This window comes from Pseudomonas sp. B392_1p, assembly GCF_052245235.1.
In the GTDB taxonomy this organism is placed as follows: domain Bacteria; phylum Pseudomonadota; class Gammaproteobacteria; order Pseudomonadales; family Pseudomonadaceae; genus Serpens; species Serpens gallinarum.
In genome coordinates this window covers 284,202-339,297 of record NZ_JBQPXM010000002.1, presented here as the reverse complement: position 1 = coordinate 339,297, position 55,096 = coordinate 284,202, and the positions used below count along the sequence as shown (strand labels likewise).

At 57.5% G+C, this 55,096-nt stretch carries 61 protein-coding genes, 2 tRNA genes and 1 pseudogene (2 of these 64 only partly in view); 31 read left to right on the top strand and 33 right to left on the bottom strand.

Annotated elements, in window-relative coordinates; translation table 11 throughout:
* From ruvB to ACTV8E_RS03815, 13 genes are all read left to right on the top strand, one after another.
* Positions 1–421: the end of a Holliday junction branch migration DNA helicase RuvB gene (ruvB, locus tag ACTV8E_RS03875; protein WP_273535720.1), read on the top strand. 632 nt of this gene lie to the left of the window's left edge; the window shows 421 of its 1,053 coding nt (coding positions 633–1,053); the start codon falls outside the window, past its left edge; it ends in the stop codon at positions 419–421.
* Positions 422–443: 22 nt separating this feature from the next.
* On the top strand, positions 444–884 hold the full coding sequence (ybgC, locus tag ACTV8E_RS03870) for a tol-pal system-associated acyl-CoA thioesterase (RefSeq protein WP_251836718.1): 441 nt from the start codon (positions 444–446) through the stop codon (positions 882–884).
* Between the two features lie 2 nt (positions 885–886).
* Entirely contained in the window at positions 887–1,582 is a 696-nt protein-coding gene (gene tolQ, locus ACTV8E_RS03865) for a protein TolQ (RefSeq protein WP_251836717.1), read from the top strand.
* 10 nt (positions 1,583–1,592) lie between these two features.
* A complete protein-coding gene (tolR, locus tag ACTV8E_RS03860) occupies positions 1,593–2,051 on the top strand; it encodes a protein TolR (RefSeq protein ID WP_251836716.1) in 459 nt (152 codons plus the stop codon).
* Positions 2,048–3,013: a cell envelope integrity protein TolA gene (gene tolA / locus ACTV8E_RS03855; protein WP_443198665.1), complete on the top strand. Its 966-nt coding sequence runs from the start codon at positions 2,048–2,050 to the stop codon at positions 3,011–3,013. Before tolR ends, tolA begins: the two co-directional genes overlap by 4 nt.
* Positions 3,010–4,308 carry a Tol-Pal system beta propeller repeat protein TolB gene (tolB, locus tag ACTV8E_RS03850; protein WP_273535714.1) on the top strand — a complete coding sequence of 433 codons (1,299 nt, stop codon included), beginning with the start codon at positions 3,010–3,012 and terminating at the stop codon, positions 4,306–4,308. Before tolA ends, tolB begins: the two co-directional genes overlap by 4 nt.
* Before the next feature lie 53 nt (positions 4,309–4,361).
* Positions 4,362–4,880, top strand: a complete 519-nt coding sequence (gene pal, locus ACTV8E_RS03845) for a peptidoglycan-associated lipoprotein Pal (protein WP_273535713.1) — start codon at positions 4,362–4,364, stop codon at positions 4,878–4,880.
* Positions 4,881–4,885: 5 nt separating this feature from the next.
* Complete coding sequence (ybgF, locus tag ACTV8E_RS03840; protein ID WP_251836712.1) at positions 4,886–5,680, top strand: tol-pal system protein YbgF; 795 nt, start codon at positions 4,886–4,888, stop codon at positions 5,678–5,680.
* A gap of 289 nt (positions 5,681–5,969) precedes the next feature.
* Positions 5,970–6,045 (top strand) — tRNA-Lys (locus tag ACTV8E_RS03835).
* Between the two features lie 78 nt (positions 6,046–6,123).
* Positions 6,124–6,199, top strand: a tRNA-Lys gene (locus ACTV8E_RS03830).
* Positions 6,200–6,360: 161 nt separating this feature from the next.
* Positions 6,361–7,419, top strand: coding sequence for a quinolinate synthase NadA (gene nadA, locus ACTV8E_RS03825; RefSeq protein WP_251836711.1), 1,059 nt, complete (start codon positions 6,361–6,363; stop codon positions 7,417–7,419).
* A 280-nt stretch (positions 7,420–7,699) separates the two neighbouring features.
* Complete coding sequence (gene hemN, locus ACTV8E_RS03820; protein ID WP_443198548.1) at positions 7,700–9,088, top strand: oxygen-independent coproporphyrinogen III oxidase; 1,389 nt, start codon at positions 7,700–7,702, stop codon at positions 9,086–9,088.
* A 48-nt stretch (positions 9,089–9,136) separates the two neighbouring features.
* Positions 9,137–9,577, top strand: coding sequence for a CopD family copper resistance protein (locus ACTV8E_RS03815; protein ID WP_273535709.1), 441 nt, complete (start codon positions 9,137–9,139; stop codon positions 9,575–9,577).
* A gap of 143 nt (positions 9,578–9,720) precedes the next feature.
* Here ACTV8E_RS03815 and ACTV8E_RS03810 read toward each other — a convergent pair whose 3' ends face one another.
* The 3 genes from ACTV8E_RS03810 to ACTV8E_RS03800 are packed head-to-tail and all read right to left on the bottom strand — an operon-like array spanning position 9,721 to position 12,785.
* Complete coding sequence (locus tag ACTV8E_RS03810; RefSeq protein WP_443198547.1) at positions 9,721–10,767, bottom strand: lipase secretion chaperone; 1,047 nt, start codon at positions 10,765–10,767, stop codon at positions 9,721–9,723.
* 55 nt (positions 10,768–10,822) lie between these two features.
* Positions 10,823–11,773 (bottom strand): lipase family alpha/beta hydrolase, encoded by a 951-nt coding sequence (locus ACTV8E_RS03805; RefSeq protein ID WP_443198546.1) that lies wholly within the window; start codon positions 11,771–11,773, stop codon positions 10,823–10,825.
* 52 nt (positions 11,774–11,825) lie between these two features.
* Positions 11,826–12,785 (bottom strand): lipase family alpha/beta hydrolase, encoded by a 960-nt coding sequence (locus tag ACTV8E_RS03800; protein ID WP_443198545.1) that lies wholly within the window; start codon positions 12,783–12,785, stop codon positions 11,826–11,828.
* Between the two features lie 438 nt (positions 12,786–13,223).
* Here ACTV8E_RS03800 and ACTV8E_RS03795 point away from each other — a divergent pair, with 438 nt between their 5' ends.
* From ACTV8E_RS03795 to ACTV8E_RS03775, 5 genes are all read left to right on the top strand, one after another.
* Positions 13,224–14,699 carry a flavin-containing monooxygenase gene (locus tag ACTV8E_RS03795; RefSeq protein ID WP_443198544.1) on the top strand — a complete coding sequence of 492 codons (1,476 nt, stop codon included), beginning with the start codon at positions 13,224–13,226 and terminating at the stop codon, positions 14,697–14,699.
* Positions 14,683–15,624 (top strand): alpha/beta hydrolase, encoded by a 942-nt coding sequence (locus tag ACTV8E_RS03790; protein ID WP_443198543.1) that lies wholly within the window; start codon positions 14,683–14,685, stop codon positions 15,622–15,624. Before ACTV8E_RS03795 ends, ACTV8E_RS03790 begins: the two co-directional genes overlap by 17 nt.
* An 83-nt stretch (positions 15,625–15,707) precedes the next feature.
* Positions 15,708–16,469 carry an SDR family oxidoreductase gene (locus tag ACTV8E_RS03785; RefSeq protein ID WP_443198542.1) on the top strand — a complete coding sequence of 254 codons (762 nt, stop codon included), beginning with the start codon at positions 15,708–15,710 and terminating at the stop codon, positions 16,467–16,469.
* A gap of 180 nt (positions 16,470–16,649) precedes the next feature.
* Positions 16,650–16,997: a ribonuclease E inhibitor RraB gene (locus ACTV8E_RS03780; RefSeq protein WP_251836702.1), complete on the top strand. Its 348-nt coding sequence runs from the start codon at positions 16,650–16,652 to the stop codon at positions 16,995–16,997.
* A 546-nt stretch (positions 16,998–17,543) separates the two neighbouring features.
* Entirely contained in the window at positions 17,544–18,638 is a 1,095-nt protein-coding gene (locus tag ACTV8E_RS03775) for a 3-deoxy-7-phosphoheptulonate synthase (RefSeq protein ID WP_443198541.1), read from the top strand.
* 124 nt (positions 18,639–18,762) lie between these two features.
* Here ACTV8E_RS03775 and ACTV8E_RS03770 read toward each other — a convergent pair whose 3' ends face one another.
* From ACTV8E_RS03770 to modA, 4 genes are read right to left on the bottom strand one after another with little or no spacing between them, the layout of a single operon-like run.
* Positions 18,763–19,575 carry a TOBE domain-containing protein gene (locus ACTV8E_RS03770; protein WP_443198540.1) on the bottom strand — a complete coding sequence of 271 codons (813 nt, stop codon included), beginning with the start codon at positions 19,573–19,575 and terminating at the stop codon, positions 18,763–18,765.
* Entirely contained in the window at positions 19,575–20,282 is a 708-nt protein-coding gene (locus ACTV8E_RS03765) for an ABC transporter ATP-binding protein (RefSeq protein ID WP_443198539.1), read from the bottom strand. Before ACTV8E_RS03765 ends, ACTV8E_RS03770 begins: the two co-directional genes overlap by 1 nt.
* A 12-nt stretch (positions 20,283–20,294) precedes the next feature.
* Positions 20,295–20,966, bottom strand: a complete 672-nt coding sequence (gene modB / locus ACTV8E_RS03760; RefSeq protein ID WP_443198538.1) for a molybdate ABC transporter permease subunit — start codon at positions 20,964–20,966, stop codon at positions 20,295–20,297.
* Between the two features lie 9 nt (positions 20,967–20,975).
* Positions 20,976–21,725, bottom strand: coding sequence for a molybdate ABC transporter substrate-binding protein (modA, locus tag ACTV8E_RS03755; protein WP_251836697.1), 750 nt, complete (start codon positions 21,723–21,725; stop codon positions 20,976–20,978).
* A gap of 212 nt (positions 21,726–21,937) precedes the next feature.
* Here modA and ACTV8E_RS03750 point away from each other — a divergent pair, with 212 nt between their 5' ends.
* The 3 genes from ACTV8E_RS03750 to ACTV8E_RS03740 all read left to right on the top strand — a co-directional run bounded on the left by ACTV8E_RS03750 (position 21,938) and on the right by ACTV8E_RS03740 (position 25,694).
* Positions 21,938–22,522: a sugar O-acetyltransferase gene (locus ACTV8E_RS03750; protein WP_286010311.1), complete on the top strand. Its 585-nt coding sequence runs from the start codon at positions 21,938–21,940 to the stop codon at positions 22,520–22,522.
* 178 nt (positions 22,523–22,700) lie between these two features.
* Positions 22,701–24,860, top strand: coding sequence for a hypothetical protein (locus ACTV8E_RS03745; RefSeq protein WP_443198537.1), 2,160 nt, complete (start codon positions 22,701–22,703; stop codon positions 24,858–24,860).
* Between the two features lie 159 nt (positions 24,861–25,019).
* Complete coding sequence (locus ACTV8E_RS03740; RefSeq protein ID WP_443198536.1) at positions 25,020–25,694, top strand: nitroreductase; 675 nt, start codon at positions 25,020–25,022, stop codon at positions 25,692–25,694.
* Positions 25,695–25,813: 119 nt separating this feature from the next.
* Here the strand turns inward: ACTV8E_RS03740 and ACTV8E_RS03735 are convergent, their stop codons facing one another.
* The 3 genes from ACTV8E_RS03735 to ACTV8E_RS03725 are packed head-to-tail and all read right to left on the bottom strand — an operon-like array spanning position 25,814 to position 27,685.
* Positions 25,814–26,395 carry a cysteine hydrolase family protein gene (locus tag ACTV8E_RS03735; RefSeq protein WP_443198535.1) on the bottom strand — a complete coding sequence of 194 codons (582 nt, stop codon included), beginning with the start codon at positions 26,393–26,395 and terminating at the stop codon, positions 25,814–25,816.
* Between the two features lie 42 nt (positions 26,396–26,437).
* Positions 26,438–27,235 (bottom strand): VOC family protein, encoded by a 798-nt coding sequence (locus tag ACTV8E_RS03730; RefSeq protein WP_443198534.1) that lies wholly within the window; start codon positions 27,233–27,235, stop codon positions 26,438–26,440.
* Between the two features lie 39 nt (positions 27,236–27,274).
* Positions 27,275–27,685: a GFA family protein gene (locus ACTV8E_RS03725; protein ID WP_443198533.1), complete on the bottom strand. Its 411-nt coding sequence runs from the start codon at positions 27,683–27,685 to the stop codon at positions 27,275–27,277.
* Between the two features lie 482 nt (positions 27,686–28,167).
* On the opposite strand from ACTV8E_RS03725, the gene ACTV8E_RS03720 reads away from it, so the two are divergent.
* Complete coding sequence (locus tag ACTV8E_RS03720; RefSeq protein WP_251836690.1) at positions 28,168–28,521, top strand: CidA/LrgA family protein; 354 nt, start codon at positions 28,168–28,170, stop codon at positions 28,519–28,521.
* A complete protein-coding gene (locus ACTV8E_RS03715; protein WP_443198532.1) occupies positions 28,518–29,219 on the top strand; it encodes an LrgB family protein in 702 nt (233 codons plus the stop codon). The genes ACTV8E_RS03720 and ACTV8E_RS03715 overlap by 4 nt, the downstream gene beginning before the upstream one ends.
* Before the next feature lie 129 nt (positions 29,220–29,348).
* Here ACTV8E_RS03715 and ACTV8E_RS03710 read toward each other — a convergent pair whose 3' ends face one another.
* Positions 29,349–30,563, bottom strand: a complete 1,215-nt coding sequence (locus tag ACTV8E_RS03710; protein ID WP_443198531.1) for a glycosyltransferase — start codon at positions 30,561–30,563, stop codon at positions 29,349–29,351.
* Positions 30,564–30,664: 101 nt separating this feature from the next.
* Between ACTV8E_RS03710 and crtY the strand changes: the two genes are divergently transcribed.
* From crtY to ACTV8E_RS03695, 3 genes are read left to right on the top strand one after another with little or no spacing between them, the layout of a single operon-like run.
* On the top strand, positions 30,665–31,915 hold the full coding sequence (gene crtY, locus ACTV8E_RS03705; RefSeq protein ID WP_443198530.1) for a lycopene beta-cyclase CrtY: 1,251 nt from the start codon (positions 30,665–30,667) through the stop codon (positions 31,913–31,915).
* 1 nt (position 31,916) lies between these two features.
* Entirely contained in the window at positions 31,917–33,464 is a 1,548-nt protein-coding gene (locus tag ACTV8E_RS03700) for a phytoene desaturase (protein WP_443198529.1), read from the top strand.
* Positions 33,461–34,426 carry a phytoene/squalene synthase family protein gene (locus ACTV8E_RS03695; protein ID WP_443198528.1) on the top strand — a complete coding sequence of 322 codons (966 nt, stop codon included), beginning with the start codon at positions 33,461–33,463 and terminating at the stop codon, positions 34,424–34,426. Before ACTV8E_RS03700 ends, ACTV8E_RS03695 begins: the two co-directional genes overlap by 4 nt.
* Positions 34,427–34,432: 6 nt before the next feature.
* Here ACTV8E_RS03695 and ACTV8E_RS03690 read toward each other — a convergent pair whose 3' ends face one another.
* Genes ACTV8E_RS03690 through ACTV8E_RS03675 form a run of 4 tightly spaced genes read right to left on the bottom strand, consistent with a single transcriptional unit; the run spans position 34,433 to position 38,134 of the window.
* A complete protein-coding gene (locus ACTV8E_RS03690; RefSeq protein WP_443198527.1) occupies positions 34,433–34,969 on the bottom strand; it encodes a sterol desaturase family protein in 537 nt (178 codons plus the stop codon).
* Between the two features lie 7 nt (positions 34,970–34,976).
* Entirely contained in the window at positions 34,977–36,248 is a 1,272-nt protein-coding gene (locus tag ACTV8E_RS03685; protein ID WP_443198526.1) for an ABC transporter permease, read from the bottom strand.
* Positions 36,245–37,177, bottom strand: a complete 933-nt coding sequence (locus ACTV8E_RS03680) for an ABC transporter ATP-binding protein (protein WP_443198525.1) — start codon at positions 37,175–37,177, stop codon at positions 36,245–36,247. The genes ACTV8E_RS03685 and ACTV8E_RS03680 overlap by 4 nt, the downstream gene beginning before the upstream one ends.
* 30 nt (positions 37,178–37,207) lie before the next feature.
* Positions 37,208–38,134 carry a polyprenyl synthetase family protein gene (locus tag ACTV8E_RS03675; RefSeq protein WP_443198524.1) on the bottom strand — a complete coding sequence of 309 codons (927 nt, stop codon included), beginning with the start codon at positions 38,132–38,134 and terminating at the stop codon, positions 37,208–37,210.
* A 286-nt stretch (positions 38,135–38,420) separates the two neighbouring features.
* Between ACTV8E_RS03675 and ispH the strand changes: the two genes are divergently transcribed.
* Entirely contained in the window at positions 38,421–39,350 is a 930-nt protein-coding gene (ispH, locus tag ACTV8E_RS03670) for a 4-hydroxy-3-methylbut-2-enyl diphosphate reductase (RefSeq protein ID WP_251836840.1), read from the top strand.
* Positions 39,351–39,573: 223 nt separating this feature from the next.
* Here ispH and ACTV8E_RS03665 read toward each other — a convergent pair whose 3' ends face one another.
* The 15 genes from ACTV8E_RS03665 to ACTV8E_RS03595 all read right to left on the bottom strand — a co-directional run bounded on the left by ACTV8E_RS03665 (position 39,574) and on the right by ACTV8E_RS03595 (position 48,894).
* A complete protein-coding gene (locus ACTV8E_RS03665) occupies positions 39,574–39,933 on the bottom strand; it encodes a hypothetical protein (RefSeq protein WP_443198523.1) in 360 nt (119 codons plus the stop codon).
* Positions 39,934–40,065: 132 nt separating this feature from the next.
* Positions 40,066–40,770, bottom strand: coding sequence for a hypothetical protein (locus ACTV8E_RS03660; RefSeq protein WP_443198522.1), 705 nt, complete (start codon positions 40,768–40,770; stop codon positions 40,066–40,068).
* Positions 40,771–40,820: 50 nt separating this feature from the next.
* Positions 40,821–41,258, bottom strand: coding sequence for a DUF695 domain-containing protein (locus ACTV8E_RS03655; protein ID WP_443198521.1), 438 nt, complete (start codon positions 41,256–41,258; stop codon positions 40,821–40,823).
* Positions 41,259–41,350: 92 nt separating this feature from the next.
* Complete coding sequence (locus tag ACTV8E_RS03650; protein ID WP_443198520.1) at positions 41,351–41,761, bottom strand: hypothetical protein; 411 nt, start codon at positions 41,759–41,761, stop codon at positions 41,351–41,353.
* Positions 41,712–41,972 (bottom strand): hypothetical protein, encoded by a 261-nt coding sequence (locus tag ACTV8E_RS03645; protein ID WP_443198519.1) that lies wholly within the window; start codon positions 41,970–41,972, stop codon positions 41,712–41,714. Before ACTV8E_RS03645 ends, ACTV8E_RS03650 begins: the two co-directional genes overlap by 50 nt.
* Positions 41,973–42,369: 397 nt before the next feature.
* On the bottom strand, positions 42,370–42,681 hold the full coding sequence (locus tag ACTV8E_RS03640; protein WP_443198518.1) for a hypothetical protein: 312 nt from the start codon (positions 42,679–42,681) through the stop codon (positions 42,370–42,372).
* Positions 42,682–42,709: 28 nt separating this feature from the next.
* Positions 42,710–43,255, bottom strand: coding sequence for a hypothetical protein (locus ACTV8E_RS03635; RefSeq protein ID WP_443198517.1), 546 nt, complete (start codon positions 43,253–43,255; stop codon positions 42,710–42,712).
* A 92-nt stretch (positions 43,256–43,347) separates the two neighbouring features.
* Positions 43,348–43,686, bottom strand: coding sequence for a hypothetical protein (locus ACTV8E_RS03630; protein ID WP_443198516.1), 339 nt, complete (start codon positions 43,684–43,686; stop codon positions 43,348–43,350).
* Between the two features lie 166 nt (positions 43,687–43,852).
* The gene (locus ACTV8E_RS03625; protein ID WP_443198515.1) at positions 43,853–45,073 is read right to left on the bottom strand and encodes an SMEK domain-containing protein; all 1,221 of its coding nucleotides are present in this window, start codon (positions 45,071–45,073) and stop codon (positions 43,853–43,855) included.
* Between the two features lie 103 nt (positions 45,074–45,176).
* Positions 45,177–45,551, bottom strand: coding sequence for a hypothetical protein (locus tag ACTV8E_RS03620; protein ID WP_443198514.1), 375 nt, complete (start codon positions 45,549–45,551; stop codon positions 45,177–45,179).
* Between the two features lie 91 nt (positions 45,552–45,642).
* Entirely contained in the window at positions 45,643–46,026 is a 384-nt protein-coding gene (locus ACTV8E_RS03615) for a hypothetical protein (RefSeq protein WP_443198513.1), read from the bottom strand.
* 90 nt (positions 46,027–46,116) lie between these two features.
* Complete coding sequence (locus tag ACTV8E_RS03610) at positions 46,117–46,473, bottom strand: hypothetical protein (protein WP_443198512.1); 357 nt, start codon at positions 46,471–46,473, stop codon at positions 46,117–46,119.
* A 95-nt stretch (positions 46,474–46,568) separates the two neighbouring features.
* Positions 46,569–47,300 carry a hypothetical protein gene (locus ACTV8E_RS03605; protein WP_443198511.1) on the bottom strand — a complete coding sequence of 244 codons (732 nt, stop codon included), beginning with the start codon at positions 47,298–47,300 and terminating at the stop codon, positions 46,569–46,571.
* A gap of 77 nt (positions 47,301–47,377) precedes the next feature.
* Positions 47,378–47,719, bottom strand: coding sequence for an Imm8 family immunity protein (locus ACTV8E_RS03600; protein ID WP_443198510.1), 342 nt, complete (start codon positions 47,717–47,719; stop codon positions 47,378–47,380).
* Positions 47,720–48,552: 833 nt separating this feature from the next.
* Positions 48,553–48,894: an FKBP-type peptidyl-prolyl cis-trans isomerase gene (locus tag ACTV8E_RS03595; RefSeq protein ID WP_443198509.1), complete on the bottom strand. Its 342-nt coding sequence runs from the start codon at positions 48,892–48,894 to the stop codon at positions 48,553–48,555.
* Between the two features lie 429 nt (positions 48,895–49,323).
* Here ACTV8E_RS03595 and ACTV8E_RS03590 point away from each other — a divergent pair, with 429 nt between their 5' ends.
* The 3 genes from ACTV8E_RS03590 to ACTV8E_RS03580 all read left to right on the top strand — a co-directional run bounded on the left by ACTV8E_RS03590 (position 49,324) and on the right by ACTV8E_RS03580 (position 52,012).
* Positions 49,324–50,370: a class I SAM-dependent methyltransferase gene (locus ACTV8E_RS03590; protein ID WP_443198508.1), complete on the top strand. Its 1,047-nt coding sequence runs from the start codon at positions 49,324–49,326 to the stop codon at positions 50,368–50,370.
* A 931-nt stretch (positions 50,371–51,301) separates the two neighbouring features.
* Entirely contained in the window at positions 51,302–51,451 is a 150-nt protein-coding gene (locus ACTV8E_RS03585) for a hypothetical protein (RefSeq protein ID WP_251836677.1), read from the top strand.
* Between the two features lie 138 nt (positions 51,452–51,589).
* A complete protein-coding gene (locus tag ACTV8E_RS03580; RefSeq protein WP_443198507.1) occupies positions 51,590–52,012 on the top strand; it encodes a VOC family protein in 423 nt (140 codons plus the stop codon).
* An 18-nt stretch (positions 52,013–52,030) separates the two neighbouring features.
* On the opposite strand, the gene ACTV8E_RS03575 is transcribed toward ACTV8E_RS03580, so the two are convergent.
* From ACTV8E_RS03575 to ACTV8E_RS03565, 3 genes and pseudogenes are all read right to left on the bottom strand, one after another.
* The gene (locus ACTV8E_RS03575; protein ID WP_443198506.1) at positions 52,031–52,741 is read right to left on the bottom strand and encodes an alpha/beta fold hydrolase; all 711 of its coding nucleotides are present in this window, start codon (positions 52,739–52,741) and stop codon (positions 52,031–52,033) included.
* A pseudogene (locus ACTV8E_RS03570) lies at positions 52,708–52,827 on the bottom strand (alpha/beta fold hydrolase); the annotation flags it as partial. The pseudogene ACTV8E_RS03570 and the gene ACTV8E_RS03575, both read right to left, overlap by 34 nt.
* Positions 52,828–52,839: 12 nt before the next feature.
* A complete protein-coding gene (locus tag ACTV8E_RS03565; RefSeq protein WP_443198505.1) occupies positions 52,840–53,892 on the bottom strand; it encodes an NAD(P)-dependent alcohol dehydrogenase in 1,053 nt (350 codons plus the stop codon).
* Between the two features lie 575 nt (positions 53,893–54,467).
* Between ACTV8E_RS03565 and ACTV8E_RS03560 the strand changes: the two genes are divergently transcribed.
* Positions 54,468–55,096 carry the beginning of a hypothetical protein gene (locus ACTV8E_RS03560; protein WP_443198504.1) on the top strand. It continues 985 nt past the right edge of the window, so 629 of the gene's 1,614 nt are visible here — the first part of the coding sequence; it begins with the start codon at positions 54,468–54,470; the stop codon falls past the right edge of the window.

Sequence of the window (55,096 nt, the reverse complement as noted above, 5' to 3'; positions counted from 1 at the left end):
GATCGCCCGTCGCGCGCGCGGCACGCCACGCATCGCCAACCGCCTGTTGCGTCGAGTGCGCGACTTTGCCGAGGTGCGTGGCAAGGGTGAAATTACCCGGTCAATTGCCGACCTGGCGTTGAACATGCTGGATGTGGACGAGCGGGGCTTCGATCATCAGGATCGCCGCCTTCTGCTGACCCTGATTGAAAAGTTCGACGGTGGGCCGGTCGGTGTGGACAGCCTGGCGGCTGCCATCAGCGAGGAGCGCCACACCATCGAGGATGTCCTGGAACCCTACCTGATCCAGCAGGGCTATATGATGCGCACGCCGCGCGGGCGGGTTGTGACGCGGCATGCTTACCTGCATTTCGGGCTGAACCTGCCCAAGCGTTTGAACGAGATCGCGGTCGATTCACTGGCCGACGACGCCGAGCTGTAACCCTGGAGTGCGTATTACAAGCATGTCTGCAGTCAAAGAACCTTTTTCCCATGGTTGCCGGGTGTATTACGAAGACACCGATGCCGGCGGCGTCGTGTACTACGTCAACTACCTGAAGTTCATGGAGCGGGCGCGCACCGAGCGGCTGCGTGAGCTGGGGTTTGCCCAGTCGCAACTGGCCGGTGACAACCTGCTGTTCGTGGTGCATTCCAATGAGGTGCGTTACCACGCGCCGGCACGTCTGGATGATGAATTGCAGGTCAGTGCCGAGGTGGTCGAGTTGAACCGTGCCAGCCTGTGTTTCCGTCAACAGGTACGCCGGACCCGTGATGCTGCGCTGCTCTGCGAAGGTCGATTTATGATCGCTTGCGTGCGCGCCGATAATTTCAAACCCCGGGCCATTCCCGATGTGCTGCGCGCAGCCTTCGCCGCCGACCTGGGCCCCCTTTCAGCAGGAGAGTAAGCGTGGAAGCCAACGCCGTTGACCATATGTCCATGTGGAGCCTGATCAGTAACGCCAGCGTGGTGGTGCAACTGGTCATGCTCATTCTGGTGGCTGCTTCGATCACCTCGTGGGTCATGATTTTCCAGCGCGGCAGCCTGCTGCGCGCTGCGCGCAGCTCTCTGGAAGCGTTCGAAGAGCGCTTCTGGTCGGGTATCGACCTGTCCAAGCTGTATCGTCAGGCCGGCAGTAGTCCTGACCCGGATTGCGGTGTGGAGCAGATCTTCCGTGCCGGTTTCAAGGAATTCTCGCGCCTGCGCCAGCAAACCGGTGTAAGTGCGGATGCAGTGATGGATGGCGTGGCGCGGGCCATGCGCGTGGCCATTTCCCGTGAGGAAGAGAAGCTCGAACAGTCACTGCCGTTCCTGGCCACGGTCGGTTCCACCAGCCCGTATATCGGCTTGTTCGGTACCGTGTGGGGCATCATGAATTCGTTCCGGGGTCTTGCCCAAGTGCAACAGGCCACCCTGGCCACCGTGGCGCCGGGTATCGCCGAAGCGCTGATTGCCACCGCGATTGGCTTGTTCGCGGCCATTCCGGCCGTTATCGCCTACAACCGCTTCGCGGCTCGTGGCGAGGCGCTGATTGCCCGCTACTACACCTTCGCCGATGAGTTCCAGGCGATTCTGCACCGCAAGGTGCACACCTCGGACGAGTGAGGCCTGCCTGATGGCCAGAATTCGCAACAGACGCAAGCCGGTTTCGGAAATGAACGTGGTGCCTTACATCGACGTGATGCTGGTGCTGCTGGTGATTTTCATGGTGACCGCGCCGATGCTCAATCAGGGGGTCAAGGTTGACCTGCCCCAGGTTTCCAGCGAGGTCCTGCCCCAGGACAACAATGCTCGCGTGCTGACCATTTCGATCAAGGCCGACAAGAGCTATTACTGGAACATGGGCGAAGAGGTTCAGCCCGATCAGGACAAGAGCAGCGAGTCGGCGGTTTCGCTGGACAGTCTGGTCGGTGCGGTAAAAGGCATCATGGCCGAGAACAGTCGTCAGGGTAAGAAGGTGCAGGTCTACGTGCGTGGCGACAAGACAGTCGATTACGGTTCGGTGATGGCCGTGATGGGTGGGTTGCAGCAGGCCGGCGTAGGCAATGTCGGCCTGATCACTGAGGCGCCCTGATGCACCAGCCCTTGCGTTCGGCTTCGCAAAGCTATTTCTGGCCAGTGATCTGGGCGGTGTCTCTGCACGCCCTGATGTTCGCCTTGCTGTTTGTCAGCTTTTCGCGAACCCCGGACCTGCCGCCTTCACGGCCTGTTGTGCAGGCCACTTTGTATCAGCTGAAATCCCAGAGCCAGGCCGAAACCCAAACTCAGCAAAAGACCGCTGGGGAAGCGCAAAAGACTGCGGCTCGGGAATTCGAAATGGAGCAGTTGGAACAGCGCAAGGCTGAAGAACAGCGTGTGGCCGCTGCTAAGCAGGCGGAACAAAAACGCGCTGAAGATGCTCGAAAGGCAGATGAGGCCAAGAAGGCCGCAGCCCGCAAAGCGGCCGAAGCCAAGGCTGCTGAGCAGAAGCGGGCTGCTGAGATTGCGATGAAAAAGGCCGAGGATCAGGCCAAGCAGAAAGCCGCCGAAGAAGCGAAGAAAAAAGCTGCCGCCGAGGCTGAAAAGAAAAAGGTCGCCGAGGCAGCCGAGAAGAAGGCGGCTGCAGAAGCTGCCAAAAAAGAAGCCGCGGAAGATGCAAGGCGCAAGGCCGAAGAAGACAAGAAAGCCCAGGCGCTGGCCGAGCTTCTTGCTGAGGATACTCGCCGCGCCCAGGCCAAGGCCGATCTTCATGCGCAGCAGGTGGCGGGCAGCATCGATGACTTGATCATCAACCTGATCAGCCAGCAATGGCGGCGTCCGCCAACGGCGCGCCAGGGGATGAGCGTCGAGCTGCTGATCGAGATGTTGCCCGATGGCACCATCAGCAACGCCGGCGTCACGCGTACCAGTGGCGATCCTGCCTTTGATAATTCGGCCGTCGCCGCCGTACGCAGCGTTGGACGTATTCCAGAAATTCAGACACTGGACAGCGGGCTTTTCGAGTCGCTGTACCGCAAGCGCCGCATTATCTTCAAGCCGGAGGATTTGAGTCCGTGAATAGCCTGATTCGTGTCGCCTTGCTGGGCCTGGCTCTGCTGGCTGGCACTGTGCACGCAGCTGACCCGTTGCTGATCACCAGCGGCACCGACCGTGCCACTCCGATTGCAGTCGTGCCCTTTGGCTGGGAGGGCAGCACCGTGCTTCCCGAGGACATGGCCAGCATCATTGGCAATGATCTGCGTAATTCCGGCATCTTCGAGCCCATTCCACGGCAGAACATGATCAGTCTGCCGAACCGTGCAGAAGAGATCATTTATCGCGACTGGCAGGCACTGGGTGCGCAGTATGTGTTGCTGGGCAGCCTGGTACCGGTGAGCGGACGCTTGCAGGTGCAGTTCGCCCTGTTCAACGTGACGACCCAACAGCAATTGCTGGCGGGCAGCGTGACGGGTACCAGCGCACAGTTGCGCGACATGGCTCACCATGTTGCTGATCAGGCCTTTGAAAAGCTCACCGGCACCAAGGGAGCGTTTTCGACCCGCCTGCTATACGTGACCGCGGAGCGGCTGGGCACGACCAATACGCGCTACACCTTGCAACGCTCCGATTACGATGGTGCTCGTGCTGTGACCCTGTTGCAGTCCCGCGAGCCGATCCTGTCGCCGCGCTATGCGCCGGATGGCAAGCGAATCGCCTATGTCTCTTTCGAGCAGAAGCGTCCACGGATTTTCATTCAGCATGTCGACACCGGCCGGCGCGAGCAGATCACCAACTTCGAAGGGTTGAATGGCGCACCGGCGTTTTCGCCTGACGGCAACCGCCTGGCCTTCGTGCTCTCCAAGGACGGCAATCCGGAAATCTATGTCATGGACCTGGCATCTCGCCAATTGCAGCGGGTCACGAATCATTACGCCATCGATACCGAGCCGTTCTGGGGGCGCGATGGGCAAACGCTATATTTCACATCCGACCGGGCGGGTCGTCCGCAAATTTACAAACAGCGCCTCGGCAGCAATGCGGCGGAGCGGGTCACGTTCGTAGGCAATTACAACGCCAACCCGAAACTGTCGGCCGATGAAAAGACTCTGGTGATGATCCATCGCCAGGATGGCTATACCAATTTCAAGGTGGCCGCACAGGATTTGCAGCGCGGAAACTTGCGCATTCTCTCAGATACGACGCTGGATGAGTCGCCTACTGTTGCGCCTAATGGCACCATGCTAACCTACGCCACTCGTCGGCAAGGACGCGAGGTTTTAATGCTCGTTTCCGTCAATGGACGAGTCAGGCTGCCGCTTCCCACCGCGCAGGGGGAAGTTAGAGAACCTTCCTGGTCTCCTTACCTGAACTGACATGGCGTCAATTTGTTCTCCTTTCAATCACTCGTAAAACTGGGGTTTTTAAAATGGAAATGCTGAAGTTTGGTAAGTTCGCTGCTCTGGCTCTGGCCATGGCTGTTGCTGCTGGTTGTGCTTCGCAAGGTGGCGATACCGCCGGTGAAACCACTGACCAAGACGCTGGTTATGCAACCGACGCGAACGCCAATGCTGTCGAAACCAACGGTTTCGATACCTCTGCTCAGGATGCAGAAGCCGCCCTGCGTGCTATCACCACCTTCTACTTCGAATACGACAGCTCGGATCTGAAGCCGGAAGCCATGCGCGCTCTGGATGCCCATGCCAAGGTTCTGCAGAACTCCGGCGTGCGTGTAGTTCTGGAAGGTCACACCGACGAGCGCGGCACCCGCGAATACAACATGGCCCTGGGCGAGCGTCGTTCCGCTGCCGTTCAGCGTTACTTGGTTCTGCAAGGTGTTTCCCCGGCTCAGCTGGAACTGGTGTCCTACGGCGAAGAGCGTCCGGTTGCTACCGGCAGCGACGAGCAGTCCTGGTCCCAGAACCGTCGCGTCGAACTGCGTAAGTAATAGTCATGGGTAAGTGCCGTCACGTATTGATTGCCCTGGTTGCCAGCTTTCCGCTGGCGGTCATGGCTCAAGTACCCGTGGTGGAAGGGGGAGCCAGCTACGGCAGGCTTCCTCCCTTGCCCACCGCAAGCGGCGCCCGCGATGCCTATGTCGGGGGAGGGATGACCGTCCCTCCCTCGGCACAGGGCGGACTGTTCATTCAGCTGCAGCAGATGCAGGAAGAGCTTGCCAGTCTGCGCGGCATGATCGAAGAGCAGCAGTATGAAATCCAGCGCCTGAAACAGGAAAGCCTGGAGCGTTATCAGGAGCTCGATCGGCGCATTTCAGAAAGTGCCGGAGCTGCCTCAAATCGAACGGCCATAGGTGAAACAGTCGCCAATGGCACCCCGGCCTCGGAGCCGGCCGACGCGGCGCCAGCGGACCCAGAGAAGGAAAAGCTGTACTACGACGCTGCCTTCGACTTGATCAAATCCAAGGACTTCGCCAAGGCTGATCAGGCATTCAACGCCTTCCTGCGACAGTATCCGAACAGCCGTTATGCCGGCAATGCACAGTATTGGCTGGGTGAAGTGAGCCTGGTTCAAGGCAGGCTGGAAGAAGCCGGGCAGGCCTTTGCCAAGGTGAGCCATGCTTATCCCAAACATAACAAGGTGCCAGATTCGTTATACAAATTGGCTGACGTCGAGCGCCGCCTGGGCAATATCGATAAAGCTAGAACGGCTTTGCAGCAGGTGATCGCCCAGTATCCTGGGAGTTCGGCCGCGAAGCTGGCGCAGCGGGACCTGGATAACCTGCGCTGAGACATGCACCTGCCAAAGCCCGCGTCTGCCGCGGGCTTTTTATTTGCGGGTCGAAAGGCAGCGCTTGGTGTTCGTGTGCGCTGCAGGGCGCTAAGCGAGACGATGATCATCCATGCTCGTCAGCTGCTGGGAGTCGACTATGGTTGATGATGGAAGGCCGTAGTGCGACAAAGTGGGGCGCAGCAGAGGGCTTTGCTGTGGCGGGGAAGACCGAGCCCCGGGATACCTATGATTTTTTTCACAATTTTCTTGAATTGCTGAGTGAAATCATTATCATGCAACGCCGTTGGGGTCGTTAGCTCAGTTGGTAGAGCAGTTGACTCTTAATCAATTGGTCGTAGGTTCGAGCCCTACACGACCCACCACTTCCAACGGTGTGGAAGTGCCTTCAAGAGCGGTTGGATTCTTGAAAAAGTAAAGTGATCAGTGGCAAAGGCATCATCGGGTCGTTAGCTCAGTTGGTAGAGCAGTTGACTCTTAATCAATTGGTCGTAGGTTCGAGCCCTACACGACCCACCAATTGTTCCTCTTGCAGAGGAAGCAAGAAGCCGGAAAATGACCTGAGAGGGTAATTCTCCGGCTTTTTCGTATGCGCAGTATCTCACTGCCCTGGTTCGGCTGTTGTAGAGGGGCGGTGTATACTCGCTTTCCGCACCGCAGTATCAGCAGGTCCCGCGATTATGTCTCATGTCTCCGAACGCATTCTGGTTCAAGCCCATCTCGACGCCAAGCAGCCCAAGCCGCTGACGCCTGCCGAGGAGGACGCTTATCGCCAGGATATCGCCGCCGAACTGAAGAAGCAGAATGCGGTACTGGTCGCTCACTATTACTGCGATCCGGTGCTGCAGGCGCTGGCTGAAGAAACCGGCGGCTGTGTGGCCGATTCGCTGGAAATGGCCCGTTTCGGCAGCCAGCATCCGGCGCAGACATTGGTGGTAGCCGGTGTCAAGTTCATGGGCGAAACCGCCAAAATTCTCAACCCCGAAAAACGCATCTTGATGCCGACTCTGGAAGCGACTTGTTCGCTGGACCTGGGCTGTCCGGTGGATGAGTTTTCTGCATTTTGCGATCAGCACCCTGAGCGCACTGTGGTGGTGTACGCCAATACCTCGGCGGCCGTGAAGGCGCGTGCCGACTGGGTGGTGACATCCAGCTGTGCATTGGAAATCGTCGAAAGCCTGATGGACAACGGCGAGACCATCCTCTGGGCACCGGATCAACACCTGGGTCGCTATATCCAGCGTGAAACCGGCGCCGACATGTTGCTGTGGGAAGGGGCTTGCATCGTTCACGAAGAGTTCAAGTCCAAGCAGCTGGCGGATATGAAGGCGTTGTACCCGCAGGCGGCTGTGTTGGTGCATCCCGAGTCGCCTGAAGCGGTGATCGAACTGGCCGATGCGGTGGGCTCCACCAGCCAGTTGATCAAGGCGGCGCAGACCCTGCCCAATGAGATGTTCATCGTCGCCACTGATCGGGGCATCTTCTACAAGATGCAGCAGCTGTGTCCTGGCAAGCAGTTCATCGAGGCGCCCACTGCCGGTAGCGGTGCTACCTGCCGCAGCTGCGCGCACTGCCCGTGGATGGCCATGAATACCCTGGAACGTATGCTGCAGTCGTTGCGTACCGGCAGCAATGAAATCCTCGTCGATGCTGCCCTGATTCCCAAGGCGGTGAAGCCGCTCAAGCGCATGCTCGATTTCACCCAGGCGGCGCGCCTCACGCTGGCCGGCAATGCCTGATCCGCAAACGGTTCAATGCCCGGCGGGCGCCTGATCCGACAGGCGCCTGTCGCGCTGGGCAAGCCACACCCTTGATCGTAGTCAATTCCAGCAGCGTCCCCAGTCTGTACTGTGCAGCCTATCCTGAGGCTCCAGGCCGGGCGTAAGGCGGGCGTGCGTCAGCAGACGACGCCCATGCTGACGCCTGGTGACGGGCCTTGATGATCGACGATGCCAACGCTGGCCGACCGGCAAATAGGCAGCGTCGAGGTTCAAAACGATTTGATGAGGTGGCTCGAACGTGGACCCTATGCTGAGTTTCAATCGCGCTCTGGTCGAAAAATATGACCGTCCCGGCCCGCGCTATACCTCTTATCCCACCGCGCCGCAATTCCACGAAGCCTTTGCCGTGGACGACTACCGCCAGGCCGCACAGGCCAGCAACAATGTGCCGGCGCCCAAGCCCTTGTCGGTGTACATCCATATCCCGTTCTGCCAGAGCCTGTGCTACTACTGCGCCTGCAACAAGATCATCACGCAGAAGACCCATCGGGCTGTCGAATACCTGGATTATCTCAAGCGCGAGATCGCCCTGCAGGCCGAGCTGTTCGACAGTCGCCGCCTGCTGACCCAGCTGCACTTTGGGGGTGGCACGCCCACCTACCTGACCAGCGATCAGCTAGGCGAAGTGATGGACGCACTGCACGACGCCTTCAATATGGACGACAGCGACAATCATGAGTTTTCCATCGAGGTTGATCCGCGCACCATAAGTCCTGAGCGCATCCATACCTTGCGCAAGCAAGGGTTCAATCGCCTGAGTTTCGGCGTGCAGGATTTCGACGCCGACGTGCAGGCCGCGGTCAACCGCATCCAGAGCGAAGAGCAGGTCCGTGAGTTGGTCGAAGCGGCACGCGAGGCACGCTTCAAATCCATCAGCGTCGATCTGATCTACGGCCTACCTTTGCAGACCGTGGCCAGCTTCGATGCCACCCTGAGCAAGATCATCGCCCTGCGCCCGGACCGTATCGCGGCCTACAGCTACGCGCACTTGCCCGAGCGCGTGCGTGCCCAGCGCTTGATTCGCCCCGAGGACATGCCGCCGCCAGAGCGCAAGCTGGAGCTGCTGGAGCTGACCATTCAGCGCCTGACCGCGGCCGGCTACGTGTATATCGGCATGGACCACTTCGCCCTGCCGGAGGACGAGCTCTCCCTGGCCCAGGCCAACGGTACGCTGCAGCGTAATTTCCAGGGCTACTCCACCCATGCCGATTGCGATCTGATCGGCCTGGGCGTGTCGTCCATCGGCAAGGTCGGCGATAGCTACAGTCAGAGCGTGAAACTGCTGTCCCAGTACTACGCGCGCCTGGACGAAGGCATGCTGCCAGTGCAACGCGGCTATCGGCTGAGTGATGATGACCGCCTGCGTCGCGAGTTGATCATGGAGCTGATGTGTCACGGTCGTATCGAATTCGCAAAGTTCGAGGCCGGCCACGGCATCGTTTTCCGCGAATACTTCGCCGATGCCCTGGCCCAGCTGGATGAGTTCGTCGCCGATGGCCTGCTGGAGCCTCACGACGACGCGCTGGTTCTGCTGCCCCAAGGGCATCTGATGATGCGTAACGTCGCCATGGCGTTCGACGCCTACCTGGGCACCGAGCAAACCGTGCGCTTCTCGCGCACCGTCTGAGTCCTGTCCAGACCGCAAGGTCGCTGAGCGGCGGCCTTTGGAGTGTCCATGACGTATGCCCTGTTGCACATCGTTCACCTGCTCGCGGCGATCATGTTTATCGGCGCGGTGTTCTTCGAGGTGCTGGTGCTGGCCAGGATTACACCGCAGATCAGCACCGAGAGCCTGACGGAGGTGCAGCGGGCTATTGGTGAGCGCCTGCGGGTGGTGCTGCACTGGGTGGTCTTATTCGTTTACGGCGCGGGCATCGGCTTGGCCTGGCAGCATCGCAGTGCGTTAGCCGCTCCGTGGAGCAGCAGTTTCGGCACGCTGCTGATGGTGAAGATCCTGCTCGCCATCGGAGTGTTCCTGTCCTTCGGCCTGGTGGCTATCCTGCTGCGCAGCGGGAAGATGACTGCCGCGCGCCGACACGCCATCCACTGGGCCATCTTTGCCCAGATGCTCGCCATCGTGGTGCTGGCCAAGGGCATGTTCTATTTCCACTGGTAGGGAAAGAACCGTGGTTTATAGGGCGGATCGCGCTTCATCGATCCACCGGGTGGCGGCCCACCGAGCAAAGCCAAGAAGGATGTAAAAACGCCATCCACCTTACGGACTGGCCACGCGCCCTAGGCGGCTGATCGGTCGTTGGGTTATTCCTCCGCCGCCGCCTTGCGGGCGAGCAGCACCTGTTCCGCGCCTTCCAGGCGCAGCCGTTCATTTGCATTGAAACGTTCTTCGGCCAGGCGGGCGATGGCGGCAGCCTTGTCGCCGGCAGCCAGGCCCGTGTGGCTGTCGATCTTGGCTTTTTCGCTCAGGTAATCCTGCAGGCGCTGATTCCATGCCTGGCGCTGCTGGTCGAGCGTTTCCAGGCGGGCTGTGGCTTCTGCGCCAACCAGTTGCTGGCGCAGTTGGCGAATCTGCCGAGGATTCGCGCCGGCGCGTTGCAATTCGGCGGTGCGCTGGCTCAGCTCGTTTTGCAGTTGCGGCAGAACCGCATCCTGCAATTCCTCCGGCAGGCTGGCGCGCAGCTGGTCAATGGCCTGGCCCTTGGCCTCGCTGCTCAGCGAGGGATCGTTCTGGATGGCCAACCGCTGCAGCGTGAACAGGTTGTAGCCTTCTTCCCGGCCGAAGAACGCCTGGTGGGCTTCGTGGCCAAAAATTCCGGTGCGTAGAGCCTGGACATTCAATTCACGTTGCCGCAAAGCGTCGAGGCTGGTCAGGGCTGTCTGGTTCTGCTCAAGAGTGGCGACCTGGGTCTTGTAATCGAGGTACTGAGCGAGCAATTCCAGTGCCCGCTCCCGGGCAGGCGACACCAATTGGCTGGCGATATAGGCCTGCAGGCGTTCGATGCTGGTACTGAGCGGCTCTTCTCCTGTGGCGGCTAGAAAGTAATCGAAGATGCGTCGAATATCGTCGCTGAGGATCAGTTGTCCGTTGGCATCGACTCGGAACTCACCATCCACGTCCGTGCCGCTGAACGAGGGGGGCAGGGTGGCCAGCACGCGCCCCGCCGAGACCATTTCAGCCGGCGTGGCCTGAGTGGACGGTATGGCCAAGTGGGCCGCGACCTTTGGCGCCTGTGTCGCCGGGGCAGGAGCCACTGTGAGGTCCTGAACGGGGGACGGCAGCAGATAGGGCAATGCCACGAAGGTGGCGACCAGCGCCAGGGGAACCATCAGCAGCAGGGTCTTGTTCATGGGCATCTCATCGAGCAAAGAAAAGTCATGCAGGAGGCCTTTCGGCCTCTGCAGATCACAAGCCTGCGTTCTTCAGGCGGTTGGCATGCTGTCGATAGACCGTGAGCGGATCGGTCTCGAACAGGCTGCTCAGGCCAAAGGCATGGTTGATCTGGTCCAGATGGTTCATCCGGTAGTTGTCACGGATGACCTTGCCCAGCCGCGAACTGCAGCGGCCTACCAGGCCATCGTTGTTGTCGCCTTTCTCGAATGTCAGCGAGAGCGCGCCGGTCAGCAGGTCGCTCACGTCCAGGGGGTTGGTCAGCGGGCTGGTGCCACTCCATGAGTAGTAATGCACGCCGTTGACCTTATGTGCGCCTTCGCCGCAGAAGGTTTTCGGGACCCCTTGCGGGAACTTGGCGTTGAAAGTTTCCATTCCTTTACGGTCCAGTGAGCCCAACGCCGCCACGGAGTTCTGCAGCTCGGAACTCGGGCTGCCTGAAAGGAAATGGATCACCGTGCCGAGGGCATTGAAAATGCCTGCCAAAACGGTCTCCGCGGGCGAGCCGGGCGCGACTTCCTGGCGCAGAAAATCGGCTGCTCCCGAGCCAAATTGTGGGCCGCCAATACTGGTAATGGAGGCCACGAGGTCCGGGCGGGTGGCGGCTACGTAGCGGGCGGTCGGGCCGCCGTGGCTGTGGCCGATCAAATTGACCTTGGGCTTGCCGCTGATGGCGACGATGTCTTCGACCTGCTCGATCAGTTCTTCACCACGGGTTTCCGTGCTGTTCAACTGGCTGACTTCGGTGATGTACACGCTGGCGCCGTCGCGGCGCAAGGTGGCGGGAATGCCATACCAGTAATCGATGCCCAGCATTCGGTCAAAACCGAGCAGGCCGTGTGAAAGCACGATGGGGTATTGGGTCTTGGTGTAGCCGGAGGCGCCGAACAGCCATGAGGCCTGAGCGTGTTCGCCCAGTAGCAGGCCGGCGCTCAGACCAAGGGCAATGAACGATTTCTTATTCATGGTGTGCTCGCGAATAGAGGTTGGGGGCTCCGCGACGAAGCCCCCGGAGTGCTCACAGGCCATCGTTCTTCAGGCGGTTGGCATGCTGCCGGTAAACAGTCACCGGGTCGGTTTCGAACAGGCTGGTCAGGCCAAAGAGCTGGTTGATTTCGTCGAGGTGGTTCATGCGGTAGTTGTCACGCACCACCTTGCCCAGGTGTGAACTGCAGCGGCCGACCATGCCGTCGTTTGCCTCTCCGCCAATAAAGGTCAGGGTTGCCACCCCCATCATGGCGTCGCTGGGGTCGAGGGGGTTGGTCAGCGGGCTGGTGCCACTCCATGAGTAATAACGCACGCCATTGACCTTGTAGGCGCCTTCGCCGCAGCGCTTGGCCGGCATGCCCTGTGGGTACTTGGCGTTGAAGCGTGCGGCGCCCTCGCTGTTCAGCGACTCCAGCGCACCCAAGGCATTTTGTGGTTCCAGGCTGGGACTGCCGGAGATGAAGTGGATCAGCTTGCCCATCTGGTTGACCAGCTCGGCGACAATGGTTTGGGTGGCTGAACCATCCGGGAACAGTTTCAGAAAGTCGGCAAGATCCGAACCGGTGTGCGGGGCGCCAACACTGGTGGCCGAGGCGATCAGCTCGGGGCGGGTGGCGGCGACATAACGGACTGTTGGACCACCATGGCTATGGCCGATCAGATTGACCTTGGGCTTGCCGCTGATGGCGATGATGTCTTCCACCTGCTCGATCAGCTCTTCGCCGCGGGTTTCCGACGTGTTCAGCTGACTGACTTCGGTGATGTAGACACTGGCGCCGCCACGGCGCAGTTCGGCCGGAATGCCATACCAGTAATCGATACCCAGCATGCTGTCCCAGCCCAGCATGCCGTGGGACAGCACGATGGGGTATTTCGTCTTGGTGTAGCTGGATGAGGTGTTGAACAGGTCGAACAGAGCGGCCTGAGCGCTGCCAGCGGATAACAGGCAGGCACTCAGGCTAAGGGCCATCAGGTTTTTATTGATCTTCATGGTCACTCTCGCAACGGGTTGATGTGGTGCACGTCCCTGTGGCTGCTACGCCCGTCTTGGGCGTGCACATCAGCCCGGGTGGAATCGCAGCTTCCATGCCATTCGCGATGACCGTTCGGCTGGAGGCTCTGGGGCATGGTGATTCTCGGTGGAGCAGGCAGATTGGGGCGTTCGGGAAGGACAGGGCTGTTACGCAGCGAAACGGTGGCGTGATTTCGTCACCTGCAGTGGGGCGCAAATACCGCTAACGAGTGCTGTATTTTCGACAATCCAACCTAAAGGCTGGGCTGTATCGATCTGATATCGGATTGCCTGCGCTGTAGAGTGAGCCAGCACAACAACGCTGTGATGCAGGCACCGGACGGTGTCCTTAACTCCCGTACAGGCTGTTGAGTCGCATCGATCCGCCCGCCGTGCACGGGTTTTCGGAGAACAACAATGCATGACGATTCTCGATCTTCCGCGCCGCTGCGCGTGTTGATCATTGGCGCCGGGTTTGGCGGGCTGGGCCTGGCCATCCAGCTGAGAAAGGCCGGTATCGAGGATTTCCTCATTCTGGAAAAGGCTGATGAAGTCGGCGGCACCTGGCGCGACAATCACTACCCAGGCGCGGCCTGCGACGTGCCTTCTCATCTGTACTCGTTTTCCTTCGCGCCCAAGCTAGATTGGTCGCGGGTGTTTGCGCCTCAAGCGGAGATTTTTGCCTACCAGCGCCAGCTCGCAGATGACCATGGCCTGCGCGGCAGCATCCGTTTCGGCTGCGAAGTCAGCGAGGCTACCTTCGACTCGTCCAGTGGCCACTGGCAAGTGCGCTGCACCAACGGCGAAACCTTCCATACGCAGGCGCTGGTCAGTGCCTGTGGCCAGCTCAATCGTCCGGCGTATCCGCAGATCCCAGGGCTGGAACGATTTGCGGGGGCGCGTTTTCATTCGGCGCGTTGGGATCATCAGGTCGATCTGCGCGGCAAACGCGTGGCGGTGATTGGTACGGGCGCCAGCGCCATCCAGTTCGTGCCGCAGATTCAGCCACAGGTGGCCAAGCTCTCTCTATTCCAGCGCAGTGCGGCCTATGTGCTGGCCAAGCCGGATCGCGCCTATCGGCCCTGGGAGTTGGCGCTGATGCGGCGCGTGCCGTGGGTGCAGCGCATCGATCGTGCGCTCAAGTACCTGCAGCACGAGTCGCGGGCGCTGGCCTTTGTCAGTTTCCCGGCCTTGCTCAAGCTCTTCTATGTAAGTTTTCGGCGCAACCTGATGCGAGGTGTCGGCGACCCGATACGGCGCCTGCACCTGACCCCCGACTACCCCATGGGCTGCAAGCGCATCCTGATGGCCAACGACTATTACCCGGCCCTGGCCCAGGGCAATGTCGAGATCGTCACCACTGGAATTCGCGAAGTTACCGAGCGCGGCCTGGTGACTGTGGATGGCCGCGAGCATGAGCTGGACGCAATCATCTATGGCACAGGGTTCTCCGCCACCGATTTTCTGGCCCCGATGCGCATCACCGGGCTGGAAGGGCAGGAGCTCAACAGTGCCTGGCGCGACGGTGCCGAGGCTTATAAAGGCGTCAGCGTCAGCGGCTTTCCCAACCTGTTCATCCTCTACGGACCGAATACCAACCTGGGCCACAACTCGATCCTTTACATGCTGGAAAGCCAGTTCCGCTACGTGCTCGGCTGCCTGCAAACACTGCAACGGGACGGGCTGCGGTATCTGGATGTGAAGCCTGCCGCGCAGCAGCGTTTCAATCAGAGTGTGGAGCAAGGCTTGAGCCGCACGGTGTGGGCGCAAGGCTGCCACAGCTGGTATCAGAATGCGGCGGGGCGCAACACCAATAACTGGCCGGGCTATACCTTCGCCTACCGCTATCGAACCCGACTGCCGGAGCTGCATGACTATGACTGCATTCGTTGATCTGCCTTATCCGCCGCGTATCCACCAGCGTCTGCTTGCCGGCGCGCTGCGCGGCACCTTGCGCCTGCTGTTCCGTGGTCTTATCCGTCCGTGGATGCCCATCGCAGGGCAGCGCACGGTGCTGCGCCTACTGACGGCTGCCACGCTGCCGATGCGCGGGGTATTGCGCAGCGCAGGCCAACTGGGCGGCATTCCTTGCGAATGGCACCGCCCCCAGCAGGACAGCGGCCGGGTCTGCCTGTATCTGCATGGCGGCGGTTATTTACTGGGCTCACCGGCCACTCACCGGGCACTGTGCTCAGCGTTGTCCAAACGGTGCCGGATGGCTGTTTGCGCCATCGACTATCGGCTGGCCCCCGAACACCGTTATCCCGCTCCGCTTAACGATGTACTGGAGGCCTATCAGGCCTTGCTGGAACAGGGGTATGCCCCGCAAAACGTTGTTATCGGCGGCGACTCGGCAGGCGGTCATCTGACCCTGACCAGTGCATTGGCACTCAAGGCCCAAGGCCTGCCACTGCCGGGTGCGCTGGTGTGTTTCTCGCCGGTCACTGACCTCAGCATCGAGCAGTTGCATCAGCCGCCGGCAGGCGATCCGATGATCGATCTCGGCTGGATTCGCCAGGCACTGGACCTGGCATCCCAGCCTGGGGTCGACAGCAAGGATCCTTCCGTCTCGCCGGTCTTTGCCGATCTGACCGGGCTGCCGCCGCTGTTGGTGCAGGTAGGAGAGGACGAAGTGCTGCGCAATGACAGCCTGCGCCTGGCCGAGCGTGCCCAGGCCTGTGGCGTGCCCGTGCGTCTGGAGCGCTATGCAGGCTGCTGGCACGTGTTTCAGGCCCATGTGGGGGTGCTTGACGTGGCCGATCTGGCGATCCAGCGCGTGGCAGACTTTTTGGAGACGGCGGACCGGCACGCAAGGTAATGGCAGCGGGCACAGTGACAACTCAGTTCTTGACCGGTTGGCCACTGCAGCCCAGGCAAGACAACAACAATAAGGAAGCCAACATGCACAACATTCTGATTACCGGCGCAGCTTCGGGCATTGGCGCGGCAACGGCGCGACTGTTTCATCGACGGGGTTGGGCGGTGGGCCTGGTCGATCTAAGCGGCGACGCTCTCGCGGCGCTGGCGGACGAGCTGGGTGGTGCCTGGCACCGCGCGCTGGATGTCACCGACGTGGAGGCCATCCAGGCAGCGCTGGTGGACTTTTGTGGGCAGCACGACGGACAGCTACGGCTGCTGTTCAATGGCGCCGGCATTTTGCGTTGCGGGCGCTTCGCCGAGATTCCGCTGAGCGAACACACCCGTGCCATCCAGATCAACGTGCTCGGCCTGCTGCAGTTCTGCCATGCGGCGTTCCCGTACCTGCAAAACACCGCCAATGCCCAAGTGATCAATATGGGCTCGGCGTCGGCGCAGTATGGCGTGCCGACCATGGCCAGCTATTCGGCCAGCAAGTTCGCGGTGCGTGGCCTGACCGAAGCGCTGGAGCTGGAGTGGCGCGAGCACGGGATTCGCGTCGGTGACCTGATGCCGCCCTTCGTGGCTACACCGATGGTTGCCAATCAACAATACGTGCCGCCGGTAATGCGCCGCCTGGGCGTGCGGCTAGATGCCGAGGACATCGCCGAGGGAGCCTGGCAACAGGCTCATGGTCCGGCCGTGCACCGTCCTATCAGTTTGCAGTTCAAATTAATGTACTGGGCCGGGCAACTCTCGCCGAGCTGGCTGAACAGGTGGGTGATGGGCTGGTTGAACCGCCCCTGATGTGCAGCTTTAACCGGTGACCTCGCTTGGTCACCCTGTTGAATCACGCTAATCTGGTGGGGCAGTGTCTGTTTCATGCAAGCCAGTCGTTCGTCACTTCACAAGGTTTTTCCATCTTTCAGGCAGTTTTGCCTGGCAATCGGCAACGCGGAAGTTCATCTAATCGAGAGGAGTTCAGCTATGAGCACAGCCTTTCACGAAGATGTCAGCAATACCGTTCTGCGCCGTATGAAAGAGGGCGGTTTCGACTTCGCCCGGGTTCATCCCATCGAGTTCTACGCCATTTTCCCGGATGAGGATCGGGCACGTGTGGCAGCCAGAAATTTTCGTGGTGAATCGCTCAATGCGCAGGTGTGCCCACGCACCGATGGCGCCTGGAATCTGCAAGTCAGCAAGGTGATGTACGCGACTCATTCGGGGATCGGCGACTTCGAGCATGACCTGGAAAACCTGGTTGAACCCTTGGGAGGCGTGCTCGATGGCTGGGGCGTGACCCAAGAGCTGGTTGCTCCAGAGCCAGATTGCTAGCAGGCCGTACGGAGGCGCATGGACAGGGAAAACCATGCGCCTTCGCCTGAATAGACGCCTCGAACCCTCTATTGCCGAGTTGAATCGTCATACGAGTTGGGGTAAGTTCACTCTCATTCAACGGAGTTTCTCAATGCCGCACCTTGCTTCCATCCATGCTCACACGTCTATCGAGGCCACCCGTGCCCGGATAGCGGGTGTCGGCGTGTTGGCGCTTTCGGCGTTGGGTTATTTCTATGGGTATTGGTTTAGCCACGGGCTGGCCTGATACTCATCAGGCGGCCCGCCTCAGCAGGGTCGCCTACCACAGTTCCACGAAACCCCCGGTCGGCTACCCGACCGGGGGTTTTGTTTTTTCCGGCCACCAAAAACGGCCATTCGATTTCACAGAGGATTCAACCATGTACAGCTACCGCACCTACCAAAGCTCTTCCCGTTACCTCGGCTGGCGATTTAGCCACGCGACCCACGCACTCACACCACTGCAACGAACAACCAGATAGAACGCCGCGCGCGGACCATCCCGCGCCGGCCGAGGACGCTCGAATGAACTCTTCCGTTTCCGCCCTGAACATCCCGCACCTGCACGCTGTTGAGCTGCCCGTTGACGAACCCCACCAGGGTCGACGCAGCACCCAGCCTCTGCCCAGCCCCGCCGAACTTCGCCAGCGCCTGCCTTTGAGCCGCGCCGTGGCGGCCCAGGTACAGCATCAGCGCCAGACCATCCGCAACGTATTGAACGGCGACGACCCACGCTTGCTGGTGGTGATCGGCCCTTGCTCCATTCACGATGCCGATGCCGCCCTCGACTACGCGCGGCGCCTGGCCGAACTGGCTCCGCAGGTAGATGATCAGCTGTTGCTGGTCATGCGCGCCTACATCGAAAAACCGCGCACCACCGTCGGTTGGAAAGGGCTGGTCTACGATCCGCATCTGAATGGCAGCGGCGATATGGCAGCGGGATTGGCACTGTCGCGCCGACTGATGCTGGAGATGCTCGACTTGGGCCTGCCGCTGGCCAGCGAGTTGCTGCAGCCTTTGGTAGCAGGCTACGTCGATGACCTGCTGGGCTGGGCGGCAATTGGTGCGCGCACCAGCGAATCCCAGGTGCATCGCGAGCTGGTCAGCGGCCTGGACATGGCGGTGGGGTTCAAGAACGGCACCGACGGCAGCCTGGGCATTGCCAGTGACGCCATGCGCTCGGCCGCCCATCCGCACCAGCACTTCGGCATCGACCTGCAAGGCCGCGCGGCCTTGGTGGAAACCCTCGGCAACCCCGACACCCATCTGGTACTGCGCGGCGGCCATCAGGGGCCAAACTACGATGCCGCCAGCGTCCAGGCGGCACGCGCTGCGTTGGAGAAAGCAGGTATCACTCCACGGATCATGGTCGATTGCAGCCACGCCAACAGCGCCAAGAACCCGCTACGCCAGCCGGCGGTGCTGCACGAGGTGATCGACCAGCGCCTGGCCGGCGATGCCAGCCTGCGCGCCGTTATGCTGGAAAGCCACCTGTTCGACGGCTGCCAGCCGCTATCCGGCGAGCTGCAATACGGTGTATCGATTACCGACGGCTGCCTGGGCTGGAGCGGCACCGAACAGCTGTTGCTGGAAACGGCGCAACGCCTGCGGCACGGCTAGGGCGTAAAAGCCTTAGTAAGTAGGGTGGATCGCGCTTTATCGATCCACCGGGTGGCGATCCACCAAGCGGGATTTGGTGGATGTAAAAGGCGACATCCACCCTACCGTTCTGATCGGGAACGGATCACGCCGGCACGCCGATGATCACGCTGGAGGCCTTGAAGATCGCCGTGGCGCGCTTGCCCACGGCCAGCGCCAACTGATCGCAGCTGTCGCGGGTGACGATGGCGGCCAGAGTGGCGCCGCCGGCCAGGTCGAGGACTACTTCGGTGTTTACCGCGCCGGGTTGGATGCGTGAGATGGTGCCGGTCAGGCGGTTGCGGGCCGAGAAGCGCGCATTGTCCTCGTCAGTCATCAAAATTACCGACGAGGATTTGACCAGCGCAAAGGCTTCGGTGCCTAGTTTCAGCCCCAGGCTTTCGGTGCTTTCGTGGGTGACGATGGCCACCAGCTTCTCGCCTCCAGCGATGTGCAGTTCGATCTCATCGTTCACCGCACCGGCCTTCACCTGGCTCACGGTGCCGAGAAACTGATTGCGTACACTGGTTTTCATGCTCATGCGCCTGATCAGGAGGTAGTCGTCGGCCAGCCCTTCGGCTTGCTGGCCCAGTTGCTCGATGAAGCGCCGGTGCTCGCGGTCCAGGGTGCGAAAGTTCGCTACCAGCTGTTCGCCCCGTTGGGTCAGGCGTGTGCCGCCGCCGCCCTTGCCACCGGCAACACGCTCGACCAGCGGCTCGCCGGCCAGGTTGTTCATGGTGTCTATGGCGTCCCAGGCGGCCTTATAGCTCATCCTGACGGCCTTGGCGGCCTGGGTAATCGAGCCGCATTCAGCGATGGCGGCCAACAGTGCGACCCGGTTTTCGCCGCCGAATTTTTCGCCAGCGACCGTCATCCAGAGCGAGCCGTGCAGTTCGATAGGCGTGTCTTTCCCTTTCATCACAGACTCCCTCGCTCAGCTTCCTGGCCCTGATGCATCGCGGCGTCTTCGATCATTCCGTCGCGCAAATGCAATACCTGATCGCCGAACACCTCGGCGTCCTCGGGATCGTGGGTGATCAGCAGCATGGGCACTTGCAGGCGCCGTTGCAGGTCGTCCAGCTCGCGGCGCATGTGGGTGCGCAACTGCGGATCGAGGGCTGAGAACGGTTCGTCGAGCAGCAACGCTTTGGGCTTGGCGATCAGTGCCCGGGCCAGGGCGGTGCGCTGGCGCTGACCGCCGGAAAGTTCGTCGGGCAACTGGTCGGCCACCGGACGCAGCTCGAAGGCGTCCAGCCAATAGTCGACCGCCTCGTGCTGAAGTGAGGCGCGAGGATTGAGCAGGCCGCGGCTCAGGCCGAAGCCGATGTTCTGCCGCACGTTCAGGTGCGGAAACAGCGCGTAATCCTGAAACAGATAGGCAATCTGCCGCGCTTGCGTAGGCAGATCGAGCTTCGCCGCGCGGTCGAACAGAGGGGTGCCGTCCAGGCGAATATGCCCTCGGTCAGGGCGCATCAGCCCGGCGATGGCCTTGAGCAACAGGCTTTTGCCGGAACCAGAGGGGCCAAGGATCACCAGCCGCTGGCTGTCAGTCTGAAAGCGCACCTGCATGCGGAAGCTGCGTTTGGCGGATTTCAAGGTTTTTTGAAGGTCGATATCAAACTGCATGGTCAGGCTCAATCAGCGGTTGGCGATGCGCCCGGGTGCCAGGCGCCCGGCAATCAACAGGATGGTCACGCAGACCGCCGAGGTGATCAGCACCAGCAGGTTGGCAACGTCGTCCTGCCCGGCCTGCACCGCCTCGTAGACGGCAATGGACAGAGTTTGGGTCTTGCCCGGAATACTGCCGGCGACCATCAGCGTGGCGCCGAATTCGCCCAGCGCGCGGGCGAAGGCCAGTAACACGCCAGCCAAGATGCCGCGCCAGGCCAGCGGCAGGGTGACGCGAAAGAACACCGCCAACTCCGAGAGGCCCAGCACTCGCGCAGCCTGTTCCAGTTGGCCATCCACCGCTTCGAAGGCGGCGCGCGCCGGCTTGAATACCAGCGGAAAGGCGACGATGGACGCGGCGATCACCGCCCCTTGCCAGGTGAAAATCAGATTGATGCCGAAGCTGTCATGCAGCCAGGCGCCGAACGTGCTGCGTTTGCCGAGCAGCACCAGCAGGTAGTAACCGAGCACGGTAGGCGGCATGACCATCGGCAGGGTCAGCAGGGTATCCAGCAGATCCCGGCCAGGAAAGCGCGCGCGTGCCAGTACATAGCCCACCGCCACGCCGAGTACCAGGGTGATGGCCGTGGCCCAGCCGGCGACTTTCAGCGACAGGGCGAGGGCAATCCAGACTGATTCCATAGCCGAGGCTCAGGGCTGCTTGAAGCCGAACCGGGCAAGGATTGCCTGGCCGGCCGGCGACTGAACGTAAGCGATAAAGCGCTCGGCTTCGACGGCGTGGGCGCTGCCGGCAACCCGGGCGATCGGGTAGCGGATGGCCACCTTGAGCGGCACGTCGAAAGCGACTTTGACCGTGGCTACCTCACGGGCATCGGTGGCGTAGACGAAACCGGCTTCCACCTCGCCGCGCGCCACGTAATTCAGGGACTGGCGCACGTTCTGGGTGGTAATCGCCTTGGCCTGCAGGGCCTCCCAGAGGCCTTCCGCGTGCAACGCCTGCTGGCTGTAACGGCCGACCGGCACGCTGGCCGGATTGCCGATGGCGATCTTCTCCACGCCTGCCTGCGTGAGGTCCGCGAAAGTGTTGAGATTCAGTTGGCTGGCACTCGGTACGACCACCACCAGATTGTTGCTGGCGAAGTCCTGTCGCGAGCTGGGAACAATCAGCTGCCGTTGCGCCGCTTGATCCAGGGTTTCCTGATCGGCGGCGGCAAACACATCCACCGGCGCGCCCTTGGCCACCTGTTGCAACAAGGAGCCGGAGGCGCCGAAATTCAGCAGCACCTGAGTGCCGCTATGTTCGGCCTCGTAACTACGGGCAATTTCTTTGAAGGCCTGGGTCAGGCTGGAAGCGGCGGAGACCGTCAGCTCGCCGGCCTGGGCGCCGCCGACGGCCAGAAAGACCAAGCCGGCCAGCAGCCGTTGCAACAAAAGTGGCATTTACTCTCTCCGCACGCGGCATGGTGCTGCAGCGCAATATAAACTTGTATATCACGCTAGCGCGAATTGCCTGAAACCGGGTTGATCGAAATCAAGGGGCGGATAAGCGGCGGCGAACGTTAGCCGCGTGGGCAGGCCGATAGAGGCAGCGAGTGCCGTTCAGGGGACTCATGTCGAGCCTGCAAACCGGCTCGCTTTTCAGAGGCTGCGTGATGAAAACCGAAAAAGAAAAAATGCTCGACGGTGAGCTGTACGATCCGCGTGATCCCCAGTTGTGCGCACAGCGTCAGCAGGCCCGGTTGTTGCTCAAACGCTTCAACGACACGGGCGACGACCAGCGTGAAGCACGTGCCCAGCTGCTTGGGTTGTTGATACCGGACCAGGGCAGTAACGCCTGGATCGAGCCGCCGTTCTTCTGCGACTACGGCAGCAACATTACCCTGGGTGACGACGTGTATTTCAATTTCAACTGTGTGGTGCTGGATGTCGCGGCCGTTCGCATCGGGTCGCGGGTATTGTTCGGCCCGGCCGTGCAGGTGTACGCAGCCACCCACCCGCTGGGTGCCATTGAACGGCAAAGCGGCCTTGAACTCGGCAAGCCCATCGAGATTGGCGATGACGTGTGGATCGGTGGCGGGGCGATTCTCTGCCCCGGTGTGCGTATCGGCGCTGGCACAGTAGTGGGCGCCGGCAGCGTGGTGACCCGCGATTTGCCGGCTGGCGTTCTGGCCGCCGGCAATCCCTGTCGTGTCGTGCGTGCTTTAGAGCCCAACGCTGCCCAGGTGACGAGGCAGTGACGGTTACCCCTGCGTCGTCCTGCGGGGCGCATACAATGTCAGGCGAACCACACGGCGTTCGGTAGGTCGAAGGCGGCTTGCAAGATGTGCCGTGTATCGTCCCGGCTTGCGCGAATAAGCCGCGAAACGGTGAAAATGCCTCCCTTTGCCTCGACAATTTCCTCAAGGACGTCGTTACATGACCCACGAAAAACCGCACCGCTGGCGCTTCTTTCGCGCCGGCGGGTTTGACCAGGTCCAACTGCAATCGCCTGAAGACCTTGCTGCACTACGCGGTCTCGACCAAAAGCTATGGGCCACGCTGGCCTGCCCGACGAAGAATCTCGAACTCGATCCGCGCATGCTGGCGTACATCGACGGTAATAACGATGGTCGTATTCGTGTGCCGGCCGTACTGGATGCGGTGAGCTGGACGCTGGCGCGCCTGGCCGATCCGGGTCTGTTGTTCAGCGACGCGCCGCTGACCCTGGCGGCGTTCAAGGACGACGCCCTCGGCCAGCGTCTGACGGTGACCGCACAGCGTTTGCTGAGCGTACTGGGACGCGATGACAGCCACAGCCTGGATGCCGCCGATACCGATGACTTGAACAAACTGTTCCCGCCGAACGAGGCCAACGGCGATGGGCTGGTGCCTGAGGCCCTGACTGACGATGCCAGCCTGAAGGCGGCGATTGCCGACATCATCGCCTGCCTGGGCGCCGAAACCGATCGCAGCGGTGCGCCGGCTGTCTCGGATGCCTCGATCAGCGCCTTCTTCGCCCAGGCCCAGCAGGTCTACGCCTGGGAACAACGCGCCATCGAAGCCAGCCTGCAGCCCTTTGGTGAAATCACCGACGCGGCAATCGCTGCCATCAGCGCGTTGCGTGAAAAGGTCGAGGATTACTTCACCCGTGTCGACATGGCGGCTTTCGACCCGCGTGCGGCGAGCCTGATGAATGGCCAGGAATCCGAGCTGGTGCGCCTGTCGTCCATGAGCCTGGCCAACGCCGGGGAAATCGCCACGCTGCCACTGGCGGGCGTGCACCATGGTGAAAGCCTACCGCTGGGCCGCGGTATCAATCCCGCCTGGAGCGGCGCCATCCACGCCTTGCGCGAGCATGTGGTGCAGCCGGTGCTGGGCGATGTGGACGCGATTACCAAGCAGCAGTGGCGTTCGCTGCTCGCCAAGTGCAACGACTATTTTGCCTGGCAGGCCGCCAAGCCGGATGTGGTGATCCTGCAAAAGCTCGACGTGGCGCGTATCGTCTGGCTGGTGGAGCACGGCATTCAGGACAAATTGCTGGCCCTGGTGGCCGAGGACAAGCAGGTGGCCGAAGCCGCCGACGGCCTGGTTGAACTGGACAAGCTGCTGCGCTTCAAGCGCGGCCTGGTGACCCTGCTGAAGAACTTCGTCTCCTTCGAGAATTTCTATGGGCGGCGTGAAAAAGCCGTCTTCCAGGCCGGCACACTGTTCATTGATGGCAAGAGCAGCGACCTGGTGGTGGAAATTGACTCGGTGGACGCTCACAGCAAGGTGGCCGCCAACAGCAGCAGTTTCCTGCTGTATTGCACCTGCAGCCGACGGGGACAACCGATCAAGGGCCGGGAAAGTTTGAATATCGTCGCGGCGGTAACTGCCGGCAGCGAAGGTGAGCTGCTGGTCGGGCGCAATGGCCTGTTCTACGACCGCGACGGCAACGACTGGGATGCCACGGTGGTCAAGGTGATCCCCAACGCGATCAGCATTCGCGAGGCGTTCTGGTCACCGTACCGGCGCATCTCCACGCTGGTGTCGGAGCAGATCCAGAAATTCGCCGCCACTCGCGATGCGGAACTGGTCAACTCCACTGCCGCGTCTGTGGGCACCACCGCCGCTGCGCCAGCCGCCGAGGCCAGCGCTGCGGCGAAAACCTTCGACATCGCCAAATTTGCCGGTATCTTCGCCGCCATCGGTCTGGCCGTCGGCGCGCTGGGCACCGCGCTGGCCACGGCAATGGCCGGCTTGCTGGCGCTGCACTGGTGGCAGTTGCCGCTGGTGGTGCTCGGCGTGATCCTGGCCATCTCCGGCCCGTCGATGCTGATGGCCTGGTTCAAACTGCGCCGTCGCAATCTCGGCCCGATCCTCGATGCCAATGGCTGGGCGGTGAACACCCAGGCCAAAATCAGCATCGGTTTTGGCGCCACGCTGACCCAACTGGCTCATTTGCCTGCGGGTTCAGCGCGCTCCCTGCAGGACCCCTATGCGCAGAAGCGTCGGGTGTGGCCCTGGGTGTTGGCGCTGGTGATCGTGGCGGGCGTCGGAGGATGTGCCTGGTATTTCGGTTGGGTCGCCCGGCTGGCCATAGGCCCGGTGGCGTAGCAGCCAACTCGTGCAGGTATAAAAGGGCAGAACCCCGGTTCTGCCTTTTGCGTTAACGGCGCAGTCTTCTACCCAGCGCCTAAAGGCTCGTGCGCCTATCGACGATTAACCAATCAAAGTGCATTAGCATGGGCATCCATTTGTTGTACGAGAAGCTCCATGACCAAACTGACCTTTGCGGAAGTCGTAGCCGCTCGCTACTCAGCTCGCCAATTCCTGCCTACCGCTGTTGATCCTCAACACCTTCAAGGCGTGTTGGAGGATGCGCAACGCGCGCCCTCGAACTGCAATACGCAGCCGTGGCACGTTCACATCGTCTCGGGTCGCACTCGCGATAAAGTGAGCGCAGCGTTGTTGGGAGCTGCCAGCCAGGAGCAGTATTCGCCTGATTTCAGCTTTGACGAGAAAGCCTTTCCTAATCTCCTCAACGAGCGGCGCCGTGAGCAGGGCAGGGCGTATTACGAAGCATTGGGCATCGCTCGGGGCGATAACGAAGGGCGTATAGAGGCGTTCCGGCGCAATCTGGAGTTCTTTGGCGCACCCCATGTCGCGTTCCTGTTCATGCCTATGATTGGCGACGGGGCCCGCGCGGCATCGGACCTGGGAATGTACGCGCAGAATTTTTTGCTTTCCCTGACTGCCCGTGGGCTGGCTGGGGTTCCACAGACGTTATTGGGCATGTTCGCCGATCCCGTTCGCGACGTGCTGGGTGTCGATGCTGACATGAAGCTGCTGTTTGGCATTTCGTTCGGCCATCCGGACCTGTCCAACGCCGCGGCCAATCTGCGCATAGGGCGCGCACCGTTGACCGAGAGTGTCCGCTTTCACGATTGATCGTGATGTAAGTATGCGGGGCAAGCGCGACATGGCGCTTGCCCACACCGCGACACAAAAAAGAGCGCCGGCGCCCTTTCAGTCCTTGCCTAACGCTGGTGTGAAATGCAATTGGCCTGTCAGCGTTGCTGGCTGATGCTCTTTTGGATTTCTGCCAAGAGCTGCGCGCTGGAGACTACTGTGGCGTACTCCCCCTGAAGATTGGCCAGCGACAGGGCGTGTACCTCCTCGGCGGAGCGCAACTGCCCGTCAAAATCCACCTTATCAAAGGTGGCTGTGGCATCGGAGACCACATAGGTTTGGTAGCCGAGATTGCCGGCCATGCGCGCTGTGGTTTCCACCGAATTGTTGGTGATGACCCCACAGATGACCAACGTGCCTATGTTTCGTTGGCGCAGCACATCCTCCAGCTCAGTGCCGATAAACGCACTATTCGTGTGTTTGGTGATGACCATTTCGCCCGCCAGGGGCAGCACCACCTCCTTGAACTCACAGCCCTCCTGGCGGGGGCGATAGCTGGATTCAGGCTCGCGCGAGAGATGACGTACGTGTATGACAGGCCGCCTGGTACGTCGCCAGGCTGCAAGCAAATGACCGATATTCTCTTCGGCCTGAGGGTTGTTTCTACGCCCCCAACTCGGATGATCAATCGCCTTTTGAACGTCGATGATCGCGAGTGCTGCAGTTAGAGATAACGTCATTCTTCTTCCCTGACATGGGCGAGCGGGCTACTCACGGACTTTTTACCCCGGTATCAACGCAAAGCACGCCCCAGCCGGATCCTGGATCGCCGCATAGGCGTATTCACCACGTTCCCGTTGTTCTGCCTTGATGATGACGCCTCCTTCCTCTTCCACACAGAGAAGACTTTCAGCGAGATCATTCACCGGCAGGTACATCATCCACACCGGCGGCAAGCCTGCATTCACGCCACGGGCGTGACGGATTCGCGCCACCGGTTTTCCATCGTCAGCCAGCAGGTTGCAGTCGGTGTAGCGTTCGCCGTGCTCATTCATCTCGACGCTTTGTACCGACCAACCAACCACATGCCGATAAAAATCGCTCGCTGCCATGGCATCCGCGACCGTCAGGTCGAGCCAGTAGATACGACCCATGTGCTGGGCTGCGTCTGGTAATGCGGCTCGGGCGCCTTGGGGAATCGCATCCGCGGGCACAAGCGGAATGATTCCGAACGCCGCTCCATTCGGATCGCACAGCACCGCCCACTGGCTGGCGCCGTCTTCTGTCCGGGTGTGCATCAGTACGCTGCCACCCAGATCAAGCGCACGCTGCACACTGGTCGCCACATCGGCGACCTGAATATGTGGCATCCACTGGAGCGGAAGATGAGCATAATCCTCGGTGCGCTCGCCTAGCCCGATGATGGGCATGCCCAGGTTATTCATCAGGTCTTCGCGCCACAGCGGATGCGTACCCGTGGTCAGTACGCGCGAGTAGAAACGGAGCGCTCGGGCGTGTTCAGGAATCGCTATGTCAGCACTGAAGACGGCGCCAACGTGTGCAACGAAGGGATCGCTCATGGTCAGAATCCTATGTCCTCACAGCTGTGCCGAGTTGGACTACGTAGCCGCTCCGTCCTCACCGGGTGCGAACTGCGCGAACACCTCAGCGCCGGTCAGCGTGGGGGTTTCGTTGGCGAATGCATAGTAGTCGGGCTTCTCATCGATGAAGATCTGCCCCGTCATGGCAAATTCGCCCGGCTGAAAGAGCCCTGCCGAGAGTATGTAGTCCCCCGATTGCAGCAGATGGTAAAAAAGATGAGTACCGCACGTGGCACAGAAACCGCGCTCGGCCCAATCCGAGGAGCGATAGGACCTGACGTCGCCGGTGACTCGAACATTGGGCCCGCAGTGCACAGCCAGCATGGGCCCGCTACCCCAGCGACGACACATGCTGCAGTGGCAGGCATTGATCTCGTGGTGGTCTTCTGCGTTGACCTGAATTGCCCCGCACAGACATGAACCTTGCATATACATTCCTCGCTTGAGTAGCGCAGCCATGGGAACCGGCACCGGCCAAGCAGGCGCCATCGGTGTGTAGCAAAGCAGAAAATATCTCGTACGAGCCAGCTTGCTGCGATCAGCACGTGATGGCAAACGAACCGCCCTCGCGCTCACTCTTAACGTTCGAATGAGCAGTCGTAGGGTGGATCGCGCTTCATCGATCCGCCGGCCGGGACCTGTGGATGTAAAAACGACATCCACTCACGCAGAGCTCGCCAGAACTGCTTCTCGGACCTGCTCTTCCTGCGTTCGGGACTTTCGAGATATTACGCCTGCGGTTCCACCAAAGGCTCTGATCCGGTATTTTCAGCCTTCTCTGCCACTGTTTTCAGAGCTTGCTCAGCGGCATAGTCGTTTGCCTCAGAAGAATAAGGAAGCCCCTGTATGTACGTGTATGACCACTCACTGATATATGAGCCCGTTGCCCGGTGCTACAGGGAGTACTCATCGTGATTTTGCGTGGATTGGTCTGGCTGGTGCTGCTGCAACTGCTTGGCGTGGCGTTGAACCACTGGCTGCTGCCGATGCTGCCCAGCGCCATCATTGGCCTGTTGCTGCTTGCCGTCTGGCTGATGTGGCGTGGCTCGGTGCCCGAGCCGCTGCAGCAGGCGGCCAACGGACTCTTGCCTTATCTGCCGCTGCTGCTGGTGGTACCGGCCTCGGGCATCATGATTGCCAGCGATGCACTGTTCGGTGAGCTGCCGGCTATTCTCGGCGCGCTGGTGCTCTCACTGCTGGTGACTGTGCCGTTTTGCGGCTGGCTATTGCAGACATTGATCCGGCGTATGGAGCGTGACCAATGAACGCCTCCCTCTGGCAGGTGGTGATCGGTCACCCCTTGTTTGCTCTGGCCCTGACCCTGGCTGCCTACCAAATAGCCATCCTGGTCTATCAGCGCAGTGGTTGGTTGGTCCTGCAGCCGGTGATGGTCTCCATGTTGCTAGTGGTGGGAGTCCTACTGCTGTGTGGCGTGGAGTACAGCACCTACCGTATAGGTGCTGAGCCCATCGCCTGGTTGCTGGGGCCGGCCACCGTAGCTCTGGCCGTACCGTTGCAGCACAACATCAAGCGGATTCGCCAGCTGTTCTGGCCGATCATCATCACCGTGCTGGCGGGCGGTGCGCTTTCGGTGGTTCTCACCTTGGTCATCGGCTGGCTGCTGGGCGCTGACTGGGCGGTGCTGATGAGCCTGGCGCCGAAGTCGGTCACCATGCCCATCGCCATGCCAGTGGCCGATCAGGTCGGCGGCATCGCCTCTCTGGCGGCGGTCATGGTGATGCTGACCGGAGTGATCGGCACTGCGCTAGGGCCGTTGCTGCTGCGCTGGGCGAAGGTCGATCACCCAGCCGCGCGCGGGCTCAGCTACGGCATGAACGCCCACGCCATCGGCACCGCCCATGCCTTGCAGGAAGGGGAGGAGTGTGGCGCTTTTGCTGCGTTGGCCATGAGTCTACTGGGGATTGCTACGGCGTTGCTGATGCCGTTGTTGCTTGCGGCTTAAGACTTCACAGCATGGGCTTCGGTCGGGTGTCTGGCATGGCCACCGATTGAAGCCGCTGTGAGGTTTTGCGCTTAGTGGCACTCTGGATCGACACGGTAACCGGACATGGGTCGAAACGCATCGTAACAATCAACGAGCAAAAAACCGGTTTTCTTGAAGCACTTGACGCAGAAAGCTCCGAAAGCGTTCGCGATAATCATAGGTAGCCATTGCTTTGCCAGTGGCTTGGGCTCGGCTGTCAAAATCGCGATCGTACGCCATCATTGACGCGGTCTTGGTAACCTCAGCGCTAGTGAATGAGGCGCCGCGAAGGTGGCGCGCCACGCCCAGCTTTTCCAGGCTCTGCATGCACAGATACTGGTCGAGATTGCTGGCAATGCCCAGTACAGGCGTACCTTGGGCGAGGGATTGGTAGCTGGTGGTGCTTCCGCCGTTGCTGATAACCAGTTGGGCGTGTTTGGCTAGCGTTTCCCCCGGAAGCCATTGTTCCAGGTAGACATTGTCTGGCACGTCCCGTTGAAAACGCCCGGCACTGCTGAGAATGACGGGTAGTGGTAATTGCGCCAACCCCTCTAACAAGGTGTCTATCTTATTTGCCCTGCCGGAGGAGCCCAACGTGGCGTAGATATAATCTCCGGCCAAGACAGGCTCCAAGGAAGCCGGAACAGCGGCTGCCGGAGACCATTGTATGGCCCCTAAAAAATACTGGTTGGGAGCCTGGCGTCGGAGCGGGACCAGCTGCGGTGTGTCTGGAAACAAAACGTAGTCGCCATAGGTGAGCAGTGCTTGCAGCGAGCCTATTGGTTTCAGTCCATAACGTTGTCGAAGCCGGTTTACTGGCTGCGCGAATTGACGAAACACCCACGGGCGTATCCAACGGAAAACTGTGCGCATGGCGTCGTGGCCGACGCGTGGTTCGAGTGGATGATCGGGTACCGGGAACTCCTGACGGTCTACCTCGGTGCTCCAGTAGGCGTTGATGAGCGCGGCGAAGGGTATGCCTGCAACCTTGGCACTGATGGGTAGAGAGAGGCGGAGGTCGCCAATGATCAAATCCGGTTGAACCTCGTGTATCACTCTCAGGTCATCTTTTATATAGGCTTCCAGGGTAGAGGTCTCGTAAAGCCGCCGGCACTCGGCTACCGCCGAATCGGCATATGCTTTGTCAATCACTTTGATCGGCCAGTGCCGATAAGCTGCGCTACCCAATAGCCTTTCGTCAAAACTGCCACTGGCAAAATGCACCTCGTAGGGTTCATTTTCGAGAGAATCGGCTAAAGCCTTGAGCCGCACGATCTGGGCGAGCGTAATGTCTTCGGAAACGAATAGAATTTTTTTCACCATGGTCCATCCATTGGAATGGTGCGTAGAGGTAATGCATAAACTGAGTCTTTGATATTTGACTGGCTGTGGCCACAGGGTTCCTGCAGCACACGAGGATTTGCGTGCAACACACATTCGAGCAGGCAGATTTGATCATCGTAGGGGCAGGTCTATCAGGCTTGCTAACCGCCTGGTTTCGCCTGATCGAGCACCCCGCCGAGCGGATTTTGATACTGGAAGCTGGGCCGAGAGCGGCGGGTAACCATACCTGGTCCTTCAACTTATCGGATATTGATGCGCACTGGCTACAAAGGCTGGAGCCTTTCATTGTTCATCATTGGCCGGGATACAGCGTGCGATTTCCCCGTTACAGTCGGCGCCTGCCGATCTCTTACGCGACGGGAAACTCTGAAAGCTTGTTGGCCGCCGTTCGACCATTAGTACAGGCAGGAAGTTTATCCGTGCGTACGGGGTCACCGGCAGTGCTCGTGGAGCCCACAGCGGTAGAATTGGCTGACGGCACGCGCCTTACCGCTAAAGCTGTGCTGGATGCGAGAGGAGGGCGACCCCCATCTTCCATGCTGATCGGGCATCAAAAATTCGTCGGGCACCGGGTTCGCACGCGCCAGCCCCACGGCCTGGTTGAGCCCTTATTGATGGATGCCACCGTCGAACAGCGGGATGGCTTCCGGTTTATCTACTGTCTGCCGTACACAGATACAGAGCTGCTCATTGAGGATACGTGTTACAGCGAGAACTCAGCACTGAATGAAAATGAATTTGCGGAGCGCATCGCTGAGTATGCCCATAACAATGCCTGGGAGATTTTGGCGGTTCTACACCGAGAGAAAGGCGTCTTGCCAATTAACGTGGCACAAGCGCGTCCGGCACTGGGATCACGTCCTTCAGAAGCGCCTCGAATTGGGCTTGCCGCAGGCTTTTTCCACCCAACGACCGGTTATAGCCTGCCAGATGCGGTGCGACTCGCTGCTCGCATAGCGAAGCTTCCCCACCTAACGCGCGACGCTCTTTTTAGAAGCGTGTCGGCCTATGCCCGGGAAAAATGGCAGCGCGAACGCTTTTACAGGTGGCTGAACCGCATGCTCTTCTCTGCCGCTGAGCCCGCTCACAGGTACCGGGTGCTTGAACATTTTTATGCTTTAGGGGGCGGGCCGATCCAGCGTTTCTATGCCGGCGATCTGGCCCTTGCTGACAAGCTCAGGTTGCTGTCCGGTCGCCCTCCCGTACCCGTATGGCGTGCACTGCAAGTAATTAATGAACGCAAGTTTTTGCGCCGCCAAAAGTGCCGCTCATCGGCGCCTGTCGACGTTCCAGGAAACGTCAACCCGCATCTAGGAAAGGAAACGGATTGATATGGCGGAACCCATTGGGCAGATCCAAGAACCTATCTCTCAGGCCCCCGTCGGCAAGCGGGCCATAGTGATCGGCGCCGGGTTCGGTGGTTTGGCGGCCGCTATCCGTCTGCAAGCCCAGGGCATCCAGACCACTCTCATTGATAATCGGGATAAAGCCGGCGGCCGCGCCTACGTCTATTACGAAAACGGTTATGTTTTCGATGGCGGTCCGACCGTCATCACGGACCCGACGGCGCTTGAAGCATTGTTCGCATGTTGTGGCCGCCGGCTATCGGACTATGTGACCCTGTTACCCGTCGACCCCTTTTACCGATTGTGTTGGGAGGATGGCTACAGTTTCGATTACGTAAACGATACCGCGCAGCTCGAAGCGCAAATTGCGCTGAAAAGTCCCCGTGATGTGGATGGCTACCGAAAATTGTACCGGTACACGAAAGACGTGTTTCGGGAGGGCTATCTCAAGTTGGGTGCCGTGCCTTTTCTAAGCTTCCGCACTATGGTGGGTGTCTCGCCCCAGTTGCTTCGCCTGCAGGCCTTTCGCAGCGTTTACGCCAAGGTCAGCAGTTTCATTCGGGACGAACAACTGCGTCAGGCATTTTCTTTTCATTCTTTGCTAGTGGGTGGTAATCCGTTTACCACTTCGTCGATTTATACGCTGATTCACGCCCTGGAACGAGAGTGGGGTGTCTGGTTTGCCAAGGGCGGCACGGGGGCGCTAATCCAGGGGTTAGTGAAATTGTTCGAGGATATGGGCGGTGAACTGCGGCTGTCCTCACCCGTCAGTGAAATCCTCACCCGGCACAACCAGGTGACTGGCGTACGCTGTGAAAATGGCTGGCAGGCGCAGTGCGATTTGCTGGTGAGTAACGCGGACGTGGTACACACCTACGGCACGTTGTTGCGTCAACACCCAAGAGGGCAGCGTTACAGTCAACGCCTGAAGCGAAAGCGTTTTTCAATGTCTCTGTTTGTCATTTACTTTGGCTTGCGGGCGCAACATCCGCAACTACAGCACCACACTGTGCTGTTTGGGCGGCGCTATCGGCAGCTGTTATCGGAAATCTTTTCTGGTCCGGAGTTGCCGGAGGATTTCTCCCTCTATCTACACGCGCCTTCGGTAACGGATGAAAGTCTCGCACCGCCAGGTTGCAGCGCCTATTACGTGCTGGCACCGGTACCCCATTTGGGGGCTGCGGATGTGGATTGGGAGGCGGAAGCTCCCAAATACCGGGATCGCATTCTCCAGTACCTCGAGGAGCGCTACATCCCCAACTTACGCCGAGACCTGGACGTTGTGCGCGTTTTGACGCCGGTGGATTTTAAGGAACAGATGAATGCGCACCTCGGTTCCGCATTCTCCATTGAGCCCCGTCTCACTCAGAGTGCCTGGTTTCGACCTCACAACCGTGATGCCGTCATATCCAACCTCTATCTTGTGGGGGCCGGTACTCATCCCGGCGCCGGCATACCCGGGGTCGTTGGGTCGGCCAAGGCGACATGCGAGCTGATCGCGCAGGATCTGCAAACAGCGGAGACTAGCGCGTGACAGAGACACAGACGACTGACGCTGTTATCCAGTACGGGCGCGAATCCATAAAAGCGGGCTCAAAAAGCTTTGCCTTGGCGTCCAGACTATTCCCGGAGGCCCTGCGCAATGATGTTGCGCAGCTATACGCCTGGTGCCGTTATAGCGACGATGTTATCGACGGACAACATCTGGGTTACACGGCGGAACCAGCAGAAGCCGCGCACGATCCGTCGCAGCGTTTGCAGCTATTGGAGCGCCGCACAGCCGCAGCTTTAAGCGGCAACCCGGATGATGACCCGGTGTTTCAAGGCCTGGCTCGTGTGACGGATAAGTACGGCATCGATCCCCAGCAGCCCCTTGAGCTTCTAATGGGTTTTGCTATGGACGTACAACGACAGCGCTATCAAACCCTCACTGACTTGATGCGCTATTGCTACTGCGTGGCGGGCGCTGTAGGGGTGATGATGGCGCGGGTGATGGGAGTAAAGGATGAGGCAGCGTTGGATCGTGCCTGTGATCTGGGCTTGGCTTTTCAGCTAACCAACATTGCTCGAGATGTTATGGATGATGCTCGCATGGGTCGGGTTTACGTGCCTACCAACCTGCTGGAGTACCACGGGGCGCCCACAGAAGCACACCAGTTGTTGGAGAACAAGAACTGGCCACAGGTGTATCACGCCGTGTGCGAATTACTGGATACGGCGGATCTCTATTATCGTTCAGCAGCGGTGGGTTTAAGAGCATTACCCTTTCGCTGCGCGTGGGCAGTAAAAGCTGCATCGAACGTCTATCAAGCTATAGGGGCTGAATTGCGACAGCGCGGCCCTCGCGCTTGGGAGGAGCGTGTCAGCACAAGCCAATGGCGAAAGGTGTGGCTCGGCGCAACCGCTCTGCCGATTGTGCCTGTCCGGTCTGCTCAACGGCCCCTGGATTTATATCGGCGGCCCCGCTCAGGCGAGGTATTGACGCTAGAGCGTTGACTGGGCTTAAGAAGAGCCGGGCCGACTTGTCTTCTGTTCATGCCTGGGATGGTTTTCCAGTAACCGCAGTTTTAGCTTTTCCGGGTCTTCCGCCCATAGAAAACCAAAGGATACTGCACCCTCCCGGGTATGCACTGCGTGGTGGATGCGATGTGCCAAAATCAAGCGCCGTAGGTAGCCGCTTTTGGGTTGCCAGCGCAGAGGCCAGCGTCGGTGAACCAAGCCGTCGTGGAACAAGGAGTAGAGAACACCGTAGAGGGTAATGCCTGTGGCAATGGGCATTAAAACGGGCCACCGAGCAGCACCCAATGCGAAAAGGCCAACCACGACCAAGGAAAACACCACTACATAGAGGTCGTTTTTTTCCAACCGTCTGTTATGACGCTGGTGGTGTGATTGGTGCCAGCCCCAACCCCAGCCGTGCATGATGTACTTATGGGCGAACCAGGCGAACACCTCCATGCCGAGCAGGGCAGCCAAGGCTATAAGTGTGGTGTGAAAGCTAACGCCCAACACGCTCTCCTCGTAATGCGTTTTCCTCACGTGGTACTCAATCCCTACCCTTACATTGTCCACCCCGGGGAGCAGCTGCCAATAGCAAGCATCCCAGACCCAGGGCGCCAAGCAGAGCACAGGGCATTAAAACCTGTGACCAGGAGCCGTCCCGGACCAACGCGCTATAGAAGCCTTCGATGGCCCAGGCGTTGGGTGTGAACAGGCTAACGGCCTGAAGCCACTCAGGCATCATGAAGCGTGGAACCATAGACCCGCCGACGGCGGAAACGATCAATACAAAAAACGATGAAAAGTTGTTTGCCTGCTGCACCGTGCGGCACAACGACAGGATGAACAGCGCAAGACCGCTGCTGGCTGCAGCGGCGGCCAGAGCGACGGCTAGCACCTGCGGTAAAGCGTGCTCCACGGGAAGCTGGAAGCCGACGCGGGCGACGGTAAAAATAATGACTACCTGCAGAAAGCCCAGGACAAGTAAAAACAACCAGCGCCCGAACATCAATCGCATACGGGCCGCCGGGCTCAACAACAGCCGGGCGCTGATGCCGTTGCGGTTTTCTTCAAGGCTCACCATGCCCACGTTTACGGCCGAAAGTAACAGAAACAAAATCGATATTGCGCCGGCGTAGTACGCAACGCCACTGTAATCCGATACCGCCTTGCGCTGGTGCCGGTAAGCAGACTCGGTTTGAATCAAAGCAATTTCCGCTTGCCGTTCTGTTTGGCGCTCAGTACCCGGTTCTACGGTTTGCTCTTCTTCACGGGGCGCCTGTGCACCGGATTCGGTGTCCATCGCCTGCAATCGTCTCTCCAGTCGTGCTGCTTGACTCGCGCTCAAGCCGCCGATAAGCGGTTTTAGCGCCTGCGTTTGGCGCCTGGCGACCAGGCCAGGTAAATGCGCTGCCAGACGTTGGTTGATAATGCCCTCCAGAACCAGAGCAGCAATGCGGCGGGATGGCTCACTGATGATGATAAACAGCGGCTCTGCCTCAGCCTCGACGCTTCCGCGAATAATCAATCCGGCATCAAAGCCGCCATCACGAACGTCCCGCCGGAGCTGATCATTCGAACTGGCGGTAAGCGTTATCTGAAGGTCGTCATCCGCGGCGAGTATTTCAGCAAACTTAACCAGGGACGGGTCTTTGGTATCCAGGGCTAAGCCAATGTGCGCGTGTAAATTGCCTTCTGCGGCATCAGAAAAAATGGTGGCGAAAATCGCAAACACCAAGCTGGGTAGCAAAAAGGCGAGCAGCATTGCGCCACGGTCCCGCAAAAGGCCGAGGCCCATGACCCGGAACATGGTGATCATGATGCCGATTCCGCCGCCAGAAGTTCACGCATCACATCGGCCAGCCCAGGGCGTGCAATATTCACTTCTTGCACATGCTCCCCTGCACATTGGTCTAGCTGCTTGAGAAAAGCGGACGGATTTTCATCTGTATACGCGGTCCATCGCCCGCTGTGCTCTACCGGCCGCCACCCCAGCACATGCAGCTGTTCGGTGATATCTACGGGTGCAGAGGGAGATACCTGCACCGTAAAAAGTTTGCTGCCACCAACGTAGGTTCTTATCAAAGTGTCCGGTGAACCCAGCGCAACCAGCCGACCCTGAGCGAAGATGGCCACACGGTCGCACAAGGTTGCCACTTCGGATAGCTCGTGGGACACCACCATAACCGCTGACCCTTGCCGCGCTCGACCGCGCACCACTTCGTGGATTTTCGCTCGTGCTGCGAGATCCACACCCGACGTGGGCTCGTCGAGAACAATGAGCGTTGGCTGAGCTAACAGCGCCACGGCAACGTGCAGACGCTGACGCATGCCCCCCGAGAGGTGAGATACCAGCGTGTTATGGCGATCGCAGAGGTCTATCTCCTCCAAGCCGGTGGCCACAGCTGCACGCACCTGCGCCTTGGGTATTCCTGCCCACCGAGCAAACACCGTGAGATTTTCTGTACAGGTCAAATGGCTATAGAGGCCGGGCATTTGAGGAGCATAACCAATGGAATGACGGTAAGCCTGCCCCGGCTTCACCCTCTCCCCCAGGATAAAAATAGCCCCCTTGGCTGGAGAGAGCTTGCCAGTCACGGCCTTCACCAGGCTGGACTTGCCGGCGCCGTTGGGCCCCACAACCCCAAGTATGCTGCCGCTTTCCACGCTGAACCCCACGTCCGCCACCGCGGCTCGGCCACTGTAGGTCACCGTCAGGTTTTCAACAGCGAGCACCGGTTTGGTCATAGGTTTCTGCAGCGGTTTCGAGGCAGCGGATCAGGAGGTGGCGGCGAAGGCACTAGGGCGCTCGAGTTCAAAGGCGAAGCTCTGATCGACAAGTGTTCGCAGTTCGGACGTTTCCAGGCCGGCGTCTGCCAGTTGCTGCCGAGCCATGGTGAGTGTTTTGCTGATTGTAGACTCGAGACGTTGTGGTGGCTCCAGTGAGAGCAGTGTCGCTTTGTCAGCATCCTGCCCAACATCCTTGCCGACCTGTTCGGTTGAGCTTTCCTGGTCCAGGAGGTCGTCTCGAATCTGGAACAGCAAACCAAAAGCACGCGCGAACCGGCTGAGGGCAGTGAGCTTTTTGCCACTCAACCCACGTATCCGCCCGCCAGTCACGGTGGCGAACTCGAACAACACTCCGGTCTTGTGGTAGTAGAGCTGCTCGACGCTCCTGGCGGACGTCGCCCTGTCATTGCCGAGGCTGTTCTGCAGGTCCGCTATCTGACCGCCCACCAATCCCATTGAACCGACGGTCTGCGTCAGGTGAGTCACGATGTCTATTTTGGTTTGAGGCGCAAGGGTGCGGCAGCCGCCGATCACCCCATAGGCCATGTTGAGGAGCGCCACGGCGGTCAGTATGGCGGTGCTTTCTGAAAAGGCTATATGCGTGCAGGGGCGGTTGCGACGCAACGTCGCATCATCCATGCAGGGCAGATCGTCAAGTATCAGTGATGCGGTATGCACCAATTCAGAAACGCAAGCAATGCGTAACAGATCCGGGGAAGGATTGTTGTCGCCCGCCGCAAAGAGCGTCAGAAGAGGACGCAGTCGCTTGCCCCGCGTCAGCAGCGCATAGTGCATGGCCCGGTGCAAATCGAAAGGCGGCATGGTTGTCTTCGGCAGGAGTCGCTCCAGCTCCAGTTCAATGGCGGCCTTGAGCGGCTGATGCAGGTCCTGCTGCTGAGTGGTACCCGGATTCACTCCCTCTCCCTCGCGCAAATCGTTGGTGCATTCACTGTCTTCCAAACTGGCAACAAAACAGCAGGCACTTCTACGAGGGCTGGAACGTCAGAAAAGTTCGGTTACAGCTCTCTAAATCTGCAACCGTGACCCGTGCGTCATCCGGGGCGAACTGCCGAACTAATTCGCCAGAGAATGGACTTTAGTACACGTGATCCCGCCGCTTGTATCGAGCGAAGGCTAAATAATCATGGACACAGGTTCAGTGCAGAGTGCGTCGCAGCGAGACCCATCAGCGCTATCCCCGCTGACGGTCATCCTGGCTAACCCACGAGGTTTCTGTGCTGGCGTTGAGCGAGCGATTGAAACTGTCGAGCGCACACTGAAGCAGATGGGCCCGCCGGTGTATGTTCGGCATGAAATTGTTCACAACCAGCGAGTGGTCACTGAGCTGGAACGCAAGGGAGCGGTATTCGTCGACGAGGTCGATGAGATTCCTCCGGGTTCGGTGGTAATTTTTTCCGCCCACGGCGTTTCCCACGCGGTGGTAGCCCAAGCACGAGAGCGAGCCTTGTACGTCATTGATGCAACCTGCCCCTTGGTCAGTAAAGTCCACAAGTCGGCCACGCGGTTTGCGGAGAAAGGATACGAGATTGTCTTGATCGGTCATGCCGGCCACGCGGAGGTAGAAGGCACCCTGGGGCGAGTACCGGGCCCGGTACACTTGGTTGAATGCGAAGAGGATGTCCAGCACCTGAATGTGAGGGACCCACAACGGGTCGCCTATGTCACCCAAACGACGCTGTCGATGTCCGATACCCGCGCCATTATCAAAGCCTTGCGGCGCCGGTTTCCCAGTATTACAGGGCCGGATACCGACGACATTTGTTATGCCACCCAAAACCGCCAAAACGCCATACAGACACTGGCTGGTGAAGTGGATCTCATCCTGGTGGTGGGGGCGAACAATAGTTCCAACTCCAACCGGCTGCGGGAGCTGGGCGAAAGGAGCGGTAAACCCACCTACCTCATTGCCGAGGCTGATCAGCTTCAACCCCAATGGTTAAGGGGTGTGAAACGCGTGGGCATCACAGCCGGGGCCAGTGCACCAGAGGTCCTGATCAGGGAAGTGCTAACGGAGCTCGGCCGCCACAGGCGCTTGAGCGTCACGGAATTGCCTGGGCCGGTGGAAACCGTGAAGTTTGCCCTGCCTGAAGGCATTGCAGGCAAGACCTAGCACGCGGGGTGAACTGTCCGACTTTAAAGGCACCCGTGAAAATCCTGGACAGAGAGTAGGACCCCCGTGAAGAGATGAACGTCAGTATCCCCCGTTTTCTCAGCTTCTGAGCCGCTTGTTCAGCCTCGGCCAGGGATCGGTATCGATCTATCCATAACGTTTGGTTAAGGGGGCCGGCTTTAGCCGGTCCCGAGTGAGCGAAGAGAACGGTTTGAACCTATTGTTAGGCATTGTTCTCGGGGCCGACGGATAGCGCTGTTACTATTCTTTCCCACGGTACAACCCGTCTAATAGCAGCGCACTTGCTCCCAAATGCTTTTTTCTCTTGTGCTTCTTCTCTAGCTTTTTCGAGTTCGCTATTGGGGAGGCCAGAAGCAGAGATTAGCCACAGCAGCATTTTTGGCTCCATTATGTGGTTGTAAGCGTATTTCGCATCCCTGCTAGGGCCGCTGCTTCTCGCATACTTCCCTGCTTTATTGTTTGGATCGAGCCAGCCCAGCCAATGATCGCGCTGCGTGGTGTAATGAGCGTAACCTTGAGTGCCGTGAGGAACCGACTCGTCGGAAGGTAGGCGTTCGATCATTCGAGCTAGCCAATGGGCAGAATAAGTGTTCACAGGTATAGGTGCCTAACGATCAGGTTAAAGGGCAGACGAACGCGCAGCGTTTGGCTGTCCCAGTGAGCGAAGCGAACGGTTTGAACCAATTGTTATATGCTATTCAAAATCACCGCCTCTTAGCTCAAGCCTTTTAAGGTCAGAGAGACGGTATTGCACTATTTGTTTTTCGTTCTCTCGAACTAAAAACACGTAATCCGCTAGCCGGCCGATATAAATCAATTTTTTAGTTGGTGACTCTAAACCGTCAGTGAGATCTGAGCCGACTATATAATGCAGCTTGCTTTCATTTGTTGCTTCAGTTCTTTCGATAATTGCTTGCATTACAGATATAGCTGGAAGGCAGCAAATTACAAGGCAAACGAAAAGTCTGGATGATGCTGCGTTAAAATTGTCAGTTAATGGCTTTGTGTGGCTAAGGCTGACGGTGCCAGGTAATATTCCGGCTATCATTCCGAAAAGTAATGAAGGCCAAAAGTTAATGCTAGTAGTGGCGAGCAATATTATTGCTATATTTATAGTAAGTGGAATGCTAATAAGTAGCTTGATATATTTTGGGTCATCTTCGCTACCTGGGTTGTTCGCGTGTTTGCTGGGCCTTATAAATTCAAGAAATAGTACCGGCATGAACATAAATGCTGAGAGAATTAGAAATGGTACTGCATGCGAGATTGCCTCGCTTAGGGATATGTATTCGAATGGCTGAATCTGGAAAGTTGACCAGTAAAAATATAAATTTAAGAATGCGCATAGCAGTGTGTAAGGAATAATTATGCTGGCAATATTCTTGTATTCTTCAATCAATCTAATTGCCTCGTAATTTTTGGGGTGCATTATAACGCTGCAGTTGTTAGTTAAATGCCTTTTACACCTGAAACGAAATTGTGATAAAGCGACCACTCTGGTTGCTTAGAGTGCTTTATTTCAATTGGGAACACGGGCTTTCCAGAAAGCGCATCATTTAAGCGCCGCATCCAGGTCTCAATGTCTTTGACAGACCAATGCCACTCTTTTCTGCCATTCCCCGTCACTACTAACATAAGATGACTTATGCCGGTTTTGTCTAGGTGTTCTAAGGCATCCTCAAATGCTATTTGAGCTTCGTTTGTCTCGGCATCCGGCATTCCACCTTCATTTGCTGCTTTATATGCCCAGCACACGGAAATCAAAAATGGGTAGTCTGATTCGATGGAGCCTTCAGGCACAGACTGAAGGATCCTAAAAATAAGAGGCTTACCGTCCTCTTCACCTGTTGCAGTGAAATACAGGTCTTCAGCGCTAGCTCCGGACATTATAAAGCTCCATAAAATTATTAGTTTGGCCAAGCTCATTCGGCATTTAACGACCAAGCTGTGCGGTGCAAACGAGCGCCTTGTTATGCGTGTTATACAAAGTCGCATACCCTAACACGAGTGTTGCTTTCGAGAAATTGTGCCACACCTTCAAGATCTGAAAATGAATTACTAAAAGACTTAGTTTCGCCATTTAATTCTTTTAGTATTCTTACGAAAAATTCACCTCCATCGCTCTTTACAGTGACAGTGGTTTTTTCCTCTCCGTCAGGTGTGGAGCTAACAACGGAGGCCATCAACTCGCTAGCGCTTTCTAATAGGCTAGACAAAAGTGCTTTTTGTTTTCCACTATGAGTTTCATCCCATACAGTGAAGTTCGCAGAGCTGTACTGGTACAGAGCATAAAGCATAGGTAGTGAAAAAACAGCGCCAAAGACAACATCAATGACGACTTCAGTGGTTGGCGAGAATAACATCAAAAGTGAACGCAGACCGGTAGACACAGCGTTCAGCCAGAAGAGGAACCTCCAACCAGATGGTTTCCATATAGCTTTGCGGTATACATACCCATACAGTCCCGAAATACAAAACTGTAAAAGCAGAGTTTATAAAAGTAAAAACTAAAGAATTTCCTGTGCTGATTGCCACTCCCAAGCCAAGCAATGCGAAGAAGATTATTAAAGCCCCGTAAAAACTCCACACCATTTTTTTCATGTTAATTTCCTATTACGCATAACGTTTGGTTAAGGGGCGGGCTTTAGCCCGTCCCAGTGAGCGCAGTGAGCGGCTTGAACCAATTGTTATGCTTTGCTATGTGAAGTGAATGCATGAGCAATAAAGTTTGCCCCAACAGCCGCGCCAGTAATTAGAACTAGCTGGGTTGCAACCTCTTGGGTGGCGGTTAATGGCGCATTGATAGCGGAAATTAGACCGACCACCGTAAGTACGCTGCTTGAAATAAGTGCTGCCCCTGCCCAAAAGAAAGCCCGGGCACTGGTTTGCTTCAAAAGACACGCTAGAGTAATGATTACTACGAGAGCCCATGCGGACAATATTAATTCAATCATTATATTACCTGGTTTGCATTGTTGCGGTTTTTGGGTGTGTATGCTTATGGCTTTTGTGGCCAAGTAACTTTTAGGCTAACTAATCCGTGGCCATTTCTTTTGTATAGGATACGCCCGCCATCAAGATGTACGATCAGTTCTAACCGCATCAACTCACCTCTAGCGCCTGCTCCTGATTGCGCAAATACTTGTGCGTACCCTTCTGGAGGTAAAAACGCAGGTGGATAGGCCGTCCAGTCATCAGGCGCTTCGCTGTCCGAGAAAACGGTGATTTCTTTTGGGGCGTCGAAATCTATCTCGATCTTGTCTAAACATGCTTGCTTAATTGCAGGGTAATCATTTTTATCGAATTTCACGATTTTTCCTTGATGCATAACGTTGGAGTTAAGCCGCGCCGTTAGGCGTCGGCTTGGACGACTTGTTATGCGGCACCTTTTCTGACTTTGGCGCTTCTATCGCTGGCGGGCTTATAAGGCTTTTCATGAAAGTGATATTTTCATTATGTCTCGTGCCTAGGCTATAGATTACGGTTGCACCTACTGCGATAGAGATGACTGCCTTCCAGATTAGTGAAACTGGTGCATTCTGCAGTATCCATGATGCTGTTATTTTTGAGGGAAATTCAATTGGCTTGGGGAATTTCTTTTTATAATCAATTTCTGTTTTTATTATTCCGCTTAGATGCAGAAACTCAGCTTTTCCATTTTCCCATGCTTCTTGGGAAATATCTTGGCCTTTTGCTTGAATTGTGCCATAGGGATAAAACTTAACTCTTTTTAGGATGGGGGCATGCGGATTATCTATGCCAAAGACGGCAATTGAGAGCGCTATCGCTTTATTAATAATTGCTTCCGCTCCAAGAACATTCTTTGGCGCTAGTGCATTAAGTTCGTTTTCAAGTAATTCAAGCTCATACTTGGCATCAGTCATCTTTGTGTCTCAGGATTGTGCCGCATAACGACAAGCTAAAGGGCGGGCTTTAGCCTGTCCCAGCGAACGAAGTGAGCGATTTGAGCACATTGTTAGATAGCCTCGGCCGCTGCTTGCTCAGATATGCATTGTTTTATATCGCGATTGAGAGCAAAAGGAATTACAAACCACCCGAGCCCCGCGATAAAGCACGAGATTAAAACCGAGGAAAGAATATAGCTGAAGCTGATTACTCCTAGCCTATAAGCTTTTATTAGACTGACCAGCGTAACGGGGATAGAGGTAATCGCAACTACCAGTGAAAGGAATATTGCGTAAGGTACGTATTGAGAGCTGGGAGTGACGACCAGTGTTCCCCCGCCAACGAAGACAATGGCGGCGAGGTAAAGGATGAAAATTGATATTTTGTTTGTTACTTGCAGTGATTTCATTTTTTTCTTCGTGTGAGTGATTATGGATTAAGCATCTAACGCCCACATCATAGGATGACGGCGCGCAGCGACGGCAGTCCTATGCATGTGCTTGTTACATTTCACAAGCCAACATATTAGAATTATTCGTGGCTTTAATCGTTAAGCACTTACTTTCAAATGGCCACTAGCTGTATGTGATCCAGCCATTATTCATGAAGGTATTTATCTCTTCGTTAGAGCTATTTGAAAATATTCTTGAGAATTCTTTTCCATCAATAGTGAATGTATGCTTATATTTATATTCTGATTCACAGAAGTTGTTCTGTCTACACCTAGAGCATTTACAACGCCCAGGCTGAAAGGCTCTTTGAACAATAGCATCCCAATTTTTGGGATGGCTAACTGATCTCAGGCATGAAAAATCACAGTCAAGAATAATTCTTCTGAGTTTGTCGAGGTCGCCACTACAGAAGCTTTTTAGCGTACAAAATAGATTTGTGTCGTCTAACTCACCTCTAAAATAAGGTTCAAGCACCCTGATATATCTATCATCTCCGTGTGGATCATATTCATCATTAACGAATAATAGATCTTGTGCTTTCAGAACTTGAAATATTTGAAATCCATAACCACCAAATGCTTGCTCAACCTGACTTGTAGGCATGACGATATTATTCTCATCTAAACGCCCAAAAAGATTACGTGCAAACTGACCCTGCCCAACGACATAGAACAAGTATTCTCTCTGATTTTTCGTGAGGTTCGATAAAGTTTGTGCAAGTGATTTCAGATCGTTTAGCAACTGTTCAGTATATTCAGGCTCGCCTTCAATGCCTAAAAAAGTAATAAGAGCATTTGGTGTGGGCATTGAATAAGTTCCCACTAGCCCTGACGGAAGGATACTATCAGATTGCTCGACCCTACTAATCAAATTTTCTGCCAAGTAGTTATCAAGATGAAAAATATCTCTGTCATCTAGGTTAGCTATGACTTTGTACAAGTCATTAAGATTTATAACGCTAGTGTCAATATCTCGATCCGTTAAAGAGCAAAGGTCTTTATTGGAAATAATTAGGAAAACCAACTTATCAAAGTCACGATCTAGCTGCTTTTCTTTAAATCTTGAAACCGTATCCCTGAACTTTTGATTCGTTGATTCTGATGTAATCTGTATGCAAGTTCTAGCACCATAATCACCTAGGTCTATGGCGGGATAATTATCCTGAATTGCATTCATATCTCGTAAACGCAGATTGTACGCAATGTTTAAAATATCAATAAATAGTCTTTCTGCACTCTTGTTTATGTCATTGAAACCAGCCTTATTTTGAATGGTTACAACATTTGAAAATGTTGCAAATCTTTCGGCTAGTGCTTTTAGTGCATTTTCTCTTCTAATATCCATATGATTACTGCTTAGTTAATTGTGAAATGTAACGATTAAGCTAAGGGGCCGGCTTCGCCGGTCCCAGCGAACGAAGTGAGCGCTTTGAGCGCATTGTTAGGGGTCATGAACCAATTACAGCTTTGCATACTGGGCATGAGCGCCGATTTGAATTTAACCTGTTAGTTAGGCTCTTTTGGCCTTTTGAGTCATAACAGGCAGAGCAGTACAGACCTTCTTCGCCGTCGAACTTATAACAACCCCATTTAATAGTGGGTTTCTGCTTTGCTTCTGGGTTTGCAGATTTTAAAGCCCGTAATTCGTCTGTTTGAATTGCAAGCTGAATTTTTAGATCTGCAATCTGAAGCTTTGCGTCAGCAAGCTCAGTAGATAGATCAGCTAGTAAGTTTTTGAACTCTGCTTCCGAAAGGTTCTTGGAAATGTCGCGGAGCCTACTCACGATGGAGATTGAGTTATTGATTGTTGAGACGATATCCACGGATTGTCCTTTGATCCCTAACGCCATTGGTAATGGGCGCCAACGGAGCAAGGCGTAGTTGGCGTCCCGTTGACCACGTGGTTAGCTGCAACTACAGCGAGATCTCCCGCCACTGCAGAAATACTGGCGACTGAGTCTTTTTCAAAAAACAAAGAAAGACCTCCTCCACTTGCTTCCGCTGAAACCACTCGTCTTGATTTAAGGCTAATTCACCGCCGGTGAAGGAGAACATTGTGCCGTCAGGGAATGGGCTAATGGGTTTTCCTTGGTAAGCCCTATAGTGCCTTCCATCCCCATGTTCACGCTTCTCAAGCATAAATAAACCGGGCCCACCGGCTACTTGGATATAAGAATTCTCAGCCTCAAGCACGGCAAAACCTGATGGTCCAGTAGACCGCAATTTTGACAATTCCAGCAGCAGCTGTGCTTCGGAGGGAGCGTTAATTACTCTTCCTTTCTCTCGCTCGAACTTCATGATCCCTCGCAGCTAACGATTAAGCTAAGGGGCGGGCTTTAGCCCGTCCCAGAGAACGAAGTGAGCGATTTGAGCGCATTGTTATACGAACTAACCCCGATTAGAGAGCTCAAGGCCTTCGCCCCATTGTATGATTTCGTTAGTCCATGCAAGAACAAGGCATAGGCCGAGGTTTTTAACACCCCATTTGCGGCCCTCATCCCCGGCATAGCCGCCATAGATTTGATTGATTCGTTCTTCGTAGAATTTCTCAAAATTGCCATAAGCAGTACTTTCTAGGTGAATGCTTAGGTCTATATCCGAGCCGCATCTCTTTTTGATGAATCGCAGGAGCCCCTGAGACTCAATAGCTTCGTGTATTTCTGGAATAGTAATGTCGTTATATTTTCCTGAATCAATCAGGCTGTTGATTTGCAGGATTAGAAGCGTCAGTGCTGTGACTTTCATGTGATCTCCGTGTTAAGCATGTTTGTATAACGTTTGGTTAAGGGGCCGGCTTTAGCCGGTCCCGAGTGAGCGCAGCGAACAACTTGAACCATTTGTTAGAAAACATTTTTGATGAGCCAGTCTGCGCCATCAATTAGCTCCTGTACTTGCTCTTTTGTAGGCTCCGCGTCTTTTTTGTGAGAGCAAATATTACGGATATCTGCAAGGTAAGTGATCTTTCTCCAGGTCGGAGTATCAATTACGGATGCATTTTTAAGAGGGTCATTCAGATCTGAAATTGTAGGATTTTTCTTGGTGACTTTTATCGCATGACTATTTGCTACTTTTTGTAGGTGCCCCTCGATAACAACCCCAGTTAGAGCACCTGCCGCTCTTGGGCTGACTTTAAGAAGCTGCTTAGCCACGACTATTTCACTGTCTTGAATTTCCGCATATAGCTCTTCTTCAATATTTCCTAGCAAAGAATCCGCGCGATCAATTATAGACTTGAAAATAGTCAGTTGATTGAAGAAGGCTTGAACTACTTGCTTTCTAGTGTCGAAATTTGGATAGTGAAAATTGTTAGGCGCAACGCCTTTGAAATAGTCTTGAATGACGTAGGTCCCGTATCCGAGTGATTTCCTTTTGGGATCAATTTCATAGTAGCCGCGAAACTCACTAAGTCGATCTAACGCCAAGTGCTGAACAGCCCTCAGGGCCTTTGTGTACCAAGATTGATATTTGTACTGAAAGGAATCATTATTGCCGTCGTGGAATTCTTGGCACACCTTCGCGCCAGAATTATAAAGCTCTGTTAATTCCTTAGTGATTAATTTCTTTCGCGACATGGCAGTGATCTTCTAACGTGCCTTGCTGAGCCGCGCCGCTTTAGCGGCGTCGGCTCCAGCTGCGGGTTAGAGCTTTCTCACCATTCATCGGAATACTCGAGCGTCCCAGCTAGTTGCTTGATGACGCACTCCCACTCTGTACACGACTGGACGTGTAAGAGGAGTTTTTCCACTCTTGCGCGAATCGCCGCCCAATCGAAACGCGCCAAAACCAGGGTGTGGCCAACAAACATGCCGGCATCGGCGCGTGCGAGAGCTGAGGCAGAGCACACGCTGAACCCAAAGACTTCGTGGCCCGCCTCACCGCTCTTGCTAATAGCAACCTGCACAAATACGGCGAAGTCCTCCAGGTCTGGCGGATAACCTTCAGAGGGTGGGTCGAGATCTGGGCTCCAGAGACTTTGAACTGCGTACTTCATGTTGGTGAGCTCTAACGTCCCGCTAAACGGCGAGCGTTAGCGAGTCCGGTGGAGGCCACGCCTTTTGTGGCCGGAACGCATTTAAGGGGTTTGTTACGTGTTTTTTGCATGACTAAAATAGAAAGCTGTAACACTACCCATTAGCGTGCCAGCGAAAGCCAAAAACTCTGTGAAGTACTGATTTTTTGCCATTGCGAGCATGAACGTAAAAACAAGAACCAAAAATACTATAGCCATTGCCAGAAGTGGCTTAATACGTTTATTCAACCTTTCGGTTGCTGGCTCCGATTGCCCTAAGCCATTACAAGTACCACACGCTAGGCCAACATATGGAGGCTTGCCTTTAAGCTCATGATATTTTACGCAGGCTAAACAGCTAGTCCCATTTTCGCCAGAAGTGCACGTACCAGTTTCGCTGCAGTGTTTGCACGGATAAAGATTTGCCCGAATTTCTTGCACTTACGTCAACTCCCTGTACACGTAACAGTGATTAGATGGAGGTCGATGTTAATGCATAACGAGAGCGTTCCACATAACTCCGTCCTCATCCTCAAGACCCAAAATCGTAATCCTCGAGAAATCAATGATCTACGACCACGTCCTGTGCTTGATCCGTATTCGCTTGACCGCCGCCTTTCTATACAAAAAGACCAAGGGATCTATAAGCAATGGCCGAACGCTACTACAGCATATAGATGTTTGCCAACCCAGACTTTGATCAAATTAAAGCCGTATGCAGTCAGGCAGCATTACGATGTGCGGATCGCAGAATTCAATCGGTCCGGCAAGGCTGTACACCTACGCATCCCACCCGCGCGTTCCGCACGACCTTCTCAATCATCCCGCGTCAGCACTTCCAGCAGCTCGATTTCAAAAATCAGGTTCGAATTCGGTGTGATATGCGCGCCGATTTGCCGTTCGCCGTAGGCGAGGTTGGCGGGTACGAACAGTTTGCGCTTGCCGCCGACTTTCATGCCCATCAGGCCCATGTCCCAGCCCTTAATTACGCGGCCTGTGCCGATTACGCACTGGAAGGGTTTGCCGCGTTGGTAGGAGGAGTCGAACACTGTGCCGTCTGCCAGGGTGCCGGTGTACTGGGTGGTGATCAGCGCGCCTTTGATGCATTCCTTGCCGTAGCCCAGTTGAAGGTCCACCACCTGTAATTCGTTGCTCATCTCGTCCTCGATCGGTTCGGTTGTTTGCGTTGGCCGGCGTTTTCGCAGGAATCGTGGGATGTGGCAAGCGTCGTGCTCTGTCCTGGGCATTGGTCGGCACGGCGGAGTTGCTGGCTCGTTGTTTACTGGCGTGCTTGTCACTGGCCGGGCCGAGAAGGGCGCGAGTGGTGAAGAACTACACTGAATATGTTCCCGGCACGGTGAACAGGTGAGTGCGCATCTGCATTCGAGCATGTAGGCCGGGCACGCTTTCAGATGGGCACGCCATGCGCCACGGGAAGGCGCTCAACCGCCCGAATACACACGGAATTCGGGTCCTGCGCAGCAGGCGCTTGGCGGGCACTCGCGTTCTGGCTGCGCTTACCGACCACCGCCGAGCAGGTTGTTGGTGCTCTCGTTCAACGGTGGCCTTTTACAGGAGCACACACCATGAACGAGGCCAAACTTAACGACTTCATGGGCAAGCTGGTGACCGACATGGGTGGCGCAGCGATGCTCGCCAACATGATCCTCGGCGATGAACTCGGCCTGTACCGGGCCATGGCCGACGGCCAACCGGTTACTCCCGAAGCGCTCGCCGACAAGACCGGTTGCAACGCGCGCCTGCTGCGCGAGTGGCTCAGCGCCCAGGTGGCGTCCGGTTATATGGAACACCGCGATGGGCAATTCCGTCTGCCGGAGGAGCAGGCCATGGCTCTGGCGATTGAGGACTCGCCGGTCTACGTGGCCGGTGGCGCTTCGGTGGTGGCCGCGCTGTTCCATGACAAGGACAAGATGGCCAGCGCCATGCGCGGCGACGGCGCCCTGGCCTGGGGCGATCATCATCCGTGTCTGTTCGGCGGCACCGAGCGCTTCTTCCGTCCCGGTTATCGGGCGCACCTGGTGGCCGAATGGCTACCGGCCCTGGACGGCGTGATGGATAAACTCAACGCCGGCGCCAAAGTGGCGGATATCGGCTGCGGACACGGCGCCTCGACCGTGATCATGGCGCAGGCCTTCCCCGCCTCGCAGTTCATCGGCTTCGACTACCACGCGCCGTCCATCGAGACCGCCACGCAACGTGCCGAGGAGGCTGGCGTGGCGGAGCGGGCGACGTTCAGGCAGGCCACGGCAAAGGATTTCCCCGACAACGACTACGACCTGATCTGCTACTTCGATTGCCTGCACGACATGGGCGACCCGGTTGGCGCCGCGCAGCATGCCTACCAGGCGCTCAAGCCGGACGGCACCGTGCTGTTGGTTGAGCCGTACGCCAATGACACGCTGGATGAAAATCTCACACCAGTAGGACGCTTGTACTACGCCGCCTCGACCTTTTTGTGCACGCCGAACTCGTTATCCCAGGACGTCGGGCTGGGGCTGGGGGCGCAAGCCGGCGAGGCGCGGCTGCGCAAGGTGTTCACCGAGGCGGGTTTCAGTCGGTTTCGCAGGGCGGCGGAAACGCCGTTCAACCTGATTCTGGAGGTGCGCAAGTAATCGGACAGGGCAGCGCTTGGGTCTGATGGAACAGGTGTTGTTGCATCAGGCACCAAGTGAGTGCTGACGCAGCGGGCAAGCAAGTTGAAGCAGAAATATCTGCTATTACAGGCAGCAGAAACCCTGTTGTCATTGGCTGTCCAACGTCCCAAGGTGGTTTTATTTTGTGGAGAGATGGGCTCATGTTCATGTCACGTTTGGCCGTCGCAGTACTCGGCGGTGTGCTCTTGATGGGCGGGTCAGTGTCCGCGCTGGCTGACTCTGACCGGGGTAAGCACACCCGTTCGCAGCTGATGCAGCACGACGCCCGGGGCAGGCATGCCCACCCCGGTGGCGCGCCACATCGGCGGGATTGGCAAGACAATCGCAGAGGATGGGACAGTAGGGATCACCGGCAACACCGTGACTATGGACGGTACGACGGACGTGGCCAGTACGAGCACAGAGGGGCGTACGGGCATAGATATCCGCCCGGGGTGTACGGGCAGTTCCGGTATGACAACCGGCCCTATCGGGTTCAGGGAGAGTGGTCGCTGCCGCAGAATCGCCTGGGCAATGAGCGCGGCGAGTCGTTTAATTCGGAGCGTTACTATTCGGATTCACCCGGGGTAAAGATACTCGGCACCGGTCGCGGATACGCACCACCAAGGAACGTCTTGCCGGATATGAACCGCATCCCACCGCGCAACAACCCGCATCCGCCGGGCATTTATCGGCCCTTGCATGATGGCGGGCTGCACCGCTAGCCGCCGAGCCAGGAGAGGAGCCGACTGGACATTCGCCATGGGTTTTTTATAAAGCTCCCGCTGCGACTGTCCCGGCGGCTCTGACCGAGCCTGAGCATATCCAACAGGGGTGGACCAACGAGGCGCGCATCGGAGGGGCGCTTGAGCGTCGGCTGGAGCGGCTTGGGCTGGAAAGTCGATTTGCCATGATCCATGGCCCCGGCACGCAGCCACTGGTGTGGCACTGCCTGCGCTCATACATGCAAAACACCAATGCCTGGAAAGGCACCACCATTACATTCGTCCTCACGCCTCAGGCCGGCGGCACCCACCTGGATTTCGCCAATGGCTACTAGGAGGAGTCGTCGTGTTACGTTTGCGTACAGGGGGGGGCGTTCTTTGTCGGCACCAGCTTCAAGCAGTACGTCGAGACGGGCATAGGCATTCCCTATCCGGACATTCCAGGACACGCGTGATCCATGAAAGGTGCATAGATGAAGGCTCGTATTTCGGTGATTACCCTCGGCGTCGAGGATCTGAATAAGGCCGTAGCGTTCTACCGCGACGGCTTGGGTTTGCCAACGCAAGGCGTAATGGGCGAGGAATTCGAGTATGGGGCGGTTGCATTTTTTGAGCTGAACGCCGGGTTGAAGTTGGCGCTGTGGCCCAGGGACAGCATTGCCCATGATTCAGGCCTGCCTCGAGGAACGGCATCGGCCACGGAATTCACTCTCGGCCACAACGTTTCGTCCCGGGAAAAAGTTGACGCCGTGATGGCGCAGGCGCATGCGGCGGGTGCCCATATCGTCAAGCCGGCCCAGGACACCTTTTGGGGTGGTTATGCCGGCTATTTCCAGGACCTTGATCAGCACCTGTGGGAAGTCGTCTGGAATCCTGCGTGGTTGCCTGACGACTAACAACGCCTCTACGTATTGTTAAATACGGCCCAGAAAGGTTTCAATCAGCGGATTGACCACCTGCGGATGGGTAGTCGGCCCCATATGTCCCAGCCCGGCCAGGGTGACCCATTCGACATTGGGCAGGGTGCTGGTAAGCAGCTGGGCCACACCCAGCGAGGAGGCCGGCGAATCCTGGCCGGTCAGGTACAGCACCGGCATGTTCAGCGAAGCGAAGGCAGTGAGTGGAGTGGGCTCGCTGAGCAGCGCGTGCGCCCAGCCGTGCACGTTGGTCATGGCGGTGGCGATAGCGGACTTGCGCTGTTTTGGCATGCGCTGCCAGACACCGGCGCCCATCCAGTAATCGATAAAATATTCGGCGGCCGCGTTCATATCGTGGGCGTCCAGAGCGCGGGCGGCATCAGCCACCGTAGCGCGGATGCCATCCGCTTCGTTGGGCGGCGGGGTTTCGGCATCGAGCAGCGCAAACAGTGTGGGTTCATAGAGCACCATGGCCCGTACCCGCTCGGGATGACGCATGGCGGCAATCAACGCGCCGGCACCGCCATAGGAGTGACCGATCAGCACCCGCGGCGCGCCCGCTCGGGCCAGCACGGGTTCGGCCAGGTCGACTTCATCGTCGAGGGTGCGATTCGGTCGGCAGGCCAAGGCGGGCTTTTGCCCGCGCCATAGCCGTCGGTTGCCAGCACATGACAGCGCGGCGCGAGCAACTCCATCAGCTCGCGCCACTGCGTTGAACTGCTGGCGTTGGCGTGAAAACACACCACGCCAGGGCCGGTACCGGCCTCGCGAAAGAACGGCTCGACGGCTGCCATACCGACCTGCGCTCAGTCCTTGAGCGTGGCCATGTCGATCACGAAACGATATTTCACATCGCTCTTGAGCATCCGCTCGTAGGCCTGGTTGATGTCGCCCATGGCGATCATTTCGATATCCGAGACGATCTGGTGCTCGGCACAGAAGTCGAGCATCTCCTGGGTTTCGGCCAGGCCGCCGATCAGCGAGCCCGCCAGCCGGCGGCGTTTGAAAATCAGCCCGAACACACTCGGCGACGGGTGCGGCGTGGCCGGCGCGCCGACCAGAGTCAGGGTTGCGTCGCGCTTGAGCAGCGCCAGGAAGGCATCCAGATCATGGGGCGCCGCCACGGTATCGAGGATGAAGTCGAAGCTGTTGTGGTGCGCGGCCATTTCGTCTGGATTTTTCGACAGCACCACCTCATGGGCGCCCAAGCGCCGGGCATCGCCTTTCTTGCTTTCAGATGTGGTGAACAGCACCACATGGGCGCCCATGGCGTTAGCGATTTTCACCGCCATGTGGCCGAGGCCGCCGAGGCCAACCACACCGACCTTATGTCCGGCCTTGACGCCCCACTGGCGCAGCGGCGAATAGGTGGTGATACCGGCGCAGAGCAGCGGGGCGACGGCGGCCAGGTTCTCGGTGTGGGAGATGCGCAGCACGAAGGCTTCGTCCACCACGATGCGTTCCGAATAGCCGCCGTAGGTGTTTTCGCTGCCGCCAAAGGCTGAGCCGTTGTAGGTGCCGGTAAATCCTGTTTCGCAGTACTGCTCCAGCCCTTCGCGGCAGGAAGCACAGGTGCGGCAACTGTCGACGAGACAGCCGACCCCGGCGATATCGCCCACCTTGAAGCGCGTCACCGCGCTGCCGGCGGCGGTTACGCGGCCGACGATCTCGTGACCGGGCACGCTGGGGTAGAGCGTGTTGTTCCACTCGTTGCGGGCGGTGTGCAAATCGGAATGGCAAACCCCGCAAAAGAGAATGTCGATCTGTACGTCGTGATCGCCCGGCTCGCGGCGCTGGAAGCGATAAGGGGCGAGCGGATTCTTCGCATCGAGGGCGGCATAGCCCTGGATTTCTGCCATGTTCAGGTCTCCTTTCGGCTGCGCCGAGAAATGGAATCAACCCTTCAATGAAAGACCCGGACGGGCAGGGCGCCCAAGAATCAGACAGTCGGGCCAGGTTTTTTGGTCGGTGAGACTTGCGTAACGGCTGCCTGCCTTTTGTAGGAGCCAGCTTGCTGACGATAGGCGGACGTTATTGCAAACGGATCGCCAGTTGTAGGGTGGACAACGTTTTCTATTGTCCACCGAGCGGAGTGTGGTGGATGTAAAAAGCGACATCCGCCCTACGAATCTGGCTCGGCAGCAAGCGCCTGTAACTTCTACCTTCGGCATACTCAAGAAGACACGGCGCACTCGCAGCATACGCGTTGCGCACTTGAACGACGTTTAATGGCCAGTTGTAGGGTGGACAACGTTTTCTATTGTCCACCGAGCGGAGTGTGGGGATGTAAAAAGCGACATCCGCCCTATCAATCTCGCCCGGCAGCGCCTGTAACTTCTACCCCTCGGCATACTCAATAAGACACGGCGCACTCAACGCATTATCGCGTTGCGATCACTGATCGACATGTCGGCCAGTACCGATGGAGGCCATTATGAACAAGGCAACCGGACGTGCAGGGATGCTGGCATTCATGCTCGTGGTTACTCACGCGGGCGCACAAAGCGAGCACGCACCGCACAGCGGCGAACTCGAGCAACTCGGTACGGTGAATTTCCCCGTTTCCTGCACGCCTGCCGCCCAGCAGGAGTTCAACCGAGCCATGGCGCTGTTTCACTCCTTCTGGTTCGACCCGGCCAAGCAGTCCTTTGCCGCCGTGCTCAAGCACGATCCGGACTGCACCATGGCGCATTGGGGAATTTCCATCATGTCGATGGGTAATCCCTTCGCCTGGCCACCTAGTCCGGCGGCGCTTGAGGCCGGCGCCACAGCCTTGGCGGATGCGCAACGCCTGGAGGCCAAGAGCCCGCGCGAACGCGATTACCTGAGCGCCCTGGCCATTTTCTTCAAGGATGCAGACACCACCGAGCACCGCACGCGGGCCCAGGCCTTCGAACGATCCATGGGGCAAGTGGCGGCGCGCTATCCACAGGACACAGAAGCTCAGGTGCTGCATGCGCTGCTGCTCAGCGTCACGGCGCAGCCCACAGACAAGACTTTCGCCAATCAACTCAAGGCAGCGGGCATACTGGAGCCGTTATACGAGCAATACCCCGATCACCC

Excerpts from the sequence above, each read along its gene's own strand:
- ACTV8E_RS03715 (WP_443198532.1), top strand. The coding sequence starts at position 28,518 with ATGAACGCCTCCCTCTGGCAGGTGGTGATCGGTCACCCCTTGTTTGCT.
- ACTV8E_RS03730 (WP_443198534.1), bottom strand. The coding sequence starts at position 27,235 with ATGAGCGATCCCTTCGTTGCACACGTTGGCGCCGTCTTCAGTGCTGAC.
- ACTV8E_RS03790 (WP_443198543.1), top strand. The coding sequence starts at position 14,683 with ATGACTGCATTCGTTGATCTGCCTTATCCGCCGCGTATCCACCAGCGT.
- ACTV8E_RS03785 (WP_443198542.1), top strand. The coding sequence starts at position 15,708 with ATGCACAACATTCTGATTACCGGCGCAGCTTCGGGCATTGGCGCGGCA.
- ACTV8E_RS03725 (WP_443198533.1), bottom strand. The coding sequence starts at position 27,685 with ATGCAAGGTTCATGTCTGTGCGGGGCAATTCAGGTCAACGCAGAAGAC.
- pal (WP_273535713.1), top strand. The coding sequence starts at position 4,362 with ATGGAAATGCTGAAGTTTGGTAAGTTCGCTGCTCTGGCTCTGGCCATG.
- ACTV8E_RS03800 (WP_443198545.1), bottom strand. The coding sequence starts at position 12,785 with ATGAAGATCAATAAAAACCTGATGGCCCTTAGCCTGAGTGCCTGCCTG.
- nadA (WP_251836711.1), top strand. The coding sequence starts at position 6,361 with ATGTCTCATGTCTCCGAACGCATTCTGGTTCAAGCCCATCTCGACGCC.
- ybgF (WP_251836712.1), top strand. The coding sequence starts at position 4,886 with ATGGGTAAGTGCCGTCACGTATTGATTGCCCTGGTTGCCAGCTTTCCG.
- ACTV8E_RS03810 (WP_443198547.1), bottom strand. The coding sequence starts at position 10,767 with ATGAACAAGACCCTGCTGCTGATGGTTCCCCTGGCGCTGGTCGCCACC.
- ACTV8E_RS03750 (WP_286010311.1), top strand. The coding sequence starts at position 21,938 with ATGAAAACCGAAAAAGAAAAAATGCTCGACGGTGAGCTGTACGATCCG.
- ACTV8E_RS03770 (WP_443198540.1), bottom strand. The coding sequence starts at position 19,575 with ATGAAAGGGAAAGACACGCCTATCGAACTGCACGGCTCGCTCTGGATG.
- ACTV8E_RS03600 (WP_443198510.1), bottom strand. The coding sequence starts at position 47,719 with ATGAAGTACGCAGTTCAAAGTCTCTGGAGCCCAGATCTCGACCCACCC.
- ACTV8E_RS03630 (WP_443198516.1), bottom strand. The coding sequence starts at position 43,686 with ATGAAATCACTGCAAGTAACAAACAAAATATCAATTTTCATCCTTTAC.
- ybgC (WP_251836718.1), top strand. The coding sequence starts at position 444 with ATGTCTGCAGTCAAAGAACCTTTTTCCCATGGTTGCCGGGTGTATTAC.
- ACTV8E_RS03775 (WP_443198541.1), top strand. The coding sequence starts at position 17,544 with ATGAACTCTTCCGTTTCCGCCCTGAACATCCCGCACCTGCACGCTGTT.
- ACTV8E_RS03740 (WP_443198536.1), top strand. The coding sequence starts at position 25,020 with ATGACCAAACTGACCTTTGCGGAAGTCGTAGCCGCTCGCTACTCAGCT.
- ACTV8E_RS03765 (WP_443198539.1), bottom strand. The coding sequence starts at position 20,282 with ATGCAGTTTGATATCGACCTTCAAAAAACCTTGAAATCCGCCAAACGC.
- ACTV8E_RS03665 (WP_443198523.1), bottom strand. The coding sequence starts at position 39,933 with ATGATCGAACGCCTACCTTCCGACGAGTCGGTTCCTCACGGCACTCAA.
- ACTV8E_RS03625 (WP_443198515.1), bottom strand. The coding sequence starts at position 45,073 with ATGGATATTAGAAGAGAAAATGCACTAAAAGCACTAGCCGAAAGATTT.
- ACTV8E_RS03565 (WP_443198505.1), bottom strand. The coding sequence starts at position 53,892 with ATGGCAGAAATCCAGGGCTATGCCGCCCTCGATGCGAAGAATCCGCTC.
- ACTV8E_RS03585 (WP_251836677.1), top strand. The coding sequence starts at position 51,302 with ATGATCCATGGCCCCGGCACGCAGCCACTGGTGTGGCACTGCCTGCGC.
- modA (WP_251836697.1), bottom strand. The coding sequence starts at position 21,725 with ATGCCACTTTTGTTGCAACGGCTGCTGGCCGGCTTGGTCTTTCTGGCC.
- ACTV8E_RS03595 (WP_443198509.1), bottom strand. The coding sequence starts at position 48,894 with ATGAGCAACGAATTACAGGTGGTGGACCTTCAACTGGGCTACGGCAAG.
- ACTV8E_RS03805 (WP_443198546.1), bottom strand. The coding sequence starts at position 11,773 with ATGAATAAGAAATCGTTCATTGCCCTTGGTCTGAGCGCCGGCCTGCTA.
- ACTV8E_RS03685 (WP_443198526.1), bottom strand. The coding sequence starts at position 36,248 with ATGATCACCATGTTCCGGGTCATGGGCCTCGGCCTTTTGCGGGACCGT.
- ACTV8E_RS03780 (WP_251836702.1), top strand. The coding sequence starts at position 16,650 with ATGAGCACAGCCTTTCACGAAGATGTCAGCAATACCGTTCTGCGCCGT.
- ACTV8E_RS03645 (WP_443198519.1), bottom strand. The coding sequence starts at position 41,972 with ATGAAAAAAATGGTGTGGAGTTTTTACGGGGCTTTAATAATCTTCTTC.
- ACTV8E_RS03635 (WP_443198517.1), bottom strand. The coding sequence starts at position 43,255 with ATGACTGATGCCAAGTATGAGCTTGAATTACTTGAAAACGAACTTAAT.
- ACTV8E_RS03710 (WP_443198531.1), bottom strand. The coding sequence starts at position 30,563 with ATGGTGAAAAAAATTCTATTCGTTTCCGAAGACATTACGCTCGCCCAG.
- tolR (WP_251836716.1), top strand. The coding sequence starts at position 1,593 with ATGGCCAGAATTCGCAACAGACGCAAGCCGGTTTCGGAAATGAACGTG.
- ACTV8E_RS03580 (WP_443198507.1), top strand. The coding sequence starts at position 51,590 with ATGAAGGCTCGTATTTCGGTGATTACCCTCGGCGTCGAGGATCTGAAT.
- ACTV8E_RS03680 (WP_443198525.1), bottom strand. The coding sequence starts at position 37,177 with ATGACCAAACCGGTGCTCGCTGTTGAAAACCTGACGGTGACCTACAGT.
- ACTV8E_RS03700 (WP_443198529.1), top strand. The coding sequence starts at position 31,917 with ATGGCGGAACCCATTGGGCAGATCCAAGAACCTATCTCTCAGGCCCCC.
- modB (WP_443198538.1), bottom strand. The coding sequence starts at position 20,966 with ATGGAATCAGTCTGGATTGCCCTCGCCCTGTCGCTGAAAGTCGCCGGC.
- ACTV8E_RS03795 (WP_443198544.1), top strand. The coding sequence starts at position 13,224 with ATGCATGACGATTCTCGATCTTCCGCGCCGCTGCGCGTGTTGATCATT.
- ACTV8E_RS03605 (WP_443198511.1), bottom strand. The coding sequence starts at position 47,300 with ATGTCGCGAAAGAAATTAATCACTAAGGAATTAACAGAGCTTTATAAT.
- ACTV8E_RS03745 (WP_443198537.1), top strand. The coding sequence starts at position 22,701 with ATGACCCACGAAAAACCGCACCGCTGGCGCTTCTTTCGCGCCGGCGGG.
- ACTV8E_RS03590 (WP_443198508.1), top strand. The coding sequence starts at position 49,324 with ATGAACGAGGCCAAACTTAACGACTTCATGGGCAAGCTGGTGACCGAC.
- ACTV8E_RS03610 (WP_443198512.1), bottom strand. The coding sequence starts at position 46,473 with ATGAAAGTCACAGCACTGACGCTTCTAATCCTGCAAATCAACAGCCTG.
- ACTV8E_RS03655 (WP_443198521.1), bottom strand. The coding sequence starts at position 41,258 with ATGTCCGGAGCTAGCGCTGAAGACCTGTATTTCACTGCAACAGGTGAA.
- ACTV8E_RS03815 (WP_273535709.1), top strand. The coding sequence starts at position 9,137 with ATGACGTATGCCCTGTTGCACATCGTTCACCTGCTCGCGGCGATCATG.
- ACTV8E_RS03615 (WP_443198513.1), bottom strand. The coding sequence starts at position 46,026 with ATGAAGTTCGAGCGAGAGAAAGGAAGAGTAATTAACGCTCCCTCCGAA.
- ACTV8E_RS03735 (WP_443198535.1), bottom strand. The coding sequence starts at position 26,395 with ATGACGTTATCTCTAACTGCAGCACTCGCGATCATCGACGTTCAAAAG.